Genomic DNA, 57,469 nt, shown 5'->3' on the forward strand with positions numbered 1-57,469 from the left:
GCTGGAGCTTGACGGGCGGTGGGGCTGGTGTGGGCGGCGTGGATGAGGGTGCGGGCATCGGTTACGCAAATCGCAGAACGACAATTTGCGCACGATCGGCGAGTTACCGTTGAATTGCTATCGGCGAAATCTGATTTTTCTGCTTCGTCGAGATTGGCGTTCACTTTTCTTGTCGCTGTGCCTCACGCGGGCCTTCTTGCTCTGGATGCAGACCGATGCGCATGCATCATCGAGCCAAGCCGACGCGGCTGCGGTCTCAGATCAATTCGGTCACGCTTGCGCAACCGCCCGCCTTTCGCGCAGTCTTTATCGCCGCAATCGGGGCGCTCATTGCGCTCGCGCTGGAAGGCGTGTCACCTAATCCGCATCAATGGGACGTAGGTGTCGGAATCGCGTTAGTCGGTTGCCTATAACAACGGCGTGAACACGCGTTTCCCCGACACGGGGCAGGGATTTCGGAATGCGTGACGATGCGTTCTCATCAATCGACGACGAACAGCTTCGCGCCCGCCTTCGTATAGGACTGATGTGCCTCGGCATCATCCCCCACCTGGTAGCTCATACCGGGCGTGAGCGTGAACTTGCGGCCGTCTTCCAGCGTGGTTTCCAGTTCGCCGTCCAGGCAGAACAGGATGTGACCTTTTTTGCACCAGTGGTCGGCCAAGTAACCGGGTGTGTACTCGACCATGCGCACGCGGATGCGGTTGGGCTCGTCACCAAAGTAGCGCGTGCGCCAGAGGGCCATGCCGGTCTCGCCGGTATGTTCGGTGGGCTCCACGGCAGACCAGTCGGTCGTGCCGAAAGCGAAGGGGGCCATCTTCATCGTGAGGTCCTGTGGGTTTGTCGATCCACGATGGTAGCAGTGGCGCGGGCGCCGCATTGTGTGTGCGTTAAAGGGCGCTTGTTGGTATGCGCCGACGGCATTGCATGCCGGTCAATAATCCCGTCGACGTGGGGCAATTCCAATGCCTGTGCGGTATCGCTGTCGGTCATCAGCCGAGATGGCGCAATGTATGCAAATTTTGCATGTTGCTATGCAACATCGACATAACAATCGCCATCTGCTTGTCTAATATCCTCGCTTTTTACAAAGCGTGACGAACTTGGGCCGCCCTTGGTCCACACAAGATCCGCTGGCCCGTGACCGCCCTCCGGCCCCGGGGAATTCCTGGAGAAAGTCTTGAACACCAAACGTCTGACCTCCCACATCGGCATTGCCATGGTGCTGGGCATTGCCGTCGGCTGGGGCTGCCACGAATACGCCAAGGACGCCGCGGCGGCCAAGGACATCGCTTCGTACTTCAGCATCATCACCGACATCTTCCTGCGCATGATCAAGATGATCATCGCGCCGCTGGTGTTCTCGACCCTGGTGACGGGGCTGGCGAGCATGAGCGGTGGTCGCTCGGTCGGCCGCGTCGGCCTGCGCGCGATGATCTGGTTCGTGTGCGCGTCGGCCACGTCGCTTGCGCTGGGCATGCTGCTGGTCAACTTCTTCCAGCCGGGCGTGCACATGAACCTGGCGCTGCCTGACGTATCGGCTACGTCGGGCCTGAAGACGGGCGACTTCACGCTCAAGGCCTTCATCACGCACGTGTTCCCGCGCAGCATCGTTGAGGCGATGGCCAACAACGAGATCCTGCAGATCCTGGTGTTCTCGCTGTTCTTCGGCGCCGCGCTGTCGACCATGAAGAACCCGATGGAGTCCGTGATCGGCCGTGGCCTGGAAGAGCTGACCAAGCTGATGTTCCGCATTACCGACTACGTGATGCGCTTTGCACCGCTGGGCGTGTTTGCTGCCATGGCCGCTGCGATCACGGTGGAGGGCGTGGGCGTGCTGTGGACCTACGGCAAGCTGATCGGCGAGTTCTACCTGGGCCTGGCGCTGCTGTGGGCCATCCTGTTCTTCGTTGGCTACCTGCTGCTGGGTCGCTCGCTGGGCCGCCTGCTGGGGCTGATTCGCGAACCGACCATGCTGGCGTTTGCGACCGCGAGCAGCGAATCGGCGTATCCGAAGACGATGGAAGCGCTGGAGAAGTTTGGCGTGCCCAAGCGTGTTGCCAGCTTCGTGCTGCCGCTGGGTTACTCGTTCAACCTCGATGGCTCGATGATGTATCAGGCGTTTGCGGTGCTGTTCATCGCCCAGGCCTACAACATTGAAATGGGCTTCACGCAGCAACTGACGCTGCTGCTGGTGTTGATGCTCACGAGCAAGGGCATGGCCGGCGTGGCGCGCGCTTCGCTGGTGGTGGTGGCGGCTACGCTGCCGATGTTCCACCTTCCCGAAGCGGGCTTGCTGCTCATCATCGGTATCGACCAGTTCTTCGACATGGGCCGCACGGCCACCAACGTGATCGGCAACAGCCTGGCGACCGCCGTGGTGGCGAAGTACGAGCCGGCGGATGAAGCGGTGAATGAAGACGAGTCGGTGGGTTCTGCTGCACCGGCTCAGCCGTCGGTATAACGCACTGCGATGCCGTCGTTTGACAGCGTGAGGTGCCAGGCCTTCGAACGGGCCTGGATGCAAAGGGCCCCGGAGTGATCGGGGCCTTTTGCTTTTTCAGGCCAGTCAGACGTGCTGCTGCGAAGCGCGCGGAGGGCGCGCCCCGTCCGCCCGGTGATAGACGAACCCGGCATCCGTCCCACCGCCCTGACGCACGGCGATCTGGATATTGAGATGCGCCATGGCCTCGAGATAGCGGGCGTTGCGCAAGGGGCCCGTTACCACCGGGGCGAACCCAGCGCTTGCGGCAATGTCTGCAACGACGGTGTTGGCTTGCGCATCGTCGCCGGCAATGAACGCCGTGACGGACTGTCCGCTGCGGTCAAGCCGGTCTGGCGTCATGATGTCCGCAAAGACCGTATTGAATGCCTTGACGAGCCTCGCGGCGGGAAGCAGGTGGCGCAGGGTTTCGGCGGCGGAGGCGAACGCCCCCAGGGGCAGCGGCGACCAGTCGTCCTGCAGCGCATTGGTCGCATCCACGACGATCTTGCCATTCAAACGCGATGCCAGCGGCGGCAGGGTGTCGGCGCACGCCTGGTACAGGATGGCGATCACGACAACATCACCATAGGCGGCTGCCTCTTCCAGCGATGTCACGCGATAGTTGGCGCTGGGGCGTGCACGAGTGATATCGCGCAATCCCACCACCACGTCGTGACCGGCTGCCGCGAGCAGGCTGGCCAGGTTGCCGCCGAAGTTTCCACCGCCAAGAAACGCAATCTTCATGGTTTGCACCCTAAGGTTGATTGGGAGGTCTCATCTTTCCGATAATGGTTTCCATCGTCAATTAGGTACCTAAAAGTAACCATGTCGAGAAAAATTCAACTACCGCCGAATGCGTTCCTGAAAGTGTGCCCATCGCGTGGCGTGTTGGCGCGTGTCGGACAGAAGTGGACGGTGCTGACCATGGTGGCGCTGCAGGACGCGCCAATGCGCTTTGGCGATATCCGGCGGCGCCTGGAAGGGGTCTCGCAGAAGATGCTGACGCAGACGCTGCGCGCGATGGAGCGCGACGGCCTGATCGAGCGGCACGTCTACGATGAGCGCCCGCTGCGTGTGGAATATGCATTGAGCCCGCTTGCGCGAACCTTGTTGCCGCTTGTGATTGCGCTGAAAACCTGGGCGGAGGATTCGCTCAAGGTGATCGAAGCCAACAACCGTGCCTTCGACCGCAAGTTTGCTGCGTGACGTAGCCGGCTACGGGGTTGCCAGAGCCGTGTCGCCAATCAAGACTTGGCTGGCCATCGGCGCTTCGCCCAGCAGTGCAGCGACCATGGCCTGCAGCGGGAGCACGTCGCCGGTGGTCATGAAGCGTGGCGATGCGGCTTGTCCATCGGCTTGCAACTGTGTCGCGATCAACGTGCGGCCCAGGTGGCGTGCTACTGCGTGGCCGGTGTCGATGAGGGTCAACCGATCGCCCGCAATCTCGCGGATGGCGTCTTCCAGGAACGGGTAGTGCGTGCAGCCGTGCACCAGCGTGTCGGCGCCCGCATCCAGTATCGGCTGCAGATAGGCTTGCAGCAGTTCCAGCACGGCGGGGGAGTGCGTATCACCACGTTCGATGAGCGGGACGAGGCCGTAGCCCGGCTGGCACAGCACTTGGCAATCGCCAGAGACCGCTGCCAGCAGGCGCGCGAATTTCTCGCTGCGCAGTGTGCTCTCCGTTGCCAGCACACCCACGACGCGGCTCTTTGAGGTTGCTACCGCCGGCTTCAGGCCCGGCTCGACACCAATCACCGGCACTGCGAGCTTCTCACGCAGTACATGCACGGCCTGCGCCGTGGCGGTATTGCACGCAATCACCAGCGCCTTGCAGCCTTGGTCGATCAGCCACTCGCACGCACGCAGCGTGCGCTCGGCAATGAATTCGGGAGATTTTTCCCCGTACGGGGCATGGCGGGAATCCGCCAGGTAGAGAAGCGATTCGGCCGGCAGTTCGGCGCGAATCGCGCGCAGGACAGAGAGCCCTCCGAGGCCGGAGTCGAACACCCCGACCGGTGCCTGCGCGCGTGTCGTCACGATAGCAACGTCAAGCAGATCAGCCTGCAGCGACCGGAATCTTGCCGATCTTCGCTTGCCATTCCGCCGGGCCGGTCTTGTGGACCGACGTGCCCGAACTATCGACGGCGACGGTGACAGGCATGTCCTTCACGTCGAACTCGTAGATGGCTTCCATGCCCAGGTCTTCAAACGCCAGCACCTTGGCACCGCGAATGGCCTTCGACACGAGGTAGGCGGCGCCGCCTACGGCCATCAGGTAGGCCGACTTGTGCTTTTGGATGGCCTCGATGGCAGCCGGGCCGCGCTCGGCCTTGCCCACCATGGCGATCAGGCCGGTCTGCGACAGCATCGTCTCGGTGAACTTGTCCATGCGCGTAGCGGTGGTCGGACCTGCCGGGCCGACGACTTCATCGCGCACCGGATCCACCGGGCCGACGTAGTAGATCACGCGGTTGGTGAAGTCGAGCGGCAGCTTCTCGCCCTTGGCCAGCATGTCGGCGATGCGCTTGTGTGCGGCGTCACGGCCGGTGAGCATCTTGCCGTTGAGCAGCAGGGTCTGGCCTGGCTTCCACGAGGCGACTTCTTCTGGTGTGAGCGCATTCAGGTCCACGCGCTTGGACGTTTCCGTGTTCGGTGCCCACTCGACCTTGGGCCATTGCGACAGGTCCGGCGCTTCCAGCTTGGCAACGCCGCTGCCGTCCAGCGTGAAGTGCGCGTGGCGGGTGGCCGCGCAGTTCGGGATCATGGCGACCGGCAGATTGGCCGCGTGGGTCGGGTAGTCCAGGACCTTCACGTCGAGCACGGTGGCCAGACCGCCCAGGCCTTGCGCGCCGATGCCCAGCGCATTGACCTTCTCGTACAGCTCGATGCGCAGTTCTTCTGCGCGGTTGCTCGGGCCACGGGCGATCAGGTCTTGAATGTCGATCGGCTCCATCAGGGCTTCCTTGGCCAGCAGCATGGCCTTTTCAGCCGTGCCGCCAATGCCGATGCCCAGCATGCCCGGCGGGCACCAGCCGGCGCCCATGGTCGGCACGGTCTTGAGCACCCAGTCGACGATCGAATCCGACGGATTCAGCATGACGAACTTGGACTTGGCCTCGGAGCCACCGCCCTTGGCCGCGACGATCACATCCACCGTATCGCCCGGCACGATCGACATGTTGATCACCGCCGGGGTGTTGTCCTTCGTGTTGGTGCGCTTGCCTGCGGGGTCAGCCAGTACGCTTGCGCGCAGCTTGTTGTCGACGTCGTTGTACGCGCGGCGCACGCCTTCGTTGACCATGTCTTCCAGGCTCATCGTGGCGCCGTCCCAGCGCACGTTCATGCCCACCTTCAGGAACACGGTGACGATGCCGGTGTCCTGGCAGATCGGGCGCTTGCCCTCGGCGCACATGCGGCTATTGGTCAGGATCTGCGCGATGGCGTCCTTGGCCGCCGGACTTTGTTCCTGCTCATAGGCGCGGCCCAGAGCAGTGATGTAGTCCATCGGGTGGTAGTAGCTGATGTACTGCAGCGCGTCGGCGACGCTCTGGATGAGGTCTTCTTGACGAATGACGGTCATGGTGGGGACCAACGTATAGGAATGAGAAACCGGGATGCGGTGGGGCAGTCGTCTGCCTTGTGATGCGTACCGCGCACCAGCGGCGGGCGCCGCTGGTTCAGAACAGCCGCAAATCATACACCCAATGTCGGGGCTGAATTGTCCGAGCGGATTCGTCGGAATCGGCGGCGCGACAAGGCGGCGGCGTCAATGTGCGCCGGCAGCCTCGCCCTGCGGGTGGGCATGCGAAACCAGTCGATCCACCCACGCCATCACCAGCGCCGAGACCAGGAACGCCACGTGGATCACCACCTGCCACAGGATCGTGTGCGTGTCCTTCTGGGCCGCATCGATGAAGGTCTTGAGCAGGTGGATCGACGAAATGCTGATCAGCGCCATCGACAGCTTCACCTTCAGCACGCCGGCGTTGACGTGGTCCAGCCATTCGGGCTCATCCTCATGGCCTTCGATACCGAGCTTGGACACGAAGATGTCGTATCCACCGATGATCACCATGATCAGCAGGTTGGAGATCATCACCACATCGATCAGGCCAAGCACGGCAAGCATGATCTTGGTTTCGTCCATGTCGGAGAGGTGCGAAACCAGGTGCCACACCTCGACCACGAACAGGTACACATACGCCGCCTGGGCGACGATCAGCCCTAGATACAACGGCAGTTGCAGCCAGCGGGAAAAGAAGATCAGGCGCGGAATCGGGCGCAGCGGGGCAGTGGGCGACTTCATTGTTCGGAACGGAGCGGGTGGACGAAAGACCGCGTGATTGTAACGTTCCGTGATGTCAGGGCGACTTGAGGCGGCTTAGCATCGGCCTACGGTGGCCGCCGCGCGCACATTGTTATTTGACCCGGCGCAGATGTTTGGCCCGCTTGGGCGTCGCATTCTGTTTGCGTGGCCAAGTTGGCCAGCGCAGCAGGCGCCACGCGCTCGCTCCATCAAGCCCGGGTGCGGGAATCAGGTTGATGACCGCGACGAGCAGACTGACGTAGCCAAGGTAAAGCACCACCTCACCGATGATCGGCCAGCGCACAGCGGGCGTGACATTGGCCAGCAGGATCAGCGGCAGCGCCACCGCAAGCTGCGCCAGCGCGCCGCCCCAGGCAATCACATAGATGTCGCGTTGGCGGGCAGGTGCCTCATGCACACACATGCCGTGGAAGAGCGCGAGGTAGATCGCCTCGACACGGGCGCCGGCGCGTCGCGCAAAGTAGGCGTGCCCGGTCTCGTGAAGCAGGATGATGCCGAAATAGGAGCACAGCGCAGCCAGCGCCGTGAAAGGGACCTTGATGGAGTAAGCCAGCAGAACGGCCGAGACAGCCAGTACCGTCCAGTGGACGTATACCGGGGCACCGAAGACGCGCAGGTTGCGGAGGCGGTAGTAACGGTTCATGAAGCAGGCGGTGTTGTTGTTATTCGCGATCCAGCGACGGATCGAGCGGGTCCAGCGGATCCACCACCCGCCCACGCCGCACGGGCACGCGTGGCCGCGCCGGCCAACTCGCCACCAGAATGCCCGCCACCACGCAGGCCAACGCCACGGCATGCGGCCAGCCGGGCGTCTCGCCCAGCGCGACGATGCCGTAAGTGGCCGCCGCAATCGGCAGCACCGAGGTGAACACGCCGGCCAAGTGCGCCGGCACATGCCGAATGCCCTTCATCCACAGCCAGAACGAAAAGATGCTGGCCGACAGCGCATACCAGACCACCAGGCCCCAGATGGACACCGGCACCGTCGACGTATCGAACGACAACAACGGCACAAGACCCAGCGGCAGCATCAGCAGGCCGCCGATCAGGTGCGTGTACGCGCAGATCTCGATGGCGGGCAAGGTTTGCGTCAGCCGCCGCGACAGAATCACGTAGATCGATTCGCAGATCACCGCGCCCATCACCAGCGCATTACCCAGCAGCGCCTGCGTGGCATCGGCTGGTGCGCCGGCAGACGACTCACCACCACGGTACGCATTGAGAATGGCCACGCCTGCCACTGCCAGCACGACCGACACGAAGGTCCGCCCCGACGGCTTTTCGCGCAGCACCAGCCATGACAGCAGTGCCACTGTGGCCGGAATCGTGCTGGTGATGATGCCGGCAGCCAGCGCTGAGGTGAGCTTCACACCGTTGAGCATCAGCAGCGTGAAGCCGAAGGTGCCGAAGAACGCCTGCAGGAAGAGGTTGGTCCATTCGCCACGCGTCACCCGCCGCATGCGCGATGGCTTGTACCACGGTGCCATGCACACGATGGCAATCAGAAAGCGCAGCAATGCAAACAGCATCACCGGCATGACGGCAACGATCGATTTGCCGAAACCAACGTTGCTGCCGACCAGTGCCATGGCAGCAATGAGGAAAAATGCGTGGATGGGCACGATGACGAATTTGGGTGGAGAGCGGTGCGGGACGCGGCTTTCGGGCCGCTCATGTTGCATTGCGATGCATGCCGCAGTGCTGAGTGACGCATTATAGTAATGCCCTTCGCGTCAAATTGCGGCGTCAGATACGTAAGGCTGGAGTCAGGTCTGCCGCTTAGATTCGCCGCAAAACGATTACAGACACCGCTATCAGGAGACATCATGGCTGGCATTGAATCTGTTCTGCACGAGGTGCGCGTCTTTGACCCGCCCGAGTCCTTCGTCAAACAGGCCAACATCGCCGGCATGGACGCCTACCGTGCCATGTGCGCCGAGGCCGAGCACGACTACGAAGGCTTCTGGGCACGCCTCGCACATGAGCACCTGCTGTGGCACAAGCCGTTCACCAAGGTGCTGGATGAATCCAACGCGCCGTTCTACAAGTGGTTTGAAGATGGCGAGATCAACGCCTCGTACAACTGCCTCGAGCGCAACCTTGAGAACGGTAACGCCGACAAGGTCGCCATCGTCTTCGAAACTGACGATGGCAAGGTCACCCGCGTCACCTATCGCGAGCTGTACGTACGCGTTTGCCGCTTCGCCAACGGCCTGAAGGCACTCGGTATCAAGAAGGGCGATCGCGTCGTCATCTACATGCCGATGTCGGTGGAAGGCATCGTCGCCATGCAAGCCTGCGCACGCATTGGAGCCACGCACTCGGTGGTGTTTGGCGGGTTCTCGGCCAAGTCGCTGCAGGAACGCATCGTTGACGTGGGTGCCGTAGCGCTCATCACGGCGGATGAGCAGATGCGCGGCGGCAAGGCGCTGCCGCTCAAGGCTATCGCCGACGAGGCATTGGCGATGGAAGGCACGGACGCCGTGAAGCACGTGATCGTCTATCGCCGCACCAACGGTAACGTGAACTGGGTGGAGGGCCGCGACCGTGCGATGGACGAGGTCGAAGCCGGCCAGCCGGACACCTGCGAAGTCACCCCGGTGGGCGCCGAGCATCCGCTCTTCATCCTCTACACCTCGGGTTCGACTGGCAAGCCGAAGGGTGTGCAGCACAGCACGGGCGGTTACCTGCTGTGGGCGCTGCTGACCATGCAGTGGACCTTCGACCTGAAGCCCGACGATGTCTTCTGGTGCACCGCCGACATCGGTTGGGTGACCGGCCACACGTATATCGCCTATGGGCCGCTGGCTGCCGGCGCTACGCAGGTTGTGTTCGAAGGCGTGCCGACCTACCCGAACGCTGGCCGCTTCTGGGACATGATCCAGCGTCACAAGGTCAACACGTTCTATACCGCGCCAACGGCCATCCGCTCGCTCATCAAGGCCGCCGAGGCGGACGAGAAAGTCCACCCGAAGCAGTACGACCTGTCGAGCCTGCGACTGCTGGGCACGGTGGGGGAGCCGATCAACCCGGAAGCCTGGATGTGGTACCACACGAACATTGGTGGCGGCCGCTGCCCGGTGGTCGACACCTTCTGGCAGACCGAGACCGGTGGCCACATGATGACCCCGCTGCCGGGTGCCACGCCGCTGGTGCCGGGTTCGTGCACGCTGCCGCTGCCGGGCATCATGGCAGCCATCGTCGATGAAACCGGGCAGGACCTGCCGAACGGGCAAGGCGGCATCCTGGTCGTCAAGCGCCCGTGGCCATCGATGATCCGCAACATCTGGGGCGACCCGGAGCGCTTCAAGAAGAGCTACTTCCCGGAAGAACTGGGCGGCAAGCTGTACTTGGCGGGCGACGGTTCCATCCGAGACAAGGACACCGGCTACTTCACCATCATGGGCCGCATTGACGACGTGCTGAACGTCTCGGGCCACCGCATGGGCACGATGGAGATCGAGTCGGCACTGGTGGCGAACCCGCTGGTGGCCGAGGCCGCCGTGGTGGGCCGTCCGGATGACATGACGGGCGAGGCCATCTGCGCGTTCGTCGTGCTCAAGCGCTCACGTCCGGATGGCGACGAGGCCAAGCAGATTGCCGCGGACCTGCGCAACTGGGTGGGCAAGGAGATCGGGCCGATCGCCAAGCCCAAGGACATCCGCTTTGGCGACAACCTGCCCAAGACGCGCTCCGGCAAGATCATGCGCCGCCTGTTGCGCTCCCTTGCCAAGGGCGAGGACATCACGCAGGACACGTCCACGCTGGAGAACCCAGCTATCCTCGACCAGTTGAAGGAAACGCGCTAACCGCAGCGCTGGTCGCCGATCTTGGCTACCGATCCTCAACAAGACAGCCGCTTTCGCAAGCGGCTGTTTCTGTATTACGGGCTCTACACCGTCGGGCTGCTGCTGTTCATCGTCATGATGGGGGCGATCGAGCATGTGCGCGGGCCGGGTGTGTGGCTCGGCTATGTGTTCCTGTTCGTCACCATTGCCATCTATGCGTGCATCGGGCTGATCTGTCGCACGGCAGATCTGACTGAGTACTACGTAGCTGGTCGCCGCGTGCCTGCATTCTTCAACGGCATGGCCACCGCGGCAGACTGGATGAGTGCGGCTTCATTCATCGGCCTGGCGGGCATTGTGTTTGCCTCGGGTTATGAAGGGCTGGCCTATGTGATGGGCTGGACGGGCGGCTACTGTCTTGTTGCTTTCCTGCTGGCGCCGTATCTGCGCAAGTTCGGTGGCTACACGGTGCCGGATTTTCTCGCCAACCGCTACGGCAACGGGGAGCGGGGCGGTAGTTCGGTGGTGCGAGGCATTGCCGTGCTGGGCGCGACACTGTGCTCCTTCGTCTACCTTGTCGCGCAAATCCAGGGCGTCGGGCTGGTGGTCACACGCTTCATCGGCGTGGAGTTTTCGGTGGGGGTGTTCTTCGGGCTGGCGGGCATTCTGGTGTGCTCGTTCCTGGGGGGCATGCGTGCCGTGACTTGGACGCAGGTGGCGCAGTACATCATCATGATCGTGTCGTTCCTGGGCGTGGTGGGGCTGATCGGCTGGCATCGGTATCACGATCCAGTGCCGCAGCTCTCGACCGGTCATCTGCTGCAGCAGATTGAAAAGGAAGAGCAACGCATTGCCCACGACCCGGCTGAACAGCGCGTGCGCGATCATTTCCTGGCCGAAGCACAGGCACTGGAGGAGCGCATTGCCCGGCTGCCGCAATCGTTCGATGAGTCGCGGGAGGCTCTGAACACGCAACTGAAGCTGGCGCGCGAGCGCAACGCACCGTTGCGTGAGATCAAGACGCTGGAGCGTGCGCGCGAAGCGTTTCCCGCAGACGCGGCCAGCGCGTCGATTCTGTGGAACCTGGAGCGCGAGGCGGCCCTGGAGCGCAGCCGCGCGGCGCCACCATCTGCCGAGCCGTTCCCGTCCAAGTCCGAGGCCGAGCGTGGCACCGAGCGGCTGAACTTTGTGCTGCTGGTGTTCTGCCTGATGGTGGGCACCGCCAGCCTGCCGCACATCCTCACGCGCTTTCACACCACGCCGTCGGTGCGCGAGACGCGCAATTCGGTGAGTTGGACATTGTTTTTCGTGGTGCTGCTGTATGTCTCGGCGCCGGCGCTGGCGGCGCTCGTCAAGCTTGATCTGCTGCAGCATCTGGTCGGCGCGCCGTTCGCTGATCTGCCGCAGTGGATCGTGCCGTGGCGCAAGGTCGATCCGGCGGTGCTGACGCTGCGCGACATCAATGGCGATGGCATCGTCCAGTGGGCAGAGGTGATGATTCAGCCGGACATGGTGGTGCTGGCAGCGCCCGAGATTGCCGGGCTGCCGTATGTGCTGTCCGGGCTGATTGCTGCCGGTGCACTGGCGGCTGCGCTGTCCACTGCCGACGGCCTGCTGCTGACGATCGCCAATGCGCTATCGCACGACGTGTACTTCCACATGATCGACAACACCGCCAGCCACCAGCGGCGCGTGACAAGCGCCAAGGTGGTGTTGCTGGGGGTGGCGTTGCTGGCAGCGTATGTGACCTCACTCAAGCCCGGCAACATTCTTTTCCTGGTGGGGGCAGCGTTTTCACTGGCGGCTTCGTGCTTCTTCCCGGTGTTGGTGCTGGGGGTGTTCTGGAAGCGCACGAACCGCGCCGGTGCCATCGCCGGCATGCTTGCCGGGTTGGCGGTCAGCGTCTATTACATCTTCGTCAACTACCCGTTCTTCACGCGCATGACAGGCATCCTGGGTCAGCCTTGGTTTGGCGTGGACCCGATTGCATCGGGCGCGTTTGGGGTGCCGGCTGGGTTTGTGGCGGCCATTGTCGTCAGCCTGTTGACCAAACCGAACCGACCGGTGGTCGACAAGCTGGTCGGCTACATTCGCGATCCGCTGTAACAGAAAAAACGCCGGCCCCGACGAGCCGGCCAAGGGGGCGGCCGATGCCTGAAGCGCCGGCCGCCGGGGGCTGACCTCTCCCGTCAGCCCATCACAGCATTCGGCTACGCATGAACACATGCGGCATGATCGCGGCGCAATTGTTGGTGATTGCGCTACGGCTCTTATTCCGACGACGTGGTTTCCGGTGCGCGCGCGTGCGACAGTGCGCGCTCGGTCCATTGCGCCAGCGCCGGTTGAAGGCCGCCAGCCAATGCGGCGAGCTGCAGACCGTGTTCGCGGCTGTGGGCCTGGTTGTCTGTCGCCAACCTTGTGAGCGCCAATGCGATGTCGGTAGCGTCGCGCGCCTGGTTCAGGTCTTGCAGGTACTGCGCAGCCGATGCGGCCATCGCGTTGGCATGCTGGGCGCGAGCTTCACCGGCGCGAGCGGCAAGGTCGGCCTGCAGCGTGGCGAGCGAACGCAGGGCATTGGCTGAACCATCGAGCGCGAGGCGATCGCGCTGCTCGCGCCAGCCGGCATCGAGTGCCGAGCGCCAGGCGGTGGAGTAGTGCTGGCTGGTCTGCAACGCTGCCAGCGCGATGCGGCGCCAGGTGTCGAGATTGGCGGCGGGCAGGGATGGGGCGGTATCGGTATCGCTGACAGCGTGGGTCCAGCGCTGCAGCGCATCGCGTTGGACGGCCTGCAACTGAGAGAACAGAGTGGTGAGCATGGGTGGTCTGCGTGTTGTGGGTGGAAGGAGGCTCACGGGCGGGTCTCGCCCAGTTGCCGAATCATCTGCATCACGGCTGCCATCTGCGGTGCCTGACGCGTGTAAAAGTCGAGGTGGTCCGGATCGGCGCTCGTATAGCCCCAGAAATCCCAGCAGCCGAGCGGATTGACCGAAGACCTGGTCACCTGCGGATACAGCACGATCAGGCGGTTGGTGTCGGCGATCTCGTTGTAGCCAATGCCGCTCGCGAGGTATTCGCCGACGGCCTCGGCGCTTTGCATGCAGCCGTGAAAGACCACGTGAACCGCGCAGTCACCAGCTTCGCAATCGGCCGGCACGTAGACGAAACCGGTCCGCAGCAGCGACGCGCGGTGTGTGGTATCGAACGGCCGCTGGTCGAACGTCAGTAGCTTGCCCCGCGCGACTTGGGCCGGTGCCTTGACCGGGGTGTCCGCTGCGCCGTAGATCCAGCGTACGATGTCGTGCGATTGCTGGAAGCCGCAGTTGCTGATGTAAGGGCTGCGGTTGGACCCGCAATCGGCGTCCCGCGGCTGGTTGGTGATGAAGGCGTGGCCGGCATTCGGCATCCGGAAGTAGTTGACCTGTCGGTTGGGCACGCCGGCGAGTGCGTAGAAACGGGCAGTCTGATCAACCACGCGTGTTGACACCACGCTGTCCTTGCCGCCACTGAACACATAGATGCGCTGTGTGCGCAGATTGGCCGGGTCGTCGATCAGCCCCTTCTTGGCGAAGTCCTGCGCGTCACGCCAGGCATCTTCTGCGGCGGGTGCCGCGCCCACAGGCTGCATGCATAGCGTGGCAGCGGCGGTAAAGGGCGGCACGAGCGTCGATAGCCCGGCGCAGTGATACGGTCCGCCTGCAACGATGCCTGCGCCAATCAGCTCGCTGGAGTACGCCACGTCAAACTGCGCTGCCATGAATGCACCCGATGACAGCCCCGACACCGATACGCGCTTGAGATCGGCGTTGTAGGCGCCCAGCGGGGCGTCATCTGCGCCTGCCGCTTGGCACAGTGCGGTGGCAGTCAGCGCGATGCCGGCAATCACATAGGACAGCGCCCTGGCACGGAGGCTGGTTGACGGGGTCTTCTTTTGGCGGGGAAGGTGTGTTGCCGTGAGCTGCATCCTGGGCTCCTGGTTGTTGGATGGACGGACGTTGGGGAAGGTGCTGGCGAGGGTGCAGCGTATGCGGGCGCGCGGCGTGCCTGAATAGGGTGGATGGTTGAGACAACGTTCTATGACCGATCGCACGTGTCACGTAGAAGCCCGCATGTCCAGAGGTGGCCGCACGTGTGGCCGCTTCCGTGAGCGCAACACATGGAGGCAGGCGCGATCAACCGGGCGTTGTGTTGATCTGCACCTCGTCTTCGGAGAGCGTCTGGATGGTCCGCTCGATCGGTGCCGGGCTTACGCTGACCTCGCCGGCAAAGGGGCGGTCCACCGCCAGCACGAAGAAGAACGCCAGGCCCAGCGTGGTAGCCCATGCCGCTACCAGCGCCATGTGAAAGCGCGACGCTGGCAACGCATAGAGCAGCAACAGCGATAGCCCACTGGCGATCAGCATCACGCCCCAGAGCGTGGCGGGCATGGCGGCATCCAGGTTCTGCAGGCGTTTCTCGCGGTACTTGACCATCTCGTTGGCTCGGGCCAGCACCTCGGTCAGCAGTACCCGCTCGCGGTCGTCGCTGGGCGTGATGCGATTGGTGGTGGCGAACATACGGTTGAACGCGGCTTCGGTGCGCACATCTGCACGCGCTTGCTGTTGCATGCTCGGCCATTCGTCATGGACGACGTGTTCCAGATAGGTCACCAGTTCGCGTCGTGCAGCCGCGGCACTCGGGTGCGAGAACGCTGATAGGTCGTGCGCGAGTTCCGTGGCGCAGGCAGCTTCGGCCGCCACGATATCGGCGGCGGCCTGATACGCGCCCCACACCGAGATGGCCGAGAACGCGACCAGCAATGAGTTGATGGTGGTCACTGCAGTCATCATGGCGATCGTCATGCCACGCTGTTCGGCGTCGAGCATGACCGGACAGAGACGGCGAAACAGCACGTAGCCGCCGAGCGCTATGGCCAGCGTGGAGAAGACAATGACCGCCCCCATTGCCCACGCGGGGATGTTGTACAGGAACAGCATGGGGTCACTCCTTGAATGGCCGGGGGTTGAGAGGGGCAGAGGTCGTGGGGTCGCCGGCGGCCAGCATGGCGCGCGTGAAGTCGGCCAGGCGCTGGCGCATGGCCTCGGGCGAGGCGCTGCCGTCGAGCGACTGCTGCAGGTCAATCAGATTGGCGGCGAGTTCGCTCTGCCATTGCGTGCGCTCGCTGGCGGCGCGGGCGCGGTAGGTCTGCATGGCGGCGTCGGCATCAGCTGAGCGGTCGCCGCGCACAAGGGTCTCCAGCGCATCCACCAGCCGCTGCAGCAACCGATGCACGGCCGTGGCCGAGAAACCGCCCAGCATGGCCATCGCGGGCTTGCCGAAGTTGTGCATGCTGCCGCGGTCGAACAACTGCGCGGGCAGCATCTCTACCAGGATCAATCCCGCAATGACCCCGAGGATCAATCGCGCACCGTAGGAGGCGTCGTACTTCGGGTCGTAGGTGGAGGCTGCCACGTAGCGGTGCGCTTGGAACAGCGTGGCAAACGATGCGCCCAGCCCCGCACAGAACAGCAGAAACAGCGTGTTCCACAACAGGCGCGTGCCGTCAGACTGTAGGAAGCCGCGGTCGATGTTCTCGCTCGACACGTCGGGCGACATGCCCGTGGCAATCACCGCGATCAGGAAAACGATGGCGGCGCTGGTCAGCAGCCGGATCAGCGGCACTGGCCCTAGCCAGGCGAGAGGATGGTCGCTGCGGTGCTGCGCGTCGAGCAGTGTGACTGCCTGCGGTGTGGCGGGGGCAATGGTGGCCGCCAGCTTGCGGTGGATGGCGGCCAGCGCGTGGTGGGGGGACGCATGCGCTGGCAGTTGCCGATCGATCAGGCCACCGAGCTGAGCAATGATCTCCGGCGCCACCGGCAGCCCGTGGTGCAGGGCATAGCGCGCCATGGCTTCGCATTCTTCGCGCAGCTGGTCGGCAAGTGCTGCGCCCGGAAGCTTGTGCGGCACCGGGCGGGCGCGAAACCACTGCACGAGGGTGAGCGGGATCATGCCGGCCTCCCATCGCGCGGCATGGCGGCGCAGAAGGGGTGGCCCCGCAAGTGTGGGATGTTCGGTTGCATGGTGGCCTTCGTGGGCGGGGCGGGCTGTGCGCAGCCCGGGCTTGCCACGCCTCTTTTGTCGGGCGCGACAAACTCACTTTGCGTCGCGTGTGCGGGTTCGCCAATGCAGCGGAAGTTACGAACGACGGCCTAACGAAAGACACGGAACGGGTGTGCAGCGCAGCCCCGAAGGCAAAGAAAAAAGCCCGCGACCTCTCGGCAGCGGGCTCAATGACGGCTTGGAGAATACGGTGTGCGGCTCAGGCGTGCGCGGTATGCGCGGCTTGCGGATCAATGCGGAAGAAGGCTACCGCCGCGTTGAGCTCCTGCCCCTGATCCTGCAGCGATTGCGAGGCAGCTGCAGCTTCTTCCACCAGTGCTGCATTGCGCTGCGTGACTTCGTCCATCTGCGAGATCGCCTGGTTGACTTGCTCGATGCCGCGCCTTTGTTCGATTGACGCAGCGGCAATCTCTTCCATGATGTGCGTAACGCGCGCCACGGCCTGCGTGACTTCGGTCATGGTGTGGCCTGCCTCGCCTGCCAATGTGGAGCCATCATGAATGCGCTCCACCGACGAGGCGATCAGTTCCTTGATCTCCTTGGCCGCCGTGGACGAGCGCTGCGCCAGGCTGCGCACCTCGCTGGCGACCACCGCAAAGCCACGGCCCTGCTCGCCCGCGCGCGCGGCTTCCACCGCAGCATTCAGCGCCAGGATGTTGGTCTGGAAGGCAATGCCCTCGATGATGCCGGTGATATCGGCAATCTTGCTGGAGCGGTCACTGATGTCCTGCATGGTCGACACCACCTGGCTGACGACGGTACTGCCTTTCTGCGCGACTTCCGATGCGTTGGCTGCCAGCACCGTGGCTTGCTGTGCGTTGTCGGCGTTCTGTTTCACGGTGGAGGTCAGCTCTTCCATGCTGGCGGCCGTTTCCTGTAGCGACGACGCCTGTGCTTCCGTGCGCTGGCTCAGGTCGGCATTGCCGGCGGCAATCTGCTTGGCTGCACCGGCCACGCTGCCGCTGCTGTCGCGCACCTTGTCGACGATCTCCGTCAGGCGGCCGTTCATGTCGCGCAGGGCTGAGAGCAGGTGGCTCGTTTCATCCTTGCCGCGCACGTCGATGCGGCTGCTCAGATCGCCGCGTGCCACGGTCTTGGCCACGTCCACGGCAACACGGATCGGCTGCGTGATCGAGCGCGTGATGATCGCACCCGCAATGACTGCCAGCAGTGCCGCACCAACCGACAGCGCGATCAGCATGTTGCGTTGGTTGGCGTAGTTTGCGTCGTAGTCCTGCACAAGCTGTTCCTGGCGCTCGCGGGTATAGGCAGCGTAGGCTTCCGTGGCCTTGACCAGCGCGGCCAGCAGCGGGCGGCAGTCGTTATCCATTTTCTGGATGGCTTCCTCGCGCTTGCCAGCGAGTGCCAGCGACACGATATCGGTCGCCACTGGGCCATAGCGCGACTCCACGCTGTCGATATCGGCCACCAGCGCGCGGGCACGATCGGTGGAGTCCTTGGCGTTGGTAATCAGCTCCTTGAGTAGCTTGAGTTGCTTCTGCACATCTTCGTGCGCGCGGAATACGTCGGCCTTCTCCAGTTCCAGGTCTTGCTGGGTGACCACCAGCACGAGGTTGCGTGCGGCAATGGCGCGGCGATCCACCGCTGTACGCACTTCCGTGGCGACTGCGGCACGGGCGTTGACGCCGTGCACGAAATTGGAAAAGCCTTCTGTCGAATTGGACAGCGCGTGCAACGACATGCCTGATACCACGACGACGATGGCTGCCAGCACGCCAAAGCCTGCGGTGAGCTTGGCCTTGATGGTCATCTGGGAAAGGTTCACAGCGTCCTCCAGTCTTACAAGATGGATGCAATCATGATTGGCTTGGCTACCCGGTATGGCACGAGAGAGGCGGGTGAACCTGCCACCGTTTTATTGCTGTTTCCTGCGGACTTCGAAAGCGTCCCCGTTGGGGTAGGTGAGACTGGTTATTCCAGCCTGATTCAGATGATCTTCACGGGGTTATCGGCGGGGTCTGGAAATCCTGAACATCAATTTTGTGCAGGTTTCCACTTAGTTCTTTCTAGGGCTGTGGAGGCCTTGATCTATAAGGCCTAGCGCTTTGTTTGCTCTGGGGCGCTCCACAATTCTGGATTGTGTGATGGATTTTGCGGATCGGGCGCCAAGTGGAGAATAAATACCTTATCTTGATTAATTTATGTCAGGTATGAATCGATTTTTTCTTCGTTGGTTCATATGAGAAACGTTTTCGATTGATGTATTAATCCGCTTACATATTTCTGCCGTTGCTTGTGTGTAAACCAAAAAACCCGCCTAGAAGGCGGGCCATTCGTGCGAATGAATCTCGTTTACTGAAGGGCGGATGCCGGCACGACCGGCAGCACAACCCTGGACGGGTGCGCTGCGTCGCCATAGATCGTCAGTACACCGATCAGCGAGTTGAGCAAGGTGGGTAGCGGCGGCACGCCCTGTGGGAGGTTGCTCGCGCCCACGGCCACGCGCAGCTTGTGGCCCTTGGCGATCAGTGCGCTGGTTGGGAACACCTCCACCGGCACCAGCACGGCCTTGTCCGGCGTGAGCGGCTGCACGGAGTCCGGCGTGAACGGATGCCACGGCTGGATCATCAGCCCGTTCATCATGCGAGAGCGGCTGGCATCCACCGCACGCAGTGAAGCCGTCTGGATGCCATCAGTGAGCGGCGTCACGTTACCCGCCGCGTCCACATCATCAATGCGTACCGACACGCCGGCATCGAGTGCGGTGGTGGAGACCCACACATCGGCTTCGATCGGGCCGTTGAGATAGGTATCCGCCGGCATGGGCGGTGTCTCGAACTTCACGTCAGCAGCCTCGGCAAGGGCGTCGTCAGTCTGGCACGGCAGTGGGAGAAAGCCGGTCAGGCCCGCCGTCCATTGCGAAAGGCTGATCGAGCACGCGCCGTTCAGCGGTTGCTGAATCACCTGGTTGGCGGCTTCATTGGCCCCCGGTGCGCTGGCCGACAGGCTCTTGTCGCCCCGCAGATAGAGCGCTTGCGCCTGCACCTGCGGATGCGGCCAGTCGGTCGCGGTAGCGTAGTGGCCATACCCGGTTACGTACTGGGTGACATTGGGCAACGCGTCGGCGCCCACGTTCATGCCTTTCACATATTGATCGAACCATTGCAACTGAATGTGGTTGAGTAGCGGCACGCCATCGACCGGCAACCCGCTGCCTAACGCTGCCTGCAAGTGCGTCCATGGGCCGATCAGCAGCTTGGCCGGCGCCTGCGTCTTGATGGCTTCGTAGGTGAGCGGTTCGCTGCGCTGGAAGAGGTCGTGCAGGCCTCCGACCACGAAGGTGGGCACCTTGATCTTGCCGTCGTTCTCCAGCGGTGAGCGCGTTGCCCAGAATGCGCCGTCATACGCAGTGGTGGTCGTGCCAAGCAAGGCTTGCAGCATGGTCGGCAACTGGAATGTCGTCACCGCAGACACCAGGTGTTGCAGCACCGCGGGCAGGCCGATCGTCGGGTTGGTCACCAGTGTCGGATCGGTCAGGCTCAGCACTGACACCAGCCCGAACCACGCCGGGATGAATGTCAGATTGGTCTGCCCGCCGGTGAAGACGATGTCGCGGTAGCCGTCGCCAATCGGCACGATGGGGAACGCCGCCTTGACTGCCGGATGGTTCTGCGCCGCCGTGATGACGGTCGTAATGCCGAGGTACGACACGCCGTACAGGCCGATCGCGCCGTTGCTCCATGGCTGTTGCGTGACCCAGTCGACCACGTGGCCGTAGTCGCTCTGCTCATCCGCCCCAAATGCATCCCACGTGCCTTGCGACTGGCCTGTGCCGCGCACATCCACCACCACCGTCGCATAGCCATGCTGGACGATGTAGGGGTCGGCTCCGCCCAGCGCGGTGCCGATCGACGCTGTGTACTGTGCGTTGCCGCCGTTGTACGAGGTCTGCACGAGTACCGTTGGGAAAGCACCAGTGGCGGGGTTGCCCGAGGCGTCTGCCGGCAGCGTGACATAGGCTGCCAGCTTGGTGCCGTCCGGCATCGTGATGTACTGCGTGGCTTGCCGTGCGATACCGGCGTAGAGCATCGGTGGGTTGTAGTCGATCCACTTGGCGCTTGCGTTGGTCGTAATGGACGTGCCGGGTTGTGCGAGCGTGGCGCGTGTGCCAAGCGTGGTCCAGTTGGCCGCCGCTGGCTTGATCGGCGGCGCAATGGTGTTTGAATCGGCGGGGGTGCTGCCGGCTGCGGCGACGCTGCTGCTATCGCCGCCGCAGCCCGACAGCGCGAGTGCCGCGCACAACAGCGCTGACGTCAACATGCGGCCCAGCCGCACACGTGGGTTGCCCATCTGCATGGGATGTCTCCTTCTGACTGCTCTTATTTGTTTGGGGGGATGGCCGGCATGCCGAGGGGCGGCATACGGCAAGTCGCTCCCGATCAGGAAGCTGGTCAAGCGGAAGGGCTGTACGAGGAAGGGTGGGTGACACGGTCGACCACGCGCCAGCGGCTTGGGCGCAATCGATGAAGCACCAAGCATGCCTATCGACATACAGCACGCGACGGGCTTGGCGCCGCCAGATCCGCGCGTTCCTGGCCCGAAACGGTCGCCGCGTTACGTAACGCGCTGCGTAACGAACGTGAAGGAAACACGCGTGACGCGCCATGTTCGGAAGAGAAACTTGTACCCCACCGACGTAGGGGTGTGGCGCGCAAATGCTTGTCGGTATTGCGTTTCAAACAGGTGCGTCCGGTGTGCGATTGGGGGCAAGACGGCGGCCATCGCCCTGCCATTGAAACTGGCATGGACGTTGCGTAATTCGGTCAGACCTGCCCGGCACAGGGCGCAACGTACAGACAGAAGGGGGCCACCATGAACCGCACCATTCAGGACGTCGAAATTGCCGCTGCCATTGATTCAGACCTGCTGCGCCGCCGCCAGCAGTTTGCCGGTCAGCCCGCTGCCTGGCAGGTGTGGTCAGAAGCGGCGCATGTGGCCACCTTGAACGAGCGCGCACGTTCCGCCTTCATTGAACGTGTGGCCGCCAGCCGCGGTGCGGACATTGCGTTGCGCCTGCTGATGAAGGCCCAGTCGATCCGCGAACAGGTGACGCAGACGCTGTTGCTGACCGAAGCGCCGGCGACGCTGCACTGAGGTGATGCGAGGGGGATGCCGGCACGCGTGACGTGTTGGCGCGTGGGATGCAAAAGGCCCTGTCGGGAGACTGGGTCTTTTGTTTTTGTGGATCGAAACGTCAGTCAGAAAACAGAAACGCCCGCGTGGGCGGGCGTTTTGCGTGAATTCTGGCGGAGAGAAGGGGATTCGAACCCCTGATAGGCTATTAACCTATACACGCTTTCCAGGCGTGCGACTTCAACCACTCATCCATCTCTCCGGAAGCCCGCGATTGTAGCACACCGGACAAGGACGCCAAGCCCTGCACGCGATCGTCGCTAAAGTTCCGTGATGCAAAGGCCCGAATCTCATGGGAAGCGAGCCATGGGCCACCTCCCAACACGCTGCCGCCAATCAGCGGGCAATTCATCGTGCCAAATCGGACAGGTCTTATACACCCGCAAGGGGCGCATCGGTACATTCGACCTCCATGCCTTGCGTGACGCAAATTTTTGTGTCGTGCGGCATGACCCGATTTTCTGTTTCTCAATTCTCAAGCGAGTGATGACGCCATGCGGTTCGACCTGCGTTCCCGTCTCGCACGCGAACAAGGTCGCCCTGCGGGCAATGTCGTCCCGGCGCGTCGAGTCCGACGGTCGCTATGTGCTTGTTTTGCCCTGCTATACGGGTCCATGACGGCAGTCATCCCCGCACCCGCACTGGGTGTGACGCCGGTAGCGGATGCGCCTGCAGTCTCGAACGTGGCATTCAGGCCGACGGCCGGCAACCTTGTCGATGTGCGTTTCTCCAATCCCTCTCATGCGCCGTGGGGCGCATCTGCGGTGCAGTCACCGACGGCAGATTTTCAATCTGGCATGCGAGCGGGCGAGATCGCGAGCACGTTCCGCAAGGCACTCACGCGCGCAGACCTGCCGGGCGACCTGTTGCAGCAGATCACGCGACTGTTTCGTGGAAGGGTCGACATGTCGGCGCGAGGTGCGGCGGGCGACTACTTCCGTGTCGCCTATGAACCGGTTGCAGAAGCCTGCTGCGAGCAGGCACTCCGTCTGACCGCGATCGAGGTGCGGTTCCAGGGCAAGCACTATGCGGGCGTCTGGTTTGCAACGAACGAGCATCCGCAGGGCGACTACTACCGATTCGACGGCACGCTCATGGCGGGGCTGCGCTTTACCTTGCCGGTTCAGGCGACGCGTATCAGTTCGGATTTCGGCGAACGCACGCATCCTGTTACGGGTGCCCATCACGGACATTCCGGCGTTGACCTTGCGGCGCCGATCGGCAGGGCTGTGCATGCGTCCGAGGCGGGCGTGGTTGCGCACATCGGCAATGAGCGGCGTGGCTACGGGAAATATGTGGTCATTCGGCATTCAGATGGCCACACGTCCTACTACGCGCATCTCTCCAAGATCGAACCCAAGTTGCGGGTCGGAGTGCCCGTCGAGCGCACTCAGCGCATTGGTGCGGTTGGCCGTACCGGAACGGCGACCGGGCCGCACCTGCATTTCGAAGTCCGTCGTGACGATCGGCCTATCGATCCACTTGCCTTGATTCGCAAGGCAAGCACGCAAGCGCTACGCGGCGATCAGCTGGCGGCATTCCAGCGCGTTGCTACCTTGGCGATGATGCGTCTTGCCGGTGCCGGGCCAGCATCGGTGGTGGCGGCATCTGCCACCCAGAACAACGTGTGTTAATGCACATGCCAGGTCTGCGGTCCGCCTCCGTAGCGCTACGGAGGTGCCACCCGTAGCCAACCGGGTTCAACGGAAACGGTGTGCTTTCTACGATGAATGCCTCTCTCCTCTCATCGTTTCAACGACCGTTTTCATGATCAAGACTCTTGCACTGCCTGGCGCGCTGGCGCTGCTGTTCTCGGGCGCGGCATTTGCCCAAGCCGCCGCCGATGCTTCAAAGGAAGAGGGCTACTACAGCGCTGCTCGCATCGTGGGTGCCAAGCACAAGGCCGACGACATGGCTTCCACTGCCCGACCGCGGATCGGTAGTTTCGTTTCGATTGACGACAGCGCCAATCTCATCACGGGCTCGTTCGCTCTGGGTTACGACTTCGCCAACGGCTGGCGTGTTGAAGGTGAATACACGCTGCCGCGTACCGATTCCTTTGTGAGCGGTTCGACCCGTTGGCCCAGTAACAACTATCACGACATCAAATCGCGGCGCGTGATGGCCAATGTGTACCGCGATTTCGCGGTTGCCAAGAACGTGTCGGTGTACGCCATGGGCGGCCTGGGTCTGGCCATGCTGAAATCGGAAGGCGCTCAGATCAACCCGGCCAATGGTTTTGGTGGTCCTTTCAACGCCGCAAGCCAGACCAATCTGGCGTGGTCGCTGGGTGTGGGTGTTTCTTACTCCCCGATCAAGAAGCTGACCCTGGACCTGGGCTATCGCTATGTCGATATGGGCAAGACGGAAAGCGGCTGGAATGCATTCACCAACGCTGTCGGCATGCAAGACGAAATGCTGCGTGCCAAGCTGGTCTCGCATGAAATCTACCTCGGTGCGCGCTACAAGTTCTAAATATCTGTTTGCGATGGTTTCCTAATCCCCACAGGGGGAAACCCGTCATGTTGGTTTTGCGCCCGGAGCGTTGACGAGCTTCGGGCGTTGTCACAACGGCCTGCAAAAAAAATCGCTCGGATTGCAAGTCCGAGCGATTTTCGTTTACGCGAAATCATGCGCAATTGCCGCCTTCGTCAAGGGTTCCGGGGCGGGCGCCATTTGTGAGCACAGCAAAGGAATCTAGGCCGATTTGGTTAGGACTGCAAATCGATCTTCGCCGCATTTTCCAGTCCTTGCGAGCCAATCTAGACCGGTGATATAAACACTGACGCAACAATTCGTAGCAATAGCCCCCGTCATATTGCGAGAGAGAAAAATGAATAAGAATGCGTGGAGTCTGGGTGTTGGTGGGATAGCGATGATCACCGGTACGATGCCGGTGGGCGCCTACGCCGCCTGTTCGTCAACAGCACCGGCCAGTGGTACGACCGTCACCTGCTCGAATCCGGGCATTCCATCGGTGAATGCGGTTGCGGGCAGTACCAACGTCACCATCAATATTGATTCAACGGCCACTGGCAGCTATGCGTTGGCGACAACGCCGACGCCATTTTCTGTCGACACGCAAAGCGCAATCACCAACAACGGCAATCTCTCGCTGTCTGGTAACGGCACTGGTGTTGCAAACCGCGGTGCCATGCTGATCGGGGTGAATAACAACAACACGATCACCAATGGTGCAACCGGTGTAATCACGACCACCGGCACGTACAACGATGGCATGGCCGCTAACGGCAATAACAACGTGCTTGTCAACAATGGCTCCATTACAACGACGGGCGCCAATTCGTATGGGATGACTGCCGCGTGGGGCCAAAGCAATCCGGGTGCCTCGGGCAATACGATTACCAACACCGGCACGGTAACGACGTCTGGAAGCAATGCGCGCGCCGTGTCGTTGCTCGGCGGTAACGGCACCGTCAACAACAGCGGTACGCTGACTTCCAACGGCAGGGATGCCCCGGCCGTCTATATGCAGGGCAATAACGACACGCTGAACAACAGCGGCACGATTCAGACGACAGGTACCGCATCGAGCAGCGGCAGCGTTGATGCGGTGGTGTCGAACACACTCGGCAGCTCGTTTACGGCAACCATCAACAACCAGACTGGCGGCCAGATCATCAGCAGCAACGGTATTGGTGTGCGCTCAACCAATGGCGCCACGACAATCACCAACGCAGGGCTGATCCAGGGCGGTGGTGGCACGGCCATTCAGGGCGGCAATGGCAATGTGACGCTGATCCTGCAGACCGGCTCGCAGATTATCGGTGCCGCCAACGGCGGCGCGGGCACCAACACCGTGACGTTGCAAGGTACGGGCACGGCGTCCAACGCGTTTACCAACTTCCAGAGCCTGACCATGGCCGGGACGGCCTGGACCTGGGCGGGCACCGGTACGTTTTCGACCGCGCTGGTGCAGAGCGGCACGCTCAACCTGACGGGCACGCTTGGCGCGACCACGGCCTCCGTCGTTGCGACCGTTAACAATGGCGCTACGCTGCAGGCGAATGCGTCGAACCTGCCACTGTCCGTGACTGACAATGGGCTCGTGCGCTTCCAGCAGGACAGCGCCGGCACCTACACAGGCACCATCAGCGGGTCTGGTGCGGTTGAGAAAACCGGCGCGGGTACCTTGACCGTGTCTGGCAGCAATACCTACGCGGGCGGCACCACCATTACGCAGGGTACGTTGTCGGTGGCCGCAGACAATGCACTGGGCGCGTCCTCGGGCGGACTCGAGTTCAACGGCGGTACGCTACAACTCGGCAGCACATTCAACCTGACACCCGGCCGCGCGGTGTCGATCACGGCCAACAACGGCACGATCGATACGCAGGGCTTCAATTCCACGGTCGCGCAGAACATCACCGGAACGGGTTCGCTGACCAAGCTCGGCAGCGGTGTCCTCACGCTGAACGGCACAAACAGCTACGCCGGCGGTACCAACGTCAATGGCGGCACCCTTGTTGTCGGCGATGGCTCCAGTGCATCGGCGGCACTCTCTGGCGGCGGCGCGGTGTCGGTGGCAGGTGGCGCGACGCTTGGCGGCTATGGCAGCGTCACCGGCAACGTGACGAACAATGGCACGATCGCAGTCGCAAACGCGTTGGCCAGCCTGGCCGGCGGCGCAACCGGCAACTTCCAGATCAACGGCAACCTGACGAACGCCGGACTTGCGCAGCTTGGTGGCAGCGGGGTCGGCAACACGCTGACCGTGGCGGGTAACTACACCGGTCAGAACGCGACGATCGCGCTGAACTCGGTACTGGCGGGCGATGGCTCAGCATCGGACAAACTCGTTGTGAGTGGCGGCACTGCAAGCGGCTCAAGCGCGCTCAAGGTGACGAACGCGGGTGGGGCGGGCGCGCAAACGATCGCCGACGGCATTCAGGTCGTGCAGGCAATCAATGGCGCGACGACCAGTGCGAATGCCTTCACGCTGTCGGGCGGCTCAGTCAGTGCCGGGGCCTATACGTACTTCCTGGCCAAGGGTGGCGCATCAAGCGGCACTGGTAACAACTGGTATCTGCGTAACACGATTTCCCCCGCGCCAGCCCCGACTCCGACGCCTGCGCCGGTGCCTCCCATCACGCCGGCTGAAGGCACGCCGACCTCGATCGTCGAGGCGATTGCAGACGCAGCGCCGGGAGCTGCTCCACTGCCCATCTATCGCCCGGAGGTGCCGCTGTATTCAGAAGCGCCAGCTGTCGCACGTCAACTCGGGCTGCTGCAGATCGATACGTTCCACGATCGCCAGGGCGAGCAGGGCTTGCTGACCGAGAACGGCACCGTGCCGGCCTCATGGGCCCGTGTGTGGGGGGGCAATACCAACATCAAGCAGAAGGGCGACGTGACCCCGTCGTTTGATGGCACGCTGTGGGGCATGCAGGTTGGCCAGGATCTGTACGCGGACATTCAGCAGAACGGCCATCGCAACCACTACGGTGTGCTGCTGGGCTTCTCGCGTGCGGTGGGCGACGTGAACGGTTTCGCGTTGGCCCAGCAGAACATGGGGGTTGGCTCGCTGCAGGTCAACGGCTACAACCTGGGCGGCTACTGGACGCACGTTGCGCCGAGCAGCTGGTATACCGATGTGGTGCTGATGGGCAGTGCACTGACGGTGCGTACAAGCTCAAACGATAACGTGCACGGTTCCACCAACGGTAACGCTATTACAGGCTCTGTCGAAGCCGGGCTACCGATCCCGCTCAGCCAAGGACTGACGCTGGAGCCGCAGGCGCAACTGGTTTGGCAACGGTTGTCGCTCAAGGATTTCAACGATGGCATCTCGAACGTGTCGTGGAACAACGGCAACACGTTTCTGGGCCGCGTGGGTGCGCGACTGCAATGGTCGTTCGATTCGAACGGGATCAACTGGAAGCCGTATCTGCGCTTGAACGTGCTGCGCTCGTTCGGCTCGGACGACAAGACCACGTTTGGTGGGGGTACCACGATTGGCTCGCAGGTCGGCCAGACGGCTGGGCAGGTCGGTGCGGGGCTGGTCGCGCAGCTGAGCAAGCGCAGCAGCGCGTATGCAACGGTCAGCTATCTCACGAATCTGGGGGGCGAGCACCAGCGCACGATCCTGGGCAACGTGGGGGTGCGTTGGGCGTGGTGAGTTGGCTTGAATGGCGGAGGCGGTCTAGGCTGCTGCCTGGAGCAGCATCGCTTCCATGTAGGCCATGACGTAGCGCTCGTTGTCGAGGACTTTGAGTGCGCGTTTGACGATGAGCGGCGTCGGTCGGCTGCAGTCAATCGACGCAATCGCCTGTCTGTCAAACCAGGCGCAGTGGGCAATCTCCTCAGCAGGGCGGGCGATTGCACTGGCTTCTATGTCGGCAACGAATACGTGGTGGTGCTTGTTGCCACCAGCGAATTGGAACAATGGGCGTACGTCACGGCAGACGATGCCCGTTTCCTCGGCCAACTCACGGCGGGCGGCGTCGCCCAGTGTTTCACCGCGGTGCGGTTTGCCACCGGGCAGAACCCAGTGTGCGCTGGGGCGGGCGACCAGAAGAATCCGGTCACCGCGTTTGCAGAGGACGGTTGCACGTTCTTTCATGGTTGGGCTTCCATGGCGGTGAACATAAAAAAACCGCCGCTCAGAGGCGGCGAAATGGAAAGTGTCTGAAACAAGTTGCTGGGCGGCGGGAGTGGACCGCGCATCCAGCACCGTCATTCTCTCGAAGAGTCACCGCGCGCTGAATGAGATTTGTCCGATTCGAATGCGTGATGGCATAGGACAGGGGCGAATGTGGTTTGCTGACCATCCGTGCTGGCGCTTTTCATGGCGCTGACGGGGCCATCGCCACGGTGGATGGCAGCGCGATCGGCCCAGCCGTGAATCTGGCGGCCACGCGCTGCTGGGCAGCATCAACGACGTGCTCGATTTCTCCAAGATCGAGGCGGGTCAGGCGTCGATCGAGGCCATCCTGTTTTCAGCAACGCGATCAAATTCACGAATGAAGTCGACGTGCTGTTCGACCATCTTGCGCGGGTTTGGCCGCAGCGGGCCGGGGTTTGCGTTGTGCCATCGGTTGGTCGCCTGATGGATGGCGCGATCGGTCTGCGCAGTGCCCTCGTGTAGACGGCAGGCAGACGAGCCGCGAGAGCATTGGTGAGAGGCGCCTACCCGACGGGTACTTGCCGGGCTCAAGAGTCCAACGCATGACCTGCTGGAATCCTTGTACGTTGCGCTGTGGACTGGCGATCGGGGGGCGTTGCGCTCATGAGTGCCGTTGAACAGCGTTCATCGTAAAATTGCATTGTCTGTTGAGGCCTAGCGGACCGACAGTCGGCAAAAGGAGGGAAGGAATGAGCAGCTTTAGCATTGGCGTGGTGTTGGCGGACGACCATCCGGGGATGATTGCCGGGATATCGCATGAGCTGTCATCGGTGGACACCATCGTGTTGAAAGGGCATGCCACCAACTCGACTGACCTCGTCAAGCTGCTCGAGTCGACGCCGTGCGATGTGCTGGTGTCCGACTACGCCATGCCCACGGGCGACTATGGCGATGGCATTACGCTGTTTGGCTTCATTGGCCGGCGCTTTCCCCAAGTGAAGCTTGTCGTGCTGACAATGCTCGACAGTCCGGCCATCCTTGGTTCGCTCGATGATATTGGCATCCGTGCGATTGTCAGTAAGTCCGACGCGGTGTCGCATCTCGTTCCTGCCATTCATGCCGCGCATACGGGGGGCAAGTACCACTCGCCAACCGTTGCTGCTGTGCTGGAGGAACGCGAGGCTCAGCGAGCCGGCGCTCCGGCATCGACTGAGCTGAGCCCGCGCGAGGCAGAGGTGGTGCGGTTGTATGTGTCCGGCTTGCGGGTGGATGAGATTGCCGAACGGCTCAATCGCAGCAAGAAGACCATCAGCACCCAGAAAAACCGGGCCATGGAAAAGCTCGGCATCTCGCGCGATGCAGATCTCTTCACGTACGCCAAAGAGCACGGTTGGTTGTCGTCATCGCAAACGCCGCCGCGTGACGCCAACTGAGCGTTGAACGCAGAGGGGTCAGACCGGCCGCTCGGCGGGCGGCACACTGCGCGGTTGCGGTTTGTCTGGCGCGGGCGCGTCCGGCTGCTTCCAGGCTTCGACAATCTGCCGCCTGCGCTGCGGCGACGAGAACAGGTATTCGTTCATGGCGCCCAGAAACGCGTGGCGCGCCGGCGCCGTCAACTCGGCAAAGCCGAGCAGAATGTGCCGTAGGTTGTCTCGTTCAGTCTGCTTCATGATCTGGTCTCCAATGGCAACGCTGCGCGCGCTGCGCATGTCGCACCGGTGTCATGGCGCGAATCTATCTACGTTATGGGGTGGAAAGTGGTCCGTCTATCAGACCTGTCTGGTAGTGGGGCGGATCGGGCCGGATAAGGAAAGGCTCGTGCGTTACCGTGCCGGCCGCATGACGGACGGGATCAGGCCCGTTTCAACACCGTAGTAGAAGAGGTCCACCTCGCGGTGGATATTGAGCTTGCGCATGGCGCTGCTCTTCTGCGTGCTGATGGTTTTTTTGCTGCGGCTCAGGCGCGCGGCGATCTCGTTGATCGTCATGCCTGATACGTACAGGCGGATGACTTCGAGTTCGCGGCTGGTCAGTTGTGCATTGCCAGGCGCGTCCTTGTGGGTTGGCTCCAGCGTGCGCAGAATCTTCTCGATCGTCGGCGATACATAGCGGCCGTTTGCAAACGCGGCGTGCACGGCGAGTGACAGGTGGTTTGTCAGATCGGATTTGCTGACGATGCATTGGATACCCGTCATGAGCGCTGAGAGGATCGCCACGTTCTCCATCATCGTCAGAACCACGATGCGCACATGCGGGTAACGCTGCTGGACCAGCGTCAGCAATGCCATGCCGTCGCCATAGCTGCCGCCAGGCATGGCGTAGTCGCACACAAGCACGTCGATGGGTGTGCGGTCGAGCAGCTCGATCAGCTCGGTCGAATTGCGTACGAGGCCATCGATCGAGATCGATTGGCGGCTGGCCAGTTCATGTTTGACGCCAAACAGGATGGCCGGGTGGTCGTCGGCGATGGCGACGCGGATCAGGACGGGATTCATGATGATGGCGCGTGTTGCAGGGCGGTTGCGGTTTCTCTGTGACGAACTCGCCACGGAAGTTCCGGTGTTGCGCATGACCACTGACACGCGCATGCGCAAAGGGCGATGCGCAGACTGTATTGAGTCCAGGGAAACGCGAAAAGCGGATCAGTCCTAAAGCGGCGCGGCGTAGTGTAGGACTGGGCCTATTCGGGGCGTTGTGCCGATGGCCGCAAGCGCATGGCACACGACGGCTGTCCACGTGTTGTGCGTAGTGCGCATACCTGCGGAAGGCCGATGCGCTTTTGCGCGTTGCTAGCCCGTTGATTCTTTTGCGGAATTCTCATGAATCGAGGCGTTCCACTATTGCGGTGCGGAGGCGTTTGAACGTACGCTTTCGCCACAAAAAAGAACACAAAAACAAGGAGACCACCCTCATGGAATTGGACGTCAACCACCGGCCGGTCAGTGTCGACTGCGACCCGGCTACGCCTCTGCTGTGGGTCTTGCGCGATCACCTGAACATGACCGGGACCAAGTTCGGTTGCGGTGTTGCGGCGTGCGGTGCATGCACGGTTCACCTGGACGGGGCGGCCGTACGGTCGTGTGTGTTGCCGGTGGCTGCGGTGGCGGGCAAGCGCATCACTACCATCGAAGGGTTGGCCGGGGGCGAAGGCAAGCGCCACGCGCTGCAACAGGCCTGGGTGGATGAGCAGGTGCCGCAGTGCGGCTACTGCCAGTCCGGCATGCTGATGGCCGCAGCGGATCTGCTGGCGCGGCAACCCGATCCAAGCGACGCTGACATCGATACGGCCATGACCAACATTTGCCGCTGTGGCACGTATCCGCGTGTGCGCGCGGCCATCAAACGTGCGGCGAAGGTACTGCGGGAGGGCCAGGCATGAACGCCAAGGCAACCAAGCCACGCAGTGGGCGCCGTCGTTTCCTGTTGGGTGCGTTGGCCGTCGGCGGCGCGCTGGTGGTGGGCTGGGGCGTGATGCCACCGCGCAGCCGCGTGGGCGATCCGGCGCTGTTTCCCGAACACGGGGGCGAGGTCGCCCTGAATGGGTGGATCAAGATCACCCCGGAGGGCAACGTCATCCTGGCCATGCCGCGCGTGGAGATGGGGCAGGGCATTCACACCGCGTTGTCGATGCTAGCGGCGGAGGAGCTGGACATTCCGCTGGCGCGCGTGAGTATCGAGACGTCGCCGGTGGAGCGCATCTACGGCAACGTGGTCGCCATGGGGGACAGTTCACTCCCGCTGCACCCGGACAGCGCAGACAAGACCTGGGCCCGCGCGCTGCACTGGGTCATGGCCAAGAGCGCGCGCGAGATCGGGCTCATCATCACCGGTGGCAGCAGCAGTGTGGCAGACGGCTGGCAGCCGGTGCGCGAAGCCGCCGCCACGGCCCGCGCCGCGCTGGTAGAGGCCGCCGCGCGCGAATGGAACGTACCCGCCGCGCAGGTAAGCGTGCACGATGGCCAGCTGATCGGCCCGGGCGGTAAGCAGGCGACCTTCGGTGGTATGGCGAAAGCTGCGCGCGCCATTGCACCGCCGTCCAACGTCGTACTCAAGCCGGCTTCGCAATACCAGTTGATCGGCAAGCCTGCGCCGCGCAATGATCTGGTCGCCAAGACGGATGGCAGCGCGCGCTTCTCCATCGATGCGCGTCCGGCAGGGATGCTGTACGCCGCCGTCGTAATGTGCCCCGTCTTTGGCGGCAAGCTCAAGACGTTCCAGTCGAAGGCGGCGCTCGGCATGCTGGGTGTGCGCTATGTGGTGCCGTTTGAAGGTTCGGCGGGCGGTGCGCCTGGCGTGGCCGTTGTGGCGGATCACTACTGGCAGGCGCGCCAGGCGCTGGCGACCGTTGAGCCCGTGTGGGACAACGGCCCGCATGCCACGCTCGATTCCGCGGGCATCAGGCAGCAACTCGTCAGCGCGCTGGATAGCGACAAGGGTGGGTTCACCTACCGCTCGCTCGGCGACGGCTTGAAGGCCTTTGACAAGGCTGACGGCGCCACGCTTGTGGAAGCGGAATACACCGCACCGTATCTCGCGCACACGGCCATGGAGCCGATCAACTGCACGGCGCAGGTGACAGCGGATGGGGTGCATCTGTGGGCGCCCACGCAGGTCGCCACGCTGGCACAACTGGTGGCAGCACGTGCAGCGGGCGTGAGCGGCGACAAGGTCCACATCGACATCCCGCTGATTGGCGGCGGCTTTGGGCGGCGGCTGGAGTCCGATTTCATCAGCCAGGCCGTCACCATTGCCACCAAGACCGAAGGCAAGCCGGTACAGGTCATCTGGTCGCGCGAAGAGGACGTCCGGCACGACTTCTATCGCCCGCACGCCATTGCACGGCTGAAGGCGCGCGTGGAGAACGGCAAGATCACGGCAATTGCCTCGCGCAGTGCGGGGCAGTCCATCCTGGCGGGCGAGTTGGACCGCCTGTTTGGAGCGCCCTCCGCTGGCATCGACCGCTACACCGCGGAAGGGCTGTTCGACCTGCCGTACGAGATCGAGCACGAGCACATTGCGCATCTGGCGGTGGATTTGCCGATCCCGGTGGGGTTCTGGCGCAGCGTGGGGCACTCGTATAACGGGTTCTTCATGGAGGGCTTCCTCAATGACGTGGCGGCTGCCGCCAAGCTGGATCCGCTGGCGATGCGGCGCGACCTGCTGAAGGCGCATCCGCGTGAGTTGAAGGTGCTTGACACAGCTGCGCAGGCTGCGGGCTGGGGGCAGCCGCTGCCGCCTGCCGCCGATGGCGCTCCGCGTGCGCGCGGCATTGCGCTGCACCCGAGCTTCGGCTCGGTGGTGGCGCAAGTGGTGGAGGTGTCGTTGAAGGATGGCAAACCGCGTGTGCACCGCGTTGTGTGTGCGGTGGATTGCGGTACGGTCATCAACCCAGGCATCGTCGCGCAGCAGATGGAAAGCGCGGTGATCTTTGGCCTGACGGCGGCGCTGTACGGGAAGATCGACATCAAGGACGGGCAGGTCGTGCAATCGAACTTCCCTGACTACCCAGCACTCAAGATGGCCGAGGCGCCCGTCATTGAAACGCACATTGTGCCGAGCACGGCAGAGCCGACCGGTGTGGGTGAGATTGGCGTGCCGCCGATTGCGCCCGCGGTGGCACATGCCGTGGCGCAGTTGACCGGCAAGCCGGTGCGGCAGTTGCCGATGGCGTAGTGACGCAGCTGCGTTGAAAAGAAAGAGCCGCAGGCTCAAAACCTGCGGTTTTTTCTTTGAGGTGGAGACGGACTCAGGCGACGTCCGGAAACACCGGCTCGCCCAGGTTCAGCATCAACCGGTTCGCCCACGCGAAGATCGCCACGGCGTGGATCAGGTCGAGGATTTCCGCATCTGTCAGCCCAGCGGCCTTGAGCGGCTGCAGGTCTTCGGCACGTATGTCACCGGGGCGCAGTGTCAGGTCGATGGAGAACAGTGCGATGGCCCGTTCACGCGCATTGGTGCCGGCGGTGTGTGGGTCTTCGAAGACCTGTTTGATCACGTCGTTGCGCTTGGCAAGCTGCTCGAAGCGCTGCGCGTGCACCGATGCGCAGTACACGCAGCCGTTCACGCGCGATACCACCGCGCTGGCGAGTTCGCGCTCCGCGCGAGACAGGCCGCCTGGTGCGTACATGATCGCGTTGAATGCTGCCGAGCGCTGGCGCAGGATCTCCGGCTGATGAACGAGGAAGCGGTAGTAGTCCGACGTCTTCGCCTTGGGGTGGCTCTCTTCCAGCACGGCGATCTGCTCGGGCGTGGCGCGGTCAAGGTCCACCACATCGAGCCATGCCTGCCATTCCAGCGATTCGTTGGTGAAGCCGTGGGCGCGGATGATCTCGGTCATGCTGCAGTCTCCGTGGAAGTTGCGGATGCATGGGGGCCGACGGCTGCGTCCAGCGCACGCAGGCCGGCGACCAACCGCGTTTGGTACGAGAGGAAGGCAATCAACTGCGCGAGGGTGACGACATCCGTCGTGGCAAGCCCGGCGGCGGGCAGCTTCTGCAATGCTTCGCGATCTCCTTCGATGGGGCGCTCGATGAGGGTGCGCGTGAAGGTGAGGATGGCGTGCAAACGCGGATCTGTCAGCGCTTCCACTTCACCGTGGTCGACCGCCTGCAATGTAGTGGCATCGACCTGCGTTTCTGCCAGCCGCGCGCGGTAATGCTCGGCCAGTTCAGGGGCAGGCGTCAGACGGCAAGCATAGAGCGCCACCAGCAGGCGTTCACCAAGCGTGAGGCCGGGCAGAGCGGGGTCGAACAGGGCGTCGTAGCTGCCTTGTGTGGCGGTCGCCACCTTTTCGCGGGCGTGACGCAGCGCGTGCGTGGCGCCGCCGTCGTCCAGGCCGGCAACCTGATCGACAACATCTTGAGCGGGCGTGAAATCCATCGTTGAAAGGCTCCGAGAATCGGGTACGGAGGCGCCGCGCGCAGCCACCGCGCTGGCGAGAAAGCGACGTACAGCGGCCCACGACTGCGCGTCAGCACGAGCGTTGGCGCGCGGTTCGCCGCCGCCGGTACTGATGCGGCCCGACACCGGGTGTGCGTAGACGAGCTGTGTGGTCGGCACGTACGGGAAGACGATGGCGTGGCCGGCGCCTTCATAGTCGAAATGCTGCACAGGGTAGGGGTGGCGTACCTCGGCCAGCTTGGCGGTGACCATGCGCGAGTAATCGCCTGAGGGCCAGGAGCCGTCGTCGGTGGCCGAGAGCAGCAGCACCGGCCCACGCGCGCGTTCGATGCGGATGCGTGCACGGGCGACGGCATCCATATCCTGCAGCGCGGTGCGGATGGCGCGCTCATGCCGGTGCGGCGCCGGGCCTTCATCGAATGGTGCCCACGTAGCGGTACGGTTGCCCTCCCACAGGTGTGGCAGCGGCTGGCCGCGGTACAGCCACGTCGGGCCTTCACGGCCGATGGCGGGGTCGGCGGCATTCTGTGCGCTGTGCACGACTGCACCCGGCACGTAGCCGATCACGGCGGACACGGCCTCAGGAAACGTCGCACCCAGCAGCAATGCCAGTTCACCGCCGCGCGATTGACCGCTCACTGCCACAAAGTCGTGCAGCGGCTCGACGCGCTTGCGCAGCCATGCGAGTGCACGCTCGAAGTACTCCAACGGCGTGTTGGAGATGTAGTCCGACAGCCCCGGCGCCTTGAAGTAGGCCAGCGCAAACGCCGCATAACCGTGCGAGGCGTACAGCGCCGCGCGCGGCTCGTTGATACCGCCGCCCGAGCCATTGAGGATCAGCACCGCCGGGCGCGGGCCGGGGTGGGCATAGGCGTCCGGCAAGTAGAGCGTGCCGACCAGGCCCTCATCATTGTCCGATGCGCGCACCTCGTGGCGGGTCACGCCGGGTGCTGCCAGTCGCTGCACGAAACGCGCGTGGATCGACTCGCCGCCGGCGGTGGCCGTGAGCGTGGTCGTCAGCGGCGCGGTCACTGGTTGCGGGAAGACCTCGCGCGCCTTGCCGTCTTCCGGGCGCTGGCTCCAGATCAGGCCCATGGCGCTGATGCCTGTGTAGTCGCCGGAGACCGGCGCATCGCGGGTCAGGTCGACGGTGCCTTGCGCGTCAGCGACGAAAGCAGCGCGGCTGTGCCACAGGACACCGTTGCCACGACGCGTTTGCGCGACGATGCCGACCTGCGCGCCGGGCGCCAAGCCTGTCACGACAATGCGGCGCTGCACGTCGATCAGGTCATCCGCCGGCGTGGCGTTGAGCACGAACGTAGCCATGGCGCGCTTACTTGCCGTCCTTGGTAACCATCTGCGCGGCTGTGCGGTCGCTGGTCATCGGGGTCACCTTCAGGCCCTTCTTGGCAGCCCACACGTTCTGGTAGTGGTACAGCGGCAGCACGCCCACGTCGTCCGACACGAGCTTGACCGAATGGCGCAGGATGGCCGCACGCTTCTCGACGTTGAATTCCTCGGTCGAGGCGTTCAGCGCGTTGTCCACGGCCGCGTTGCTGTAGTGGCCCCAGTTGGATGCACCCAGGCCCTTCTTGGTGTCGACGGTGGCCAGTACGTTGACCAGCGCGTAGCTCGCCTCGCCGGTGCCGTTGCCCCACGCCAGCATGCTCATCGCGTAGTCATTCTTGTTGGCGCGGCCCGAGTAGACCGACCAGGGCACCACCTCCACCTTGGTCTTCACGCCGATGCGCGACCAGAACTGTGCCACCGCTTGCGCCGTTTCCGGGCCTTGCGGGTAGCGATCGTTCGGCACGTGCATGATCAGGTTGAAGCCCTGCGGAAACCCTGCGTCGGCCAGCAGTTTCTTCGCTTGCGCCGGGTCGTAGGCAATGTTCTTCACGTCGGGGTTGTAGCCGTACGTGTCGGCAGGCATCCACTGGTTGGCGACAGTGGCTGCGCCTTGCAAGATGCGGTCGACGATGGCCTTGCGGTCAACCGCCAGCGACAGCGCCTGGCGCACGCGCACGTCCAGCAGCGGATTGTTGGCGAGCGGCTTGCCGTCGTTGCCCGTGATGTATTCGTTCGGGCCCTTGCGGAAGCTCGGCTGCAGCAGCATCACGCGCAGGCCGGGGTAGGCGAACACCTTCACGTTGGGCGACTGGCGCAGACGTGCGAGGTCGGCCACCGACACCTTGTCGATCACGTCCACCTCGCCCGAGAGCAGGTTGGCCGTGCGCGCGGCGGCGTTGTTGATGTAGCGGTAGTTGACCTTCTCCCAGATCTGCTTGCCACCCCAGTAGTTGTCATTGCGCGCCATGACCACGCGGTCGCCCGGCACATACGAGACGAACTTGTACGGGCCGGTGCCCACGACGGCGCGGCCAGCGTTGTAGTCCTCAGTGGCGGATTTTTCTCCCACGTGCTTGCTGACGATGTGCACGGAGGCGAGGTTCAGCGGCAGGTCCGGGTTCGGGATGTTCGTCTTGATGATGAGCGTGAGCGGGTCTTTGGCCGTGACCGATTCCACCGTGCGCAGATAGCCCGCGAAGGTCGCCACGCTGCCCGGCACGCTGCGCGCGCGCTGGTACGAGAAGATGACGTCATCGGCCGTGAAAGGCTGGCCGTCGTGCCATTTCACGCCGGGGCGCAGCTTGAATTCCCACGTCTTCGGGTCCAGCGTCTTCCACGACAGCGCCAGGCCGGGTTGCAGCTTGTTCCACTTGTTCTCGACCAGCAGGTCCCAGAAGTGCACGTCGACAGAGCGGTCGCCGGCATGGTTGTTCAGTTGCGGGTCGAGCGACGACAGCGGATCGGCAAAGCCGATGCTGAGTGTCTGTGCGCCGGCAGCACCAGCAGCGGCAAACAGGGCAACGGCAAGCGACGAGGCTAGGAGGCGTTTCACGGTTGTTCCCTTTGTAGTTGTTTGGTTGGCTTATTGAAGATCGTTCAGATCGCGTCGTTCAAATGACAGGCGCTGATGTGGTTGACCGCAATGCCGCGCAGGGTTGGGGCTTCGGTCTTGCAGCGAGGCATGGCGTGCGGACAGCGCGGGTGGAAATGGCAGCCGGTGGGCGGGTTCAACGGGCTGGGCATCTCGCCCTGAATGGCCGTGAAGGTCTTGTGCCGTGCAGACAGGCGCGGGATCTCCGCCAGCAGTGTCTGCGTGTAAGGATGGTTCGGGTGGCGGAAGACTTCCTCTGCCGGCGCCGATTCCACCACGCGGCCCAGGTACATGATCACCACGCGATCTGACAGGTGCTCCACCACCCCCAGGTCGTGGCTGATGAACAGGTACGTCAGGTTGAGCTGTTCACGCAGGTCCATGAACAGGTTCAGGATCTGCGCCTGGATGGACACGTCCAGCGCCGCCACTGCCTCGTCGCAGACAAGCATCGACGGCTGCACTGCCAGCGCCCGCGCAATGCCGATGCGCTGCCGCTGACCTCCGCTGAACTGGTGCGGGTAGCGGTCGCGCAGGGCGGGGTCGAGGCCCGCACGCTGCATCTGCGCGGCCACGTAATCGGCAAAACCGGCGCGGTCGGTCAGACCGTGTACACGGGCCGCCTCGCCGATGATCTCTTCCACGCGCAGGCGCGGGTTGAGGCTGGCGTATGGGTCCTGGAAGATCATCTGGATCTTCAGTCGGGCATCGCGCGCTTCATCGGCTGAGAGCGTGTTGACTGACTTGCCATCCACGCGCACCTCGCCGTCGGACGGCGGCATCAGCCCTGCGGCGATGCGGCCGAGCGTGGATTTTCCGCAGCCCGATTCGCCAACAAGGCCGACGACTTCACCCGGTTGGATTGCCAGGTCGATGCCATCGACGGCGCGCACCACGGCGGGCGGTTTCGCGAGCCCCAGACGCTGCAGAATGCTGTCAACAGGGCCGATTTTCCGATCGCCAAAGCGCTTGCCGACTTGCTTGAGTTCTACCAGCGGCGTGCTCATGCCACCTCCCGCGTGGCGGTCGGCAGTGTGCCGGGGTGGAAGCAGCGGACAAGACGTGCGGCGTTCGGCTGTGTCGTCTCCGGGCGGACGTTGCACGCCTCGGAGGCACGCGGGCACCGCGCTGCAAACGCGCAGCCGGCCGGCAGTGACAGCAGGTTCGGCGTCATGCCCGGAATCTGGCGTAGCCGCTGGCCACGGCGGTTTTCGCTCGGCAGGCTGTCAATCAGGCCCATGGTGTAGGGGTGCAGCGGTGCATCGAGCACGGCATCCACTGGGCCGTGCTCGACGATGCGGCCGGCGTACATCACGGCCACCTCATCGGCCAGGCCAGCCACCACGGACAGGTCGTGCGTGATCCAGATCAGCGCAGTGCCATGCTGGCGTGCGAGCTTCTGTACTTCGGACAGAATCTGCGCCTGGATGGTCACGTCCAGTGCGGTGGTCGGCTCATCGGCAATGATCAGGTCGGGTCGATGCAGCATCGCAATGGCAATCGCCACACGCTGCCGCATACCGCCCGAGAGCTGATGCGGATACGCGCGCAGCCGTTCTTCGGGGCTGGGAATGCCCATCAGCCCCAGCGTGTCGCGGGCGTGCTCGTGGGCCTGTGCGTAGCTCATGCTGCTGTGCGCGCGCACGGCCTCGATCATCTGGGCATCGATGCGCAGCACGGGGTTGAGCGTCATCATCGGGTCTTGAAAGACCATGGCGATGCGGTTGCCCTGCAGCTTGCGCAGTTCACGCGGAGCCAGCTTGGTGAGGTCGCGCCCCTGGTAGAGAATCTCGCCACTGACGACGCGGCCGGGTGGGTCAACCAGACCCATGATCGAGAAGCCAGTGACCGACTTGCCAGAGCCCGACTCGCCCACGAGCCCCAGGATGCGTCCGCGTGCCAATGAAAACGACACATCGTCCACCGCAGGCAGTACGCCGTCGCGTGTGAAGAAATGCGTGCGCAGGTTGCGGACTTCCAACGTCAATGGATTGGAACTTGCGGACACGCTCATCGTTGTGTCCTCGGGTTCAGCACTTCGCGTAGGCGGTCGCCCACCAGGTTGATGGCGACCAGCGCCAGCAGCAGTGCAATGCCCGGATAGAAACTGATCCAGTACTGACCAGACAACATGTATTGGTATCCGTTGGCAATCAGGAGCCCCAGGGATGGCTCGGTAATCGGTACGCCCAGGCCCAGGAAGGAGAGGGTGGCTTCCAGCGTGATCGCACGCGCCACCTGCAGCGTGCCCACGACGATCAGCGGCGGCAGGCAGTTCGGCAGGATGTGCTTGAGTGCAATGCGCCAGCCAGGCAGGGCGAGCGAGCGTGCGGCTTCCACGTATTCGCGGCGGCGCTCGACCAGCGCTTGCCCGCGCACCGTGCGCGCGTAGTACGCCCACTCCAGCAGCACCAGCGTCAGCACCACGTTGCTGATGCTCTTGCCGAGGTAGGCCAGGATCATCATCGCCACCAGCACGGACGGAAACGACAGCAGCAGATCGACCGTGCGCATGATGAAGTTGTCGACCTTGCCACCGGCGTAGGCGGCAATCAGCCCGAGCAACGTGCCGATCACGGCGGCGACGGCTGCCGAGCCGATCCCTACACCCAGGCTGATGCGCAGACCGTAGAGGATGCCGGAGTAAAGATCGCGCCCCTGGCCGTCTGTGCCGAGCCAGTACGTAAACGTGCCCAGACCGTTGGGCGAACCCGGCGGCAGTCGCGAGTCCAGCACGTCGAGCTGCATCAGGTCATACGGGTTTTGCGGCGTGATCCACGGTGCGGCCAGCGCGGCGGAGATCAACAGCACGACAACGACCAGCCCGAAGATGGCGGATTTGGATGCGAGGAAATCCGCTGCCACACGCCGCCAGGGGGACTGCTTGCGCGGCGCCGGAGCGGCAGTCGCCACTGTGGTTTGCGAAGACGCGTTCATGCGGCCTCCGCGTTATCTGCTGCGCGCACGCGCGGGTCCAGCATGCGGTACAGGATGTCGACGATCAGGTTGAGCGACACGAACAGGCACACCACAACGATGAGGTAGGAGACGATAACGGGGCGGTCCAGCGAGTTGATGCTGTCTAGAATCAGCTTGCCCGCGCCGGGCCAGGCGAAGATGCTCTCCGTGACAACGGCAAAGGCGATGGTCGAGCCCAGCTCCAGGCCGAGCACCGTCACCAGCGGGATCAACGTATTGCGCAGCACGTGCGCCAGCACCACGCGTAGCGGCGACAGGCCCTTGGCGCGTGCGAACTTCACGAAGTCCATCGGCAGCACCTCGCGCACGCCGGCTGAAGTCAGCCGCAACACCAGCGAGAGCTTGAACAGCGATAAGTTGATGGCGGGTAACAGCAGGTGGCGCAGGCCATCGGCCGTGAGCCACGACCACTCGACGCCGAACAGGCGGGCAGTCTCGCCACGCCCGCTGGCGGGCAGCCAACCGAGGCTTACGCTGAAGGCCATGATGAGCATCAGGCCCACCCAGAAGGTCGGCAGCGAGAAGCCCACCACGCTGCCCGTCATGAGCAGACGCGACACCGGATGATTCGGGTACAGCCCTGCGAACAGCCCCAGCGGCACGCCGATCACCACCGCGATGATGAGCGCCGCAAACGCCAGCTCCAGCGTGGCTGGCAGACGCTGCAGGATCAGCTGGATGGCGGGTTCGTTATAGACGAAGCTCTTGCCGAGGTTGCCGTGCACAGCACCGTTCAGGAAGCTCAGGTACTGCTGCCACAGCGGCTTGTCCAGGCCGAGCTCGGCAATGATGCGTGCGCGGTCGATCTGGTCCACGTCCTGACCGATCAGGATGTCGACCGGGTTGCCGATGGCGTGCAGTCCAACAAAAACGATCACCGTCATCACCAGCACGACCAGCAGCGCCTGGCCGATACGGCCTACTAGCCAACCGAGCCAACCCGTCATCGCGCGACCTCCTTGCGCGGTGCGTTCTGCACGGGCTCGGGCGGCGCTGCAGGCGTCCATTCATCACCGAAAATTTCCGGCTCGGCATAGGCCTGAATGGCGGCGTAATGCGCGTCGATGTCTTCTTGATACAGCAGGCCTGCAATGCCTTGCGCCAAGCGTTTCGCGCCTTCACTGATGGCGGGGATGTCGCCCGACACACTGCCGTGCGTGAGGGATGCCGGATAGCAGAAGCAATGTATGCGCGACAGACCGGGCAGCGAGCCAGGCACCTTCTCGCGAAATTCAAATGCGGCGCCGAGATCGGGGGAGTCGCTCAGCTCGGTGTCTTCCTCGCCGGGGCGCGGAGTGTAACGGTCGCGCCATTGGCGGATATGCGGCGCCAGCTGGCTGAATTCGGGGCGCGAGGTCCAGTCAGTGCGAAAGCCTGTCGAGAAGATCAGGAAGTCCAGATGGAACACGCCTTTGGGTGTGGCCACGTGCAGCACGCCGTCGTGCTCGTCCACGCCCAGAATGGCGCAGCCGAGGTTGAAGCGTGCATTGGCGTGGCGCGACACGCGCAGCGTGCTGCCACGCGGCGGCGGAACCTGTTCAACGTTGATGTAATGACGGATGCGCCATTTCCATGCGTCGGGCAGATGCAGGTGGCCGTGCACGAGCCCGGGGCTGCCGGCGCCCTTGCCCTTGTTGACGCGGGGCAGGTCGGAGCGGCGGATGAGCAGATCGACGCTCGCGGCGCCCGCTTCCAGCGCCGTCGCTGCCGAGTCCATCGCCGATGCGCCCGCGCCGATCACGCCAACGCGCTTGCCGGCCAAGGTGCCGTAGTCCATCTCATCGGACGAATGCGCCCACCAGCGGCGCGGCAGGCGACGTGCAAAGTCCGGCACGGTCGGGCCACCCAGGCCGTCGCGTCCGGTGGCCAGCACCACGCGGCGCGCGTACACGCGTTGCGTTGGCTGGCCCGGCACATCGATCACGAGTTCGACGGCGCCATCCTTGCGTGGGTGAATCGCCTTCACGTGGTGCTCATTGCGTACATCAATCTGCAGCACATGGCGGTACCAGCGCAGGTAGTCCATCCATTGCAGGCGCGGGATCTTGTCGAGCACTTCCCACGCATCGGTACCGAACTGTGCTTCGAACCACGCGCGGAAGGTCAGCGCGGGCAGGCCCAGCGCAGGGCCCGTCAACTGCTTGGGAGAGCGCAGGGTTTCCATGCGTGCGGTGGTCGCCCACGGGCCTTCGAAGCCAACGGGCGAGCGGTCGAACACCACGGCCCCGATGCCCAGATGCTTGAGCGATGTTGCAGCCGCCAGGCCAGCCATGCCGCCGCCAATGACGGCCACGTCCAGCACGGGTTGGCCGTTCAGTTCATGCGGTAGCGTCCACGCCTTGGCGGGGAGCTCCAGCCAGGCAAGGTCCTGGCGCAACCGGGCTTCCAGTGCCTTCAGTCCGGTGGGCCCGGTTGCTTGCGGTGCGTTGTCTTGTTGTACGGCGGTCATGCGGACGCGTCTTCTGTTTCGTTGGTGGGTTCGCCGTACAGCACTTGCAGCATGCTGGCGTGGCGTGCCGGGTCGTGCAGCTTGCAGTCAGGCAGCAGTCGTTGCGCGGCGCGGGAGAGGGCGTCGATCAGCGCGGTTACGGCGGCTGATGGCCGCTTGGCCTCGGGTGTGATCACGCCAAAGAAAAAGGGGATGTCGGCATCGATTGGGCGCACGGTCACGCCATCAATCGGCACGCCGTATGCCGTGACGGGCTCCAGCAGCGCCACGCCCAGGCCGGCACGCACGGCGGTCAGCGCGTTGAATGAGGCGTTGGTTTCTATTAATTCGGTTGGCGTGACGCCGGCTTGCGCGAGTGCCTGATCCAGGCGACGGCGCAGGCGATACGGGTTGTGCATCGTCACGATGCGCCGTCCAGCGCAATCGGACAGTGTCACGCGTGAGGCGGCGGCCAGCGGGTCACTTTGCTGCACCGCAGCCACGCATGCCGATTCGCCAATCCAATGCACCGTCACGCCGCGATGCTCCAACGGCAGGCTGCTGATGCCGAGATCTGCCGCGCCAGTCAGCACGGCATGCACGACCTGCTCGGGCGAGGCGCTGCGAATCTGCACGTGCTGGGCCAACTCGGGGTGATCGGCCAGCGCCGCGGGCAGCAGCCCGGCCGCCAGTGCAGAGGTGGCCGCTAACCGCAGCGGGCGCGCCTCGCCGCGCGCGATCTCTTCTGCGCGCGTGCGGATTTGCCGCAAGCTGATCAGCGTGTGTTCGACGTCTTCATAGAGCAGGAAGCCCTGCTCAGTGGGCGAGACGCGCGGCCCTGCACGCGTGAACAGGGCATAGCCGATTTCGGCTTCGAGGTCTTGAATGAGCCGGCTGATGGCGGGCTGCGAACGGCCCAGCAGTTTGCCTGCCGCAGTGACGCTGCCGGTCGACATGACGGCAGCAAACGCTTCGAGTTGTCGGAGTTCCATCAGCCTGATTGATCCCAGTCATGCATGTGGTTCATGCATTCTGGTAGAGGCAGTATGCGAATTCCAAATAGTATTTTCTTATGTACTCATGCGTTTTACGCAGGCAACCGCTATGCCCAGCGGTGAAGCGGCGGAGTTGGGTCGGAATTATCAAAAAAACCGCCGTACGAGACGGCGGTTCTTGCAGCGGGCAGTGTACGTAGATCAGTTGGTCTGCTTGGTGATCTTCGTGCCTTCGACCGATGCGCCGGCCATCAGGCCTGCGTTGGTCAGGTTGAAGCCGATGATCGGCTGTTGCACGGTATTGGTATCGATCGCGCCGTTGGCACCGATCTTGGCCAGTGCCACGGTGGCGTCCACGCCGGCCGTCCAACCTTGGCTGTTCTGGAATTTCTGCAGCGCTTCGTCCGTCATGAAGAGGATGATGAGCGCGCGCGACTGGGCACCTGCCTGGAAGCCCACCGAAGCGGAGGCGATGTTGTAGTAGCCCAGCGGTTTGCCACCGCCGGTGCGCAGCACGCCTTCGCCGTACTGTCCGCCGACCACGAAGCCGGCATTGAGCACCGACGGGAACACCAGCACGCCCTTGGCGCGCCCAACGAGTTCACGCGAGCCATTGGCCGTCGTGTACAGGCGCGAGAGCACGGAATCGGCCTGCGAGTTGGTGGTGGCGTGCTTGTTGGTCGACGTCATGACGTCGGAGCCCTCAGCATTCGGGCTGGTGGTGGTACAGGCTGCGATCTGGGTGCCAAGCAGCGCGATAGCAGCAAGCGTGGAGGCAGTACGACGGCTGATGAGGTTTTTATTCATGGCGATCGGTCTCAGTGTTGTGGAAAGGGGCCAAAAGGAGCAAACGCGCCCTGTGTAACGAGCTGACGTGGGCCCCGAACTTGTCGGCCAAGGGTGTCAATCTTCTGGCAGCAAGCGGCGTGCCCGCCATATCAGATGAACGCCTGAGCGCTCAGTTCCTGACATTAGGCGAGATTTGTGGCTGACGTAGCGCTTTTTCACACGGGTTTGTGTAAAAGCGAAAGAACGCCATGTCGCTTGCATGTTTTGCAAGCGCAATAAAAAACCGGCGCGAGGCCGGTTTCTGGTGCGGTGCAATAGCCGAAGGTCAGATCCAGACGATGAGCCCAACCACGCCGATGATCAGACCGAATTTCACCACGTAGTAGACCTTGCGGTTCCATGCCTTGAAGCGGCGGCGATACTGGCCCATCAGCCAGACATAGCGGAACAGCTTGTTGATGCCGCCGGTCTGGTCGCCCTCATCGTTGGGCGAGCTGGCGGCCGTCATCACCTTGCGGCCGAGCCACTTGTTGATACGCTGCGCCCAGCCGAATTTCATCGGGCGTTCGATATCACAGAAGAGGATCAGGCGATCCTTTTCGGAGCCGTTCTGCGCCCAGTGCAGGTAGGTCTCGTCGAAGACCACGCCTTCGCCGTCGCGCCAGCTGTGGCGCTCGCCATCGACTTCGATAAAGCAGCGGTCATCGTTCGGCGTGGCCAGGCCCAGGTGGTAGCGCAGCGAGCCGGCAAACGGGTCTCGGTGCGGGTTGAGCTTGCCGCCCGGCGGCAGCTCGGCAAACATCGCAGCCTTCACGCTGGGCAATTCACGCAACAGTGCCACGGTCTTTGGGCAAAGCTGCTCGGCTGACGGATGGCTCGCTTCGTACCACTTCAGGTAGAAACGCTTCCAGCCATTCTTGAAGAAGGAGTTGAAGCCGGCGTCGTCGTTCTTCTCGGCCGCCTTGATCTTGCTAAGGTTGACCAGCGCCAGGCCTTCGTCACGAATCTGTGGCCACGCGGCCTGCAATTTTTCCAGATCCGGAAAGCGTTCGACCGGCACATAGGCCGTCTGCGGCACGCCCGAGAACGCATACATGAAGCAGTTGACCGGCGCGACCACGGCGGAGTGGTCGAACATCTGGCGCCAGAACTTCAGGCGCACCTTGCCGCGAAAGTGCACGTACAGGATGGAGCCCAGGTAGAGGGCAACGAGAATCCACTTGATCAAGGCGACTTCCTTGCCGCGCAAAGGCGGTCAGCAAATGAGAGGGCGCAGGGCAGGGGGACACGCTGCGCGTAATTTCGTATTTTAACCGTGGAGCAGTATTGCGGCGTTGATGTAAGCCAACAGGCGTGGCCGGGTTGATTGCGCTTTGTGACAGCCCAGTGCGATTTTGTCGGCGCAAATGTGATCTTTTGTCGCGTTGTGCGCTATGCGCCTTACAATCGGATTTTTCGCCTCGGTGGATTTTTAACTGCGGGCGGCAACCGGAGGGGACCATGGACGCGAAAAAACTTGCCGAATCGCCCAACCCATTGGCTAACGAGCCGTCGACTATCGGTTTGCTGCAAGCGAGCACTGAATCATTGGACGCCTCCATCCGCCGCGCACAGGAAGCCCTGAGTGCCGTATCGGCCCGGCTCGCACGCCAGGGCGTGACCGTCAGCCCGCCCGCAGATCGTTTTGTCGAAACTGATGTCATGTCGCCAGCTGAGGCGCGTGCTCTGGCCGAACGTTGCATTGCCGGGGCCGAGTCCGATGCCGCCAGCATGGCGCGAGCCTTCTCGGCGCTGCTGATGCAGGTGGATGCGTTGGAGGCCGATCACGCAGGCCGTCGCCGCGTGCTGCGGCAGTGGATGGTGAGTCAGCTCACCTACAAGATGCTCTATCTGCACCACAGCGGACAGGATCCGATGGTGCCGCCGCGCGCGTTGCGGGCGCAGAAAGAGCGCGTGAAGGCGCAGGTGTCTGCGCTGCTCGACGCCGGGCGCTCTTATGCCGATGTGCGCTTGACCGACCTGCGCTTCGACGGTGACAGCGCAGGCCAGGCAAGCTAGGCGGATTACTCCTCGTCGTCTTCCTCGGAATCGAGGAAATCGCGGCGGGTCAGCCAGTCGGCGATGGCTTCGTCGCAGGCATTCTTCAGCTTGGCCTTGTTGTCCACCTTGTCGAACAGCGTGAAGTTCATCAGCGCCAGGCCCAAGTCAGTGATGTAAAACATGCGCTTGGGGTTTTCGAAGTGGACGATGCGGCCGTCGATATCCCCATCGTCTTCCGGCGCGGCGGGCATGTCTTCGAGTTCCACCACGCGGCACGTGAAGCGCGGCGAACGCGTGTGCGTGAGGTATTCGAATTCATCGTGCGACACTTCGCCGGACGGTGTGACGGCAATGGCGAACCCCCAGATAAAGCGCGGGGTCGGCAGATCCGACAGCTCGTCGATTTCATCCATCCTTGTTTCTCCAATCTAATGATGGCTTCTACTAACGCTGCATTATCGCGCATGAACAGCACATTCGGGCACGGCGCAGAAAGCACAATGCCGTGCTGCCTTGCACGGTAATCGTATGACTGACCCGCGTGTTCATCAGGTCGTTGACGGCTTGGCGGCCCGCAGCGCCTTTGACGCTGCAGCTTTGGTGCCCTGGATTGTTGCAGGGCAGCGCGTCGGCTGGCTGGACGCCAAGCGCGCCGCGCTGCTTGGGCGCTGGCCGCAGTGGTTCGAGGTGTCGGCCGGGCGGGTCGATTTGCGCAACACCCTTGCCACCGAGGGCGAGCGTACGGCCGCCTTGGCCGAGGTGATTGCGCGTTTGGCCGAGGGGGGGCATGTACGCGGGTGGCGCGACGAGCAATTCGTCGTCAACACCGGCTGGGGCACGCCTGTACTGGCGCTGATTGAACGCGCGGCCGCACGCTTTTTCGGCATCCGCACCTACGCCGCCCACATGAACGGCTTGATCGAGGGGGGGGATGACGCAGGGCCGATGCTCTGGCTGGCCCGCCGTGCCAACACCAAGCCGATCGACCCCGGTATGTGGGACAACCTCGTCGCCGGCGGCATCGGCCATGGGTTCGACGCGCGCGGCGCGCTGGAAAAAGAATGCTGGGAAGAGGCCGGCATCGGCGCCGATCTGGCAGCCGGGCTGATGCCGCGCGGCACGATTGACGTCCTGCGTGCCGTGCCCGAGGGCATCCAGAACGAGACCCTATTTGCCTTTGACCTGACGCTGCCTGCAAGCTTCACCCCTGCCAACCAAGACGGCGAGGTCGCCGGCCACCTGCGCGCCAGCCCTGACGCGGCGCTTGATATCATGGCGGATTGCGCGATGACGGTGGACGCCACGCTCGTCACCCTTGGCGCCTTGGCGCGCTTGATTCCGTCCGTGGTGCTGCAACGGTTCGCGCCTGACAACAATACGTAAAACGCTTCATGAGTCACTCCGGTTTCATCCTCACCCTGTCCTGCCCGGACCAGCCCGGCATCGTTCATGCCGTGTCCGGCCTGCTGTTCGAGCAGGGCTGCAATATTCTCGATTCCGACCAGTACGGCGACGAGTTCACCAACCGCTTCTTCATGCGCGTGCATTTCGTGCCGCAGGGCCAGCCGCTGGACCTGCAGACGCTGCGCGACCGCTTTGCACCCATCGGCGAACGGTTTTCGATGCAATGGGGCATGTTCGACGCCGCGATCAAGCCGCGCGTGATGATTCTCGTCTCGAAGATCGGCCACTGTTTGAACGACCTGCTGTTCCGCGCCCGCGCCGGCCAACTGCCGATCGAGATTGCCGCCATCGTTTCGAACCATCGCGATTTCTATCAACTGGCTGCGTCGTACGACGTGCCGTTCATGCACTTGCCGCTGCTGCAGGCGACTGACGCACAAAAGGCCCAGCAGGAAGCCCGCATCTGGGAAATTGCCCAGGAGCAGCAGATCGACCTGGTCGTGCTCGCGCGCTACATGCAGATCCTCTCGGACGACCTGTGCCGCAAGCTGGAAGGCCGTGCCATCAACATCCACCACTCGTTCCTGCCGAGCTTCAAGGGCGCCAAGCCGTACTACCAGGCACATGAGCGCGGCGTGAAGCTAATCGGCGCGACGGCCCACTATGTGACAGCCGATCTGGACGAAGGTCCGATCATCGAGCAGGAGATCGAGCGCGTGGACCACAGCATGGACCCGGAGCAGCTCACCGCCGTTGGCCGCGACGTGGAATGCGTGGCGCTCGCTCGCGCCGTGAAGTGGCATGCCGAGCATCGCATCCTGCTCAACGGCCACAAGACCGTCGTCTTCAAGTAACGGGTAGGTGGGCGTATGACACGACAGATCATCCTCGATACCGAAACCACGGGCCTGAACGCCGCCACTGGCGACCGCGTGATCGAAATCGGCTGTGTGGAGATGGTCAACCGCCGGCTGACCGGCCGCAATCTGCACTTCTACATCAACCCTGAGCGTGAAATCGACGCGGGCGCGATGGCGGTGCACGGCATCACCAACGAGTTCGTGGCCGACAAGCCCAAGTTTGCGGAAATCGTCGACGAGATCCGCGACTACGTGCAGGGTGCCGAGGCGATCATCCACAACGCCCCGTTCGACTTGGGCTTCCTGGACATGGAATTCCAGCGCCTGGGTCTGCCGACCTTCCGCGAGCATCTGTCGGGGCATATCGATACCTTGCGCGAGGCGCGCCAGATGTTTCCGGGCAAGCGCAACTCGCTGGATGCGCTATGCGACCGGCTGGGCGTGAGCAACGCGCACCGTACGCTGCACGGCGCCTTGCTGGATGCGGAGCTGCTGGCCGAGGTCTACCTGGCCATGACGCGGGGCCAGAATACCCTGGTGATCGACATGCTGGACGGCGGCGAGAGCGCCTCGGCAGAGGCCGCCACCATCGATTTGAGCGCGCTTGAACTGCCAGTGCTGCAGGCCACCGAGGCGGAAGCCGCAGCCCATGCCGGCGTGCTCAAGGAGATCGACAAAGCCAGCGGCGGCAAGACCATCTGGACACGGGAGGCGCAGGAAGCCGCGCCTCCGGCGGCTTGATGCAAAGTCGAAGCAAAAAAGTGCGGCCGGGGGCTTTACACGGGCATAGCTTTTCGCCATAATCTCGTTTTCGCCGCATCCCGGCAGCAGTTTTCGGGTGGTTAGCTCAGCGGTAGAGCACTGCCTTCACACGGCAGGGGTCACAGGTTCAATCCCTGTACCACCCACCAAATTCGCGAGCAATCGCAAAAAAAGGCCCTCTGGCAATCGCCGAGGGCCTTTTTTCTTTGCCATCTTCGTTATTCGCTCCCGCGCGCTCTGCGGCATCTCCTCTCTGGCGCAAAAAAAACGACAAACAGCCCGCTTGAATGATGTGGGTGACGCCTGCACCGAATCGAGGCCACTCGCCCTGTTTTGTGCAATTGGCCGTTGCTCAATGGTGGGAAGGTTGCCAGTACAACTGGGATGCCGCCTGGGTTGCTGTGCATGCAACAGCGCAGCAACCATTGTGTGCGGAGGGCCGGGATAACCCCTGCTTCCGTTGGGGCGGTTGGTGGGAACTCATGCAGATCGGTTACGTACAAACATGCGAGCGCACCCGTGGAACTGGGTAAGCTTTCTGCTCTACCTGAGCGGACGTGCTGGCGATGTGCGCAGCGGCGACAAATTGCTGCGTATGAATATGCTGATGAGATTGCGAGCCGTTCCGATTTGGCACTGCATGGCGTCGAGCGCTAATGCGATCACGAGTGGCTGTGCACCGCTCGAGAGGCTCAAGCGTTCTTGTGCTCATCCGTGATTGGTCTACAGTGGAATAAGTACCGCATTCAACGCACGCAAGAACTAGCCTCGTTCCAGCATGACCATGCTGGTGGTGAGGAAGAAATCTACGGGGGAGATATGGATATTTTCCGCCACTACGCTACGCGTTTCGAAGCTCGCAAAGAGGACGAGTACAGCATCCAAGAGTACCTGGATATCTGCAAGAAAGACTCCACCGCTTATGCGACCGCAGCCGAGCGCATGCTTGCTGCAATCGGTCAGCCGGAACTGGTAGACACGCACCACGATCCTCGGCTGTCGCGATTGTTCTTCAACAAGGTCATCCGCATTTACCCGGCCTTCCGGGAGTTCTACGGCATGGAGGACACGATCGAGCAGATCGTCTCGTTCTTCAAGCATGCTGCGCAGGGCCTGGAGGAACGCAAGCAGATCCTCTATCTGCTCGGGCCCCCGGGCGGCGGCAAGTCTTCTCTGGCTGAAAAGCTGAAGGCGCTGATGGAGCAGATTCCCATCTACGCGCTCAAGGGCTCGCCCATTCACGAGTCCCCGCTCGGGTTGTTCTCGCCCGAGGAAGACGGCAAGATCCTGGAGGAAGACTACGGCATCCCAAGGCGCTATCTGAACTCGATTGCCTCGCCGTGGGCCGTCAAGCGGCTGCACGAATTCAACGGCGACATCACGCGGTTCCGCGTGGTGAGGCTGCATCCGTCGGTGCTGTCGCAGATTGCGATCTCCAAGACGGAGCCCGGCGACGAGAACAATCAGGACATTTCATCGCTGGTCGGCAAGGTCGACATCCGCAAGCTGGAGGACTATCCGCAGGACGATCCGGATGCCTACTCGTATTCGGGCGGGCTGTGCCTGGCCAACCGCGGGCTGCTTGAATTCGTGGAGATGTTCAAGGCGCCCATCAAGGTGTTGCACCCGTTGCTGACGGCCACGCAGGAAGGCAACTACAAGGGCACGGAGGGCTTTGGCGCGATTCCGTTTGACGGCGTCATCCTAGCGCACTCGAACGAGGCGGAGTGGCAGAGCTTCAAGTCCGACCGCAACAACGAGGCCTTCCTCGACCGCATCTACATCGTCAAGGTGCCGTACTGCCTGCGCGTGTCGGATGAGGTGAAGATCTACGACAAGCTGCTGCGTAACAGCTCGCTGTCGAACTCGCCTTGCGCGCCGAACACGCTGAAGATGATGGCGCAGTTTGCGGTGCTCACGCGCATCAAGGAGCCGGAGAATTCCAACATCTTCTCCAAGATGCGCGTCTATGACGGCGAGAGCCTCAAGGACGTTGACCCGAAGGCGAAGTCGTATCAGGAGTACCGCGATTTTGCCGGCATTGATGAGGGCATGACCGGGTTGTCGACGCGCTTTGCCTTCAAGGTGCTGTCCAAGGTCTTCAACTTTGATGGGGCGGAGGTTGCCGCCAACCCGGTGCACCTGCTGTACGTGCTCGAACAGCAGATCGAGCGTGAGCAGTTTGCCCCGGAGACCGAATCCAAGCTGATGTCCTACATCAAGGAGTATCTGACTGCGCCTTATGTGGAGTTCATCGGCAAGGAGATTCAGACCGCCTATCTGGAGTCGTATTCGGAATACGGGCAGAACATCTTCGATCGCTACGTGGTGTTTGCCGACCTGTGGATCCAGGATCAGGAGTACCGCGATCCGAACACCGGCGAAATTCTCGATCGCAGCGCCTTGAACGATGAGCTTGAGAAAGTGGAAAAACCGGCGGGCATCTCGAACCCGAAGGATTTCCGCAACGAGATCGTCAACTTCGTGCTGCGCGCGCGGGCCAAGAACGGGGGCAAGAATCCGCTCTGGACCAGTTACGAGAAGCTGCGCGCGGTGATCGAAAAGCGGATGTTCTCGACCACGGAAGACCTGCTGCCAGTGATCTCGTTCAACGCCAAGTCGTCGCACGACGATCGGGCGAAGCACGAGAACTTCGTCAACCGCATGGTGGAAAAGGGCTATACCGAGAAGCAGGTGCGCCTGCTGGTGGAGTGGTATCTGCGCGTACGGAAGTCGTCTTAAGGAGAGGGTGCCAGGCAGACAACTTCCAACCGAGGGCAGGCACATGGGCACGATCATCGATCGGCGGGAGAACGGCGGCGGCAAGAGTACCGTCAACAAGCAGCGCTTCATCAAGCGCTACAAGGAGCAGATCCGTCGCGCGGTGGCCAAGGCGGTGTCCGGCCGGAAGATCATGGACATCGAGCAGAGCGGGCAGGTGTCCATTCCGGTCAAGGACATCTCCGAGCCTATGTTCCACCACGGCTCGGGCGGGCGCCGGGAGGGCGTCCATCCCGGCAACAGGCAGTTTGTCCGGGGCGACAGCTTCGACCGCCAGCAGCAGGGCAGCGGTGGTACGGGCTCCCAGGCGAGTGATTCGGGCGAGGGCGAGGACGACTTTGTCTTCACGCTCTCACGCGAGGACTTCCTCAACTTCTTCTTCGAGGACATGGCTCTGCCCGACATGGCCAAGCGGCACCTGGCCAAGATCGCGGAGGTGCGCAAGGTGCGGGCTGGCTATTCGCTGGACGGCACGCCTTCGAACCTGTCCATCCTGCGCACGATGCGCAGCTCCCTCGGCCGCCGCATTGCGCTATCAAGCCCGTATCAGCGGCGCCTGCATGAACTGGAGACTGAGTACAACGAGGTGCTCCAGAACGACGGGCCGTACTGTGCGCGCGCGTTGGAGCTGATGAAGGAGATGCGGCACCTGCGCTCGTGCCTCGATCGTGTGCCCTTTATCGAGAAGCTCGACCTGCGCTACAACAATCGCGTGCAACGCAAGCGTCCACAGGCGCAGGCGGTGATGTTCTGCGTGATGGATGTGTCGGGCTCGATGGATGAGCAGCGCAAAGATCTTGCCAAGCGCTTCTTCATGCTGCTCTACCTGTTCCTGAAGCGGAACTACGAACGCATCGACGTCGTCTTCATCCGTCACCACACCGTGGCCAAGGAGGTCAGTGAGGAGGACTTCTTCCACTCACGTGAATCTGGCGGCACGGTGGTATCGAGCGCGCTCAAGCTCGTCACGGAAGTGATCCATGATCGCTATCCACCCAGCCAATGGAACATCTACTGCGCCCAGGCATCGGACGGCGATAACTGGGCGGGGGATTCAGAGCTTTGCGCCCAGCTGCTGCGCGAATCGATCCTGCCGGTGACGCAGTATTTCGCGTACATCGAGGTGGTCTCGACGGAGCCACAGAACCTGTGGGAGGAGTATCTTACGGTGCAGGCTGCATACGAGAACTTTGCGATGCAGCGCATCCTCAAGGCCGACGAGATCTATCCGGTATTGCACGATTTGTTCCAGAAGCGCACCACCTGAATGGCAGTGCCCGCGGCGCTGCATTGGCCCGACGTATTTGCCAACATGCGGCAAACACGCTGCAGCATGTGACGGAGTCAACGGGGAACGAGCATGGCCTATCTTTCGACAGGCTCGGAATGGACCTTCGATCTGATCAAGCTCTATGACCAGAACATCGCCCGCATTGCCGGCGAGTTTGGTCTGGACACGTATCCGAATCAGATCGAGATCATTACCGCAGAGCAGATGCTGGATGCCTATGCGTCGTCCGGCTTGCCTCTGGGCTACAACCACTGGTCATATGGCAAGCATTTTCTGGCTTCCGAGCGCGGCTACCAGCGCGGCCAGATGGGGCTGGCTTACGAGATCGTCATCAACTCCAACCCCTGCATCGCCTACCTGATGGAGGAGAACACGATGCCGATGCAGGCGCTGACGATCGCGCACGCCTGCTACGGCCACAACTCCTTCTTCAAGGGCAACTACCTCTTCCGCACCTGGACCAACGCTGACGCCATTGTTGACTACCTACTGTTCGCCAAGAGCTATGTGGCGGAGTGCGAACGCCGCTATGGCGAGCAGGAAGTGGAGTTGCTGCTCGATTCATGCCACGCGCTGCAGAACTACGGGGTGGACCGCTACCGACGGCCCAAGAAACTGTCGATTACCGAGGAGCAAGCGCGCCAGGACGAACGCGAAAAATACCTGGAGGCGCAGGTCAATGACCTATGGCGCACGCTGCCCAAGCACCGTGCGCATGCGCTAGCCACCGCAGACGATGCGCCAGAGCCGGAACCGAAGTTTCCGCCAGAGCCGGAGGAGAACCTTCTCTACTTCATCGAGAAGAACGCGCCGAAGTTACAGCCCTGGCAGCGAGAGATTGTGCGTATCGTGCGCAAGATCGCACAGTACTTCTATCCGCAGCGGCAGACCAAGGTCATGAACGAAGGCTGGGCTACGTTCTGGCACTACACCATCCTGCACAAGCTATACGACGAAAAGCTCGTCAACGATGCCTTCATGCTGGAGTTGCTGCAGGCACATACCAATGTGATTTATCAACCCCCATACAACAGCCCGTACTACAGCGGCTTCAATCCGTACACGCTTGGCTTCCTGATCTTTCAGGACATCCGCCGCATTTGCGAAGCCCCGACCGATGAAGATTTCCGCTGGGCCCCCGAGATCGCCGGCAGCGATTGGCAGGAAACACTCGACTTTGCCATGCGCAACTTCAAGGACGAGAGCTTTCTGCTGCAGTTCCTGTCACCGCGGGTGATTCGCGAGCTGAAGTTGTTCTCGGTGCTGGATGACGATCGCGAGCCCAAGCTGCGCGTGACCGCCATCCACGACGACGAGGGCTATCGCATGATTCGCCAGCTATTGGCGAGTCAGTACGACCTGTCGAATATCGAGCCGAACATCCAAGTCACCAATGTGGACGTGGGGGGCGATCGCTCGTTGACCATGCGGCATCAGCAGAACCACCGCCGCCCCCTGGGCAGCAACTACGAAGAGATGGTGCGCCACGTTACCCGGCTCTGGGGTTTCACCTGCCGGCTGGAGGTGGTCTACGAAGACGGTCGGCGCGAAATGAAGTACGAGTGCAAGCCTGACTAGCGCGTCAACCGCCGGTGCGTTGCTGTGCTCACACCGCCGGGGCAGCGGGCTCAGCGTGTTTCGCGCTCGCCTTTTTCTTGTCTGAAGGCTGAAGTGTTTGCGGCATGCCTTGCAGTTCCGTGGCCCTCAGCGCGCCGAACAGAGCGCGGACTGGTGCGATCATCGGTTCGTCTCCCCAATGTGTCGCCAGCGTGCGCCAGGCTTCTGCCGATGTGGTGGCCTGTTGTAACAGGGCGTTCTGCTGCTCGTTCACCATACTCAGGATGGTCTGGAAGAGGCGACTGCTTTGCTCGATGCGGGTTTGCAGCAGGGTGGCCGGCAGCGCGGCCAGGTCTTCCCAGTTGGTAGCTTCAGAAACTGAGGCGCAGGCTTGCAGTGCGCGCCGCTCCGCATCTTCCACGCCCTTAAGCGTGATTTTGAGCGCGCGTTCTTGCGTTTCCTCCAGCGTGGTCAGGGTGTGCAGGGCGGTTTGTAGCTGAGTGCGAAAGACTTCGAGGGAGAGATCGATCGGTGCTTGCACGGCGTGCCTCCAAAAATGGGTGGGTGGCGAGGCCCTGCCGATGTTGTCCGCTGTCTCGCATGGCGCCCCTTTCTCCCCCGGTCCCCCAAAGGCCGTTCGCTGTTCTGGTGCAGGCGAAACTGCCCTTGGCAGGTGACGCAACCGGGGTGGCGTCACCTTCTGAGATGCTTGCGCTACATGCCGAAGCGAAAGTGTCCGCTGCGCAGCACGATGTTGTGTGAGTCGGTCAGCTTGAACAGCGAGCGCGCCATGTCTTCGATGGTTCCGCGATGGGTTTCCATCGCTTGCAGCAGATCTTCCTGCCGCCAGGAGCGGGCGCCGAAATGTTCTTCCAGTGCCTCCGCCGTCACCGCATAGCAGGCGTACGTGCCATCGACGCTGGCGGTGCAGGTGAGGGTGAGATCTGCTGCGCAGTAGCGCGGAGTGCCTGTGTGGAATTCAATCGATTTCATGGCCGGCCTCCATGAAAAAAGGCGATGCGCCGTGCGCCGCTATTGCTCCAGTGTATGGCGCGAGTGGCTGAATGCAATGTCGTTACGAAGCGGTTTAGACCGGCGTCAACCCTGGGTTTCTCTCGCGGCACGAGGCGTGTGTCAGTGTGTATGGCCGCCGGCACCCGCACGTGACCGGCGGCTCGATCCAATCCCCCGGCTACATCGCACACAGTTGCAGGCGTGCAATGCCGGCCTTATAGCGCGACAGCCAGAGTGCGGCCTCCGTGCGGTTGCTCACCCCGATCTGCCGGAACAGCGCGTACAGATGATT

The 57,469-nt window shown here is 62.8% G+C and carries 49 protein-coding genes and 2 tRNA genes (1 of these 51 cut by a window edge); 19 read left to right on the forward strand and 32 right to left on the reverse strand.

All coding sequences use genetic code 11. The features are described 5' to 3' along the window. Positions 1-481 precede the first annotated feature (481 nt). Positions 482-823 carry a DHCW motif cupin fold protein gene (locus R2N11_RS23395; RefSeq protein WP_199033224.1) on the reverse strand — a complete coding sequence of 114 codons (342 nt, stop codon included), beginning with the start codon at positions 821-823 and terminating at the stop codon, positions 482-484. Between the two features lie 357 nt (positions 824-1,180). Between R2N11_RS23395 and R2N11_RS23400 the strand changes: the two genes are divergently transcribed. Further along, entirely contained in the window at positions 1,181-2,464 is a 1,284-nt protein-coding gene (locus R2N11_RS23400; protein WP_199033225.1) for a dicarboxylate/amino acid:cation symporter, read from the forward strand. Positions 2,465-2,569: 105 nt separating this feature from the next. On the opposite strand, the gene R2N11_RS23405 is transcribed toward R2N11_RS23400, so the two are convergent. Beyond that, on the reverse strand, positions 2,570-3,229 hold the full coding sequence (locus R2N11_RS23405) for an NADPH-dependent F420 reductase (protein WP_316682568.1): 660 nt from the start codon (positions 3,227-3,229) through the stop codon (positions 2,570-2,572). Between the two features lie 81 nt (positions 3,230-3,310). Here R2N11_RS23405 and R2N11_RS23410 point away from each other — a divergent pair, with 81 nt between their 5' ends. Continuing rightward, positions 3,311-3,691, forward strand: coding sequence for a winged helix-turn-helix transcriptional regulator (locus tag R2N11_RS23410; protein ID WP_316682569.1), 381 nt, complete (start codon positions 3,311-3,313; stop codon positions 3,689-3,691). A 9-nt stretch (positions 3,692-3,700) separates the two neighbouring features. Here R2N11_RS23410 and murI read toward each other — a convergent pair whose 3' ends face one another. The 5 genes from murI to R2N11_RS23435 form a co-directional block, all read right to left on the reverse strand. Beyond that, complete coding sequence (gene murI, locus R2N11_RS23415; RefSeq protein WP_316682570.1) at positions 3,701-4,522, reverse strand: glutamate racemase; 822 nt, start codon at positions 4,520-4,522, stop codon at positions 3,701-3,703. Between the two features lie 19 nt (positions 4,523-4,541). Continuing rightward, a complete protein-coding gene (locus tag R2N11_RS23420) occupies positions 4,542-6,065 on the reverse strand; it encodes a fumarate hydratase (protein WP_316682571.1) in 1,524 nt (507 codons plus the stop codon). A gap of 186 nt (positions 6,066-6,251) precedes the next feature. After that, positions 6,252-6,791 (reverse strand): TIGR00645 family protein, encoded by a 540-nt coding sequence (locus R2N11_RS23425; protein WP_316682572.1) that lies wholly within the window; start codon positions 6,789-6,791, stop codon positions 6,252-6,254. Between the two features lie 112 nt (positions 6,792-6,903). Further along, entirely contained in the window at positions 6,904-7,455 is a 552-nt protein-coding gene (locus R2N11_RS23430; RefSeq protein WP_316682573.1) for a zinc metalloprotease, read from the reverse strand. A 19-nt stretch (positions 7,456-7,474) separates the two neighbouring features. Further along, positions 7,475-8,434 carry a DMT family transporter gene (locus tag R2N11_RS23435; protein WP_316682574.1) on the reverse strand — a complete coding sequence of 320 codons (960 nt, stop codon included), beginning with the start codon at positions 8,432-8,434 and terminating at the stop codon, positions 7,475-7,477. Positions 8,435-8,638: 204 nt separating this feature from the next. On the opposite strand from R2N11_RS23435, the gene acs reads away from it, so the two are divergent. After that, positions 8,639-10,621 (forward strand): acetate--CoA ligase, encoded by a 1,983-nt coding sequence (acs, locus tag R2N11_RS23440; RefSeq protein WP_316682575.1) that lies wholly within the window; start codon positions 8,639-8,641, stop codon positions 10,619-10,621. 18 nt (positions 10,622-10,639) lie between these two features. After that, the gene (locus R2N11_RS23445; protein ID WP_199027510.1) at positions 10,640-12,706 is read left to right on the forward strand and encodes a VC_2705 family sodium/solute symporter; all 2,067 of its coding nucleotides are present in this window, start codon (positions 10,640-10,642) and stop codon (positions 12,704-12,706) included. 164 nt (positions 12,707-12,870) lie between these two features. Here the strand turns inward: R2N11_RS23445 and R2N11_RS23450 are convergent, their stop codons facing one another. From R2N11_RS23450 to R2N11_RS23475, 6 genes are all read right to left on the reverse strand, one after another. Beyond that, positions 12,871-13,416 (reverse strand): hypothetical protein, encoded by a 546-nt coding sequence (locus tag R2N11_RS23450; RefSeq protein WP_316682576.1) that lies wholly within the window; start codon positions 13,414-13,416, stop codon positions 12,871-12,873. A gap of 32 nt (positions 13,417-13,448) precedes the next feature. Then, positions 13,449-14,561, reverse strand: a complete 1,113-nt coding sequence (locus R2N11_RS23455; protein ID WP_316682577.1) for an extracellular catalytic domain type 2 short-chain-length polyhydroxyalkanoate depolymerase — start codon at positions 14,559-14,561, stop codon at positions 13,449-13,451. A 208-nt stretch (positions 14,562-14,769) separates the two neighbouring features. Next, positions 14,770-15,573: a bestrophin-like domain gene (locus R2N11_RS23460; RefSeq protein WP_316682578.1), complete on the reverse strand. Its 804-nt coding sequence runs from the start codon at positions 15,571-15,573 to the stop codon at positions 14,770-14,772. A gap of 4 nt (positions 15,574-15,577) precedes the next feature. Beyond that, positions 15,578-16,585: a hypothetical protein gene (locus R2N11_RS23465; protein ID WP_199027496.1), complete on the reverse strand. Its 1,008-nt coding sequence runs from the start codon at positions 16,583-16,585 to the stop codon at positions 15,578-15,580. Positions 16,586-16,895: 310 nt separating this feature from the next. Further along, positions 16,896-18,467: a methyl-accepting chemotaxis protein gene (locus R2N11_RS23470; protein WP_199027508.1), complete on the reverse strand. Its 1,572-nt coding sequence runs from the start codon at positions 18,465-18,467 to the stop codon at positions 16,896-16,898. A 542-nt stretch (positions 18,468-19,009) separates the two neighbouring features. Then, complete coding sequence (locus tag R2N11_RS23475; RefSeq protein WP_316682579.1) at positions 19,010-21,013, reverse strand: CocE/NonD family hydrolase; 2,004 nt, start codon at positions 21,011-21,013, stop codon at positions 19,010-19,012. Between the two features lie 516 nt (positions 21,014-21,529). Between R2N11_RS23475 and R2N11_RS23480 the strand changes: the two genes are divergently transcribed. Beyond that, positions 21,530-21,811 (forward strand): DUF7696 family protein, encoded by a 282-nt coding sequence (locus R2N11_RS23480; RefSeq protein WP_316682580.1) that lies wholly within the window; start codon positions 21,530-21,532, stop codon positions 21,809-21,811. 150 nt (positions 21,812-21,961) lie between these two features. Here R2N11_RS23480 and R2N11_RS23485 read toward each other — a convergent pair. Then, a tRNA-Ser gene (locus R2N11_RS23485) sits at positions 21,962-22,052 on the reverse strand. A 292-nt stretch (positions 22,053-22,344) separates the two neighbouring features. Here R2N11_RS23485 and R2N11_RS23490 point away from each other — a divergent pair. The 3 genes from R2N11_RS23490 to R2N11_RS23500 all read left to right on the forward strand — a co-directional run bounded on the left by R2N11_RS23490 (position 22,345) and on the right by R2N11_RS23500 (position 27,989). Next, the gene (locus tag R2N11_RS23490) at positions 22,345-23,484 is read left to right on the forward strand and encodes a M23 family metallopeptidase (protein ID WP_199027490.1); all 1,140 of its coding nucleotides are present in this window, start codon (positions 22,345-22,347) and stop codon (positions 23,482-23,484) included. Positions 23,485-23,617: 133 nt separating this feature from the next. After that, positions 23,618-24,325, forward strand: coding sequence for an outer membrane protein (locus R2N11_RS23495; RefSeq protein WP_316682581.1), 708 nt, complete (start codon positions 23,618-23,620; stop codon positions 24,323-24,325). Between the two features lie 358 nt (positions 24,326-24,683). Then, positions 24,684-27,989 (forward strand): autotransporter outer membrane beta-barrel domain-containing protein, encoded by a 3,306-nt coding sequence (locus tag R2N11_RS23500; RefSeq protein WP_316682582.1) that lies wholly within the window; start codon positions 24,684-24,686, stop codon positions 27,987-27,989. Positions 27,990-28,013: 24 nt separating this feature from the next. On the opposite strand, the gene R2N11_RS23505 is transcribed toward R2N11_RS23500, so the two are convergent. Continuing rightward, the gene (locus R2N11_RS23505; protein WP_316682583.1) at positions 28,014-28,550 is read right to left on the reverse strand and encodes an NUDIX hydrolase; all 537 of its coding nucleotides are present in this window, start codon (positions 28,548-28,550) and stop codon (positions 28,014-28,016) included. 635 nt (positions 28,551-29,185) lie between these two features. Here R2N11_RS23505 and R2N11_RS23510 point away from each other — a divergent pair. Further along, positions 29,186-29,869 (forward strand): LuxR C-terminal-related transcriptional regulator, encoded by a 684-nt coding sequence (locus R2N11_RS23510; RefSeq protein WP_316682584.1) that lies wholly within the window; start codon positions 29,186-29,188, stop codon positions 29,867-29,869. 18 nt (positions 29,870-29,887) lie between these two features. Here the strand turns inward: R2N11_RS23510 and R2N11_RS23515 are convergent, their stop codons facing one another. Both R2N11_RS23515 and R2N11_RS23520 read right to left on the reverse strand, forming a co-directional pair. Next, positions 29,888-30,106 carry a hypothetical protein gene (locus R2N11_RS23515; RefSeq protein ID WP_199027482.1) on the reverse strand — a complete coding sequence of 73 codons (219 nt, stop codon included), beginning with the start codon at positions 30,104-30,106 and terminating at the stop codon, positions 29,888-29,890. A gap of 153 nt (positions 30,107-30,259) precedes the next feature. After that, positions 30,260-30,931, reverse strand: coding sequence for a response regulator (locus R2N11_RS23520; RefSeq protein ID WP_316682585.1), 672 nt, complete (start codon positions 30,929-30,931; stop codon positions 30,260-30,262). A gap of 416 nt (positions 30,932-31,347) precedes the next feature. Here R2N11_RS23520 and R2N11_RS23525 point away from each other — a divergent pair, with 416 nt between their 5' ends. Continuing rightward, positions 31,348-31,815: a (2Fe-2S)-binding protein gene (locus R2N11_RS23525; protein ID WP_199027478.1), complete on the forward strand. Its 468-nt coding sequence runs from the start codon at positions 31,348-31,350 to the stop codon at positions 31,813-31,815. Next, on the forward strand, positions 31,812-34,109 hold the full coding sequence (locus tag R2N11_RS23530) for a xanthine dehydrogenase family protein molybdopterin-binding subunit (protein WP_316682586.1): 2,298 nt from the start codon (positions 31,812-31,814) through the stop codon (positions 34,107-34,109). The genes R2N11_RS23525 and R2N11_RS23530 overlap by 4 nt, the downstream gene beginning before the upstream one ends. A 73-nt stretch (positions 34,110-34,182) precedes the next feature. Here R2N11_RS23530 and R2N11_RS23535 read toward each other — a convergent pair whose 3' ends face one another. The 11 genes from R2N11_RS23535 to lpxO all read right to left on the reverse strand — a co-directional run bounded on the left by R2N11_RS23535 (position 34,183) and on the right by lpxO (position 46,696). After that, positions 34,183-34,773 carry a peroxidase-related enzyme gene (locus tag R2N11_RS23535; protein ID WP_199027474.1) on the reverse strand — a complete coding sequence of 197 codons (591 nt, stop codon included), beginning with the start codon at positions 34,771-34,773 and terminating at the stop codon, positions 34,183-34,185. Further along, positions 34,770-36,662, reverse strand: a complete 1,893-nt coding sequence (locus R2N11_RS23540; RefSeq protein ID WP_316682588.1) for a CMD domain protein — start codon at positions 36,660-36,662, stop codon at positions 34,770-34,772. The genes R2N11_RS23535 and R2N11_RS23540 overlap by 4 nt, the downstream gene beginning before the upstream one ends. Before the next feature lie 7 nt (positions 36,663-36,669). Continuing rightward, positions 36,670-38,238, reverse strand: a complete 1,569-nt coding sequence (locus tag R2N11_RS23545; RefSeq protein WP_316682589.1) for an ABC transporter substrate-binding protein — start codon at positions 38,236-38,238, stop codon at positions 36,670-36,672. A 44-nt stretch (positions 38,239-38,282) separates the two neighbouring features. Next, positions 38,283-39,284: an ABC transporter ATP-binding protein gene (locus tag R2N11_RS23550; protein ID WP_316682590.1), complete on the reverse strand. Its 1,002-nt coding sequence runs from the start codon at positions 39,282-39,284 to the stop codon at positions 38,283-38,285. Next, positions 39,281-40,291: an ABC transporter ATP-binding protein gene (locus R2N11_RS23555; RefSeq protein ID WP_199027459.1), complete on the reverse strand. Its 1,011-nt coding sequence runs from the start codon at positions 40,289-40,291 to the stop codon at positions 39,281-39,283. Before R2N11_RS23555 ends, R2N11_RS23550 begins: the two co-directional genes overlap by 4 nt. After that, positions 40,288-41,214, reverse strand: coding sequence for an ABC transporter permease (locus R2N11_RS23560; RefSeq protein WP_316682591.1), 927 nt, complete (start codon positions 41,212-41,214; stop codon positions 40,288-40,290). The genes R2N11_RS23555 and R2N11_RS23560 overlap by 4 nt, the downstream gene beginning before the upstream one ends. Next, positions 41,211-42,203, reverse strand: a complete 993-nt coding sequence (locus tag R2N11_RS23565) for an ABC transporter permease (RefSeq protein WP_021194855.1) — start codon at positions 42,201-42,203, stop codon at positions 41,211-41,213. The genes R2N11_RS23560 and R2N11_RS23565 overlap by 4 nt, the downstream gene beginning before the upstream one ends. Further along, complete coding sequence (locus R2N11_RS23570; RefSeq protein ID WP_199027455.1) at positions 42,200-43,705, reverse strand: flavin-containing monooxygenase; 1,506 nt, start codon at positions 43,703-43,705, stop codon at positions 42,200-42,202. The genes R2N11_RS23565 and R2N11_RS23570 overlap by 4 nt, the downstream gene beginning before the upstream one ends. Further along, positions 43,702-44,676, reverse strand: a complete 975-nt coding sequence (locus tag R2N11_RS23575) for a LysR family transcriptional regulator (protein ID WP_199027453.1) — start codon at positions 44,674-44,676, stop codon at positions 43,702-43,704. The genes R2N11_RS23570 and R2N11_RS23575 overlap by 4 nt, the downstream gene beginning before the upstream one ends. Before the next feature lie 204 nt (positions 44,677-44,880). Next, positions 44,881-45,486, reverse strand: a complete 606-nt coding sequence (locus R2N11_RS23580; protein ID WP_316682592.1) for a BPSL1445 family SYLF domain-containing lipoprotein — start codon at positions 45,484-45,486, stop codon at positions 44,881-44,883. A gap of 307 nt (positions 45,487-45,793) precedes the next feature. Further along, on the reverse strand, positions 45,794-46,696 hold the full coding sequence (gene lpxO, locus R2N11_RS23585; RefSeq protein ID WP_316682593.1) for a lipid A hydroxylase LpxO: 903 nt from the start codon (positions 46,694-46,696) through the stop codon (positions 45,794-45,796). A gap of 272 nt (positions 46,697-46,968) precedes the next feature. Between lpxO and R2N11_RS23590 the strand changes: the two genes are divergently transcribed. Further along, entirely contained in the window at positions 46,969-47,526 is a 558-nt protein-coding gene (locus tag R2N11_RS23590) for a hypothetical protein (RefSeq protein WP_199027441.1), read from the forward strand. 5 nt (positions 47,527-47,531) lie between these two features. Here R2N11_RS23590 and R2N11_RS23595 read toward each other — a convergent pair whose 3' ends face one another. Beyond that, positions 47,532-47,921, reverse strand: a complete 390-nt coding sequence (locus R2N11_RS23595) for a hypothetical protein (RefSeq protein WP_199027439.1) — start codon at positions 47,919-47,921, stop codon at positions 47,532-47,534. 115 nt (positions 47,922-48,036) lie between these two features. Here R2N11_RS23595 and R2N11_RS23600 point away from each other — a divergent pair, with 115 nt between their 5' ends. The 7 genes from R2N11_RS23600 (at position 48,037) to R2N11_RS23630 (ending at position 56,184) form a co-directional block, all read left to right on the forward strand. Continuing rightward, entirely contained in the window at positions 48,037-48,891 is an 855-nt protein-coding gene (locus tag R2N11_RS23600; protein ID WP_316682594.1) for an NUDIX hydrolase, read from the forward strand. An 8-nt stretch (positions 48,892-48,899) separates the two neighbouring features. Further along, positions 48,900-49,766 (forward strand): formyltetrahydrofolate deformylase, encoded by an 867-nt coding sequence (gene purU, locus R2N11_RS23605; RefSeq protein ID WP_199027435.1) that lies wholly within the window; start codon positions 48,900-48,902, stop codon positions 49,764-49,766. 15 nt (positions 49,767-49,781) lie between these two features. Further along, on the forward strand, positions 49,782-50,513 hold the full coding sequence (dnaQ, locus tag R2N11_RS23610) for a DNA polymerase III subunit epsilon (protein WP_316682595.1): 732 nt from the start codon (positions 49,782-49,784) through the stop codon (positions 50,511-50,513). 95 nt (positions 50,514-50,608) lie between these two features. After that, positions 50,609-50,683, forward strand: a tRNA-Val gene (locus R2N11_RS23615). A gap of 670 nt (positions 50,684-51,353) precedes the next feature. Further along, on the forward strand, positions 51,354-53,276 hold the full coding sequence (locus R2N11_RS23620; protein ID WP_199027431.1) for a PrkA family serine protein kinase: 1,923 nt from the start codon (positions 51,354-51,356) through the stop codon (positions 53,274-53,276). Positions 53,277-53,319: 43 nt separating this feature from the next. Next, positions 53,320-54,582: a YeaH/YhbH family protein gene (locus tag R2N11_RS23625; RefSeq protein WP_199027428.1), complete on the forward strand. Its 1,263-nt coding sequence runs from the start codon at positions 53,320-53,322 to the stop codon at positions 54,580-54,582. A 93-nt stretch (positions 54,583-54,675) separates the two neighbouring features. Beyond that, the gene (locus R2N11_RS23630; protein ID WP_316682596.1) at positions 54,676-56,184 is read left to right on the forward strand and encodes a SpoVR family protein; all 1,509 of its coding nucleotides are present in this window, start codon (positions 54,676-54,678) and stop codon (positions 56,182-56,184) included. Between the two features lie 28 nt (positions 56,185-56,212). Here the strand turns inward: R2N11_RS23630 and R2N11_RS23635 are convergent, their stop codons facing one another. The 3 genes from R2N11_RS23635 to R2N11_RS23645 form a co-directional block, all read right to left on the reverse strand. Continuing rightward, positions 56,213-56,704: a hypothetical protein gene (locus R2N11_RS23635; protein WP_316682597.1), complete on the reverse strand. Its 492-nt coding sequence runs from the start codon at positions 56,702-56,704 to the stop codon at positions 56,213-56,215. Between the two features lie 173 nt (positions 56,705-56,877). Further along, the gene (locus tag R2N11_RS23640; RefSeq protein WP_199027422.1) at positions 56,878-57,156 is read right to left on the reverse strand and encodes a DUF1488 family protein; all 279 of its coding nucleotides are present in this window, start codon (positions 57,154-57,156) and stop codon (positions 56,878-56,880) included. Positions 57,157-57,355: 199 nt separating this feature from the next. Further along, positions 57,356-57,469, reverse strand: the final stretch of a protein-coding gene (locus R2N11_RS23645; RefSeq protein ID WP_316682598.1) for a response regulator transcription factor. Its footprint extends 546 nt past the window's final position; 114 of the gene's 660 nt are visible here — the last part of the coding sequence; its start codon lies off the right edge, out of view — the gene reads right to left on this strand; its stop codon occupies positions 57,356-57,358.

This window comes from Ralstonia flaminis, from assembly GCF_958415495.1.
Taxonomy (GTDB): domain Bacteria; phylum Pseudomonadota; class Gammaproteobacteria; order Burkholderiales; family Burkholderiaceae; genus Ralstonia; species Ralstonia flaminis.

Excerpts from the sequence above, each read along its gene's own strand:
- R2N11_RS23395 (WP_199033224.1), bottom strand. The coding sequence starts at position 823 with ATGAAGATGGCCCCCTTCGCTTTCGGCACGACCGACTGGTCTGCCGTG.
- R2N11_RS23405 (WP_316682568.1), bottom strand. The coding sequence starts at position 3,229 with ATGAAGATTGCGTTTCTTGGCGGTGGAAACTTCGGCGGCAACCTGGCC.
- R2N11_RS23410 (WP_316682569.1), top strand. The coding sequence starts at position 3,311 with ATGTCGAGAAAAATTCAACTACCGCCGAATGCGTTCCTGAAAGTGTGC.
- R2N11_RS23420 (WP_316682571.1), bottom strand. The coding sequence starts at position 6,065 with ATGACCGTCATTCGTCAAGAAGACCTCATCCAGAGCGTCGCCGACGCG.
- R2N11_RS23425 (WP_316682572.1), bottom strand. The coding sequence starts at position 6,791 with ATGAAGTCGCCCACTGCCCCGCTGCGCCCGATTCCGCGCCTGATCTTC.
- R2N11_RS23430 (WP_316682573.1), bottom strand. The coding sequence starts at position 7,455 with ATGAACCGTTACTACCGCCTCCGCAACCTGCGCGTCTTCGGTGCCCCG.
- acs (WP_316682575.1), top strand. The coding sequence starts at position 8,639 with ATGGCTGGCATTGAATCTGTTCTGCACGAGGTGCGCGTCTTTGACCCG.
- R2N11_RS23450 (WP_316682576.1), bottom strand. The coding sequence starts at position 13,416 with ATGCTCACCACTCTGTTCTCTCAGTTGCAGGCCGTCCAACGCGATGCG.
- R2N11_RS23455 (WP_316682577.1), bottom strand. The coding sequence starts at position 14,561 with ATGCAGCTCACGGCAACACACCTTCCCCGCCAAAAGAAGACCCCGTCA.
- R2N11_RS23460 (WP_316682578.1), bottom strand. The coding sequence starts at position 15,573 with ATGCTGTTCCTGTACAACATCCCCGCGTGGGCAATGGGGGCGGTCATT.
- R2N11_RS23465 (WP_199027496.1), bottom strand. The coding sequence starts at position 16,585 with ATGATCCCGCTCACCCTCGTGCAGTGGTTTCGCGCCCGCCCGGTGCCG.
- R2N11_RS23470 (WP_199027508.1), bottom strand. The coding sequence starts at position 18,467 with ATGACCATCAAGGCCAAGCTCACCGCAGGCTTTGGCGTGCTGGCAGCC.
- R2N11_RS23475 (WP_316682579.1), bottom strand. The coding sequence starts at position 21,013 with ATGCAGATGGGCAACCCACGTGTGCGGCTGGGCCGCATGTTGACGTCA.
- R2N11_RS23480 (WP_316682580.1), top strand. The coding sequence starts at position 21,530 with ATGAACCGCACCATTCAGGACGTCGAAATTGCCGCTGCCATTGATTCA.
- R2N11_RS23490 (WP_199027490.1), top strand. The coding sequence starts at position 22,345 with ATGCGGTTCGACCTGCGTTCCCGTCTCGCACGCGAACAAGGTCGCCCT.
- R2N11_RS23495 (WP_316682581.1), top strand. The coding sequence starts at position 23,618 with ATGATCAAGACTCTTGCACTGCCTGGCGCGCTGGCGCTGCTGTTCTCG.
- R2N11_RS23500 (WP_316682582.1), top strand. The coding sequence starts at position 24,684 with ATGAATAAGAATGCGTGGAGTCTGGGTGTTGGTGGGATAGCGATGATC.
- R2N11_RS23505 (WP_316682583.1), bottom strand. The coding sequence starts at position 28,550 with ATGACGGTGCTGGATGCGCGGTCCACTCCCGCCGCCCAGCAACTTGTT.
- R2N11_RS23510 (WP_316682584.1), top strand. The coding sequence starts at position 29,186 with ATGAGCAGCTTTAGCATTGGCGTGGTGTTGGCGGACGACCATCCGGGG.
- R2N11_RS23515 (WP_199027482.1), bottom strand. The coding sequence starts at position 30,106 with ATGAAGCAGACTGAACGAGACAACCTACGGCACATTCTGCTCGGCTTT.
- R2N11_RS23520 (WP_316682585.1), bottom strand. The coding sequence starts at position 30,931 with ATGAATCCCGTCCTGATCCGCGTCGCCATCGCCGACGACCACCCGGCC.
- R2N11_RS23525 (WP_199027478.1), top strand. The coding sequence starts at position 31,348 with ATGGAATTGGACGTCAACCACCGGCCGGTCAGTGTCGACTGCGACCCG.
- R2N11_RS23530 (WP_316682586.1), top strand. The coding sequence starts at position 31,812 with ATGAACGCCAAGGCAACCAAGCCACGCAGTGGGCGCCGTCGTTTCCTG.
- R2N11_RS23535 (WP_199027474.1), bottom strand. The coding sequence starts at position 34,773 with ATGACCGAGATCATCCGCGCCCACGGCTTCACCAACGAATCGCTGGAA.
- R2N11_RS23540 (WP_316682588.1), bottom strand. The coding sequence starts at position 36,662 with ATGGCTACGTTCGTGCTCAACGCCACGCCGGCGGATGACCTGATCGAC.
- R2N11_RS23550 (WP_316682590.1), bottom strand. The coding sequence starts at position 39,284 with ATGAGCACGCCGCTGGTAGAACTCAAGCAAGTCGGCAAGCGCTTTGGC.
- R2N11_RS23555 (WP_199027459.1), bottom strand. The coding sequence starts at position 40,291 with ATGAGCGTGTCCGCAAGTTCCAATCCATTGACGTTGGAAGTCCGCAAC.
- R2N11_RS23560 (WP_316682591.1), bottom strand. The coding sequence starts at position 41,214 with ATGAACGCGTCTTCGCAAACCACAGTGGCGACTGCCGCTCCGGCGCCG.
- R2N11_RS23565 (WP_021194855.1), bottom strand. The coding sequence starts at position 42,203 with ATGACGGGTTGGCTCGGTTGGCTAGTAGGCCGTATCGGCCAGGCGCTG.
- R2N11_RS23570 (WP_199027455.1), bottom strand. The coding sequence starts at position 43,705 with ATGACCGCCGTACAACAAGACAACGCACCGCAAGCAACCGGGCCCACC.
- R2N11_RS23575 (WP_199027453.1), bottom strand. The coding sequence starts at position 44,676 with ATGGAACTCCGACAACTCGAAGCGTTTGCTGCCGTCATGTCGACCGGC.
- R2N11_RS23580 (WP_316682592.1), bottom strand. The coding sequence starts at position 45,486 with ATGAATAAAAACCTCATCAGCCGTCGTACTGCCTCCACGCTTGCTGCT.
- R2N11_RS23590 (WP_199027441.1), top strand. The coding sequence starts at position 46,969 with ATGGACGCGAAAAAACTTGCCGAATCGCCCAACCCATTGGCTAACGAG.
- R2N11_RS23595 (WP_199027439.1), bottom strand. The coding sequence starts at position 47,921 with ATGGATGAAATCGACGAGCTGTCGGATCTGCCGACCCCGCGCTTTATC.
- R2N11_RS23600 (WP_316682594.1), top strand. The coding sequence starts at position 48,037 with ATGACTGACCCGCGTGTTCATCAGGTCGTTGACGGCTTGGCGGCCCGC.
- purU (WP_199027435.1), top strand. The coding sequence starts at position 48,900 with ATGAGTCACTCCGGTTTCATCCTCACCCTGTCCTGCCCGGACCAGCCC.
- dnaQ (WP_316682595.1), top strand. The coding sequence starts at position 49,782 with ATGACACGACAGATCATCCTCGATACCGAAACCACGGGCCTGAACGCC.
- R2N11_RS23620 (WP_199027431.1), top strand. The coding sequence starts at position 51,354 with ATGGATATTTTCCGCCACTACGCTACGCGTTTCGAAGCTCGCAAAGAG.
- R2N11_RS23625 (WP_199027428.1), top strand. The coding sequence starts at position 53,320 with ATGGGCACGATCATCGATCGGCGGGAGAACGGCGGCGGCAAGAGTACC.
- R2N11_RS23630 (WP_316682596.1), top strand. The coding sequence starts at position 54,676 with ATGGCCTATCTTTCGACAGGCTCGGAATGGACCTTCGATCTGATCAAG.
- R2N11_RS23640 (WP_199027422.1), bottom strand. The coding sequence starts at position 57,156 with ATGAAATCGATTGAATTCCACACAGGCACTCCGCGCTACTGCGCAGCA.